This is a genomic window from Nonomuraea sp. NPDC023979 (assembly GCF_040639085.1).
In the GTDB taxonomy this organism is placed as follows: Bacteria; Actinomycetota; Actinomycetes; order Streptosporangiales; family Streptosporangiaceae; genus Nonomuraea; species Nonomuraea ceibae.
Genome location: NZ_JBEZZG010000022.1, coordinates 111,371 through 165,163, shown reverse-complemented (window position 1 = coordinate 165,163; position 53,793 = coordinate 111,371). Strand labels below are relative to the sequence as shown.

45 protein-coding genes (1 of these 45 running past the window's edge) are annotated in these 53,793 nt (G+C 72.0%); 19 read left to right on the top strand and 26 right to left on the bottom strand.

All coding sequences use genetic code 11. The features are described 5' to 3' along the window. Positions 1-96 precede the first annotated feature (96 nt). Positions 97-1,155: a tRNA 2-thiouridine(34) synthase MnmA gene (gene mnmA, locus AB0G11_RS32010; RefSeq protein ID WP_219501045.1), complete on the bottom strand. Its 1,059-nt coding sequence runs from the start codon at positions 1,153-1,155 to the stop codon at positions 97-99. 58 nt (positions 1,156-1,213) lie between these two features. On the opposite strand from mnmA, the gene AB0G11_RS32005 reads away from it, so the two are divergent. Beyond that, on the top strand, positions 1,214-2,245 hold the full coding sequence (locus AB0G11_RS32005) for a DUF695 domain-containing protein (RefSeq protein WP_357590331.1): 1,032 nt from the start codon (positions 1,214-1,216) through the stop codon (positions 2,243-2,245). On the opposite strand, the gene AB0G11_RS32000 is transcribed toward AB0G11_RS32005, so the two are convergent. Next, positions 2,238-3,401 carry a cysteine desulfurase family protein gene (locus AB0G11_RS32000; RefSeq protein ID WP_357590329.1) on the bottom strand — a complete coding sequence of 388 codons (1,164 nt, stop codon included), beginning with the start codon at positions 3,399-3,401 and terminating at the stop codon, positions 2,238-2,240. The genes AB0G11_RS32005 and AB0G11_RS32000 overlap by 8 nt on opposite strands. A 54-nt stretch (positions 3,402-3,455) precedes the next feature. Between AB0G11_RS32000 and AB0G11_RS31995 the strand changes: the two genes are divergently transcribed. From AB0G11_RS31995 to AB0G11_RS31965, 7 genes are all read left to right on the top strand, one after another. After that, complete coding sequence (locus tag AB0G11_RS31995) at positions 3,456-3,956, top strand: TetR/AcrR family transcriptional regulator (RefSeq protein ID WP_219501043.1); 501 nt, start codon at positions 3,456-3,458, stop codon at positions 3,954-3,956. Between the two features lie 87 nt (positions 3,957-4,043). Next, positions 4,044-5,231, top strand: coding sequence for an MFS transporter (locus tag AB0G11_RS31990; RefSeq protein ID WP_219501042.1), 1,188 nt, complete (start codon positions 4,044-4,046; stop codon positions 5,229-5,231). A 92-nt stretch (positions 5,232-5,323) separates the two neighbouring features. Continuing rightward, a complete protein-coding gene (locus AB0G11_RS31985; RefSeq protein ID WP_308125623.1) occupies positions 5,324-6,244 on the top strand; it encodes an ABC transporter ATP-binding protein in 921 nt (306 codons plus the stop codon). Beyond that, positions 6,241-7,038, top strand: coding sequence for an ABC transporter permease (locus AB0G11_RS31980; protein WP_357590327.1), 798 nt, complete (start codon positions 6,241-6,243; stop codon positions 7,036-7,038). The genes AB0G11_RS31985 and AB0G11_RS31980 overlap by 4 nt, the downstream gene beginning before the upstream one ends. A gap of 17 nt (positions 7,039-7,055) precedes the next feature. Then, positions 7,056-8,171, top strand: coding sequence for a histidine kinase (locus AB0G11_RS31975; RefSeq protein ID WP_357590325.1), 1,116 nt, complete (start codon positions 7,056-7,058; stop codon positions 8,169-8,171). Then, a complete protein-coding gene (locus tag AB0G11_RS31970; protein WP_357590324.1) occupies positions 8,168-8,773 on the top strand; it encodes a response regulator transcription factor in 606 nt (201 codons plus the stop codon). The genes AB0G11_RS31975 and AB0G11_RS31970 overlap by 4 nt, the downstream gene beginning before the upstream one ends. Positions 8,774-8,815: 42 nt before the next feature. After that, positions 8,816-9,304, top strand: coding sequence for an HIT family protein (locus tag AB0G11_RS31965; RefSeq protein WP_219501033.1), 489 nt, complete (start codon positions 8,816-8,818; stop codon positions 9,302-9,304). A 42-nt stretch (positions 9,305-9,346) separates the two neighbouring features. Here AB0G11_RS31965 and AB0G11_RS31960 read toward each other — a convergent pair whose 3' ends face one another. From AB0G11_RS31960 to AB0G11_RS31915, 10 genes are all read right to left on the bottom strand, one after another. Beyond that, a complete protein-coding gene (locus AB0G11_RS31960; protein WP_219501030.1) occupies positions 9,347-10,300 on the bottom strand; it encodes an electron transfer flavoprotein subunit alpha/FixB family protein in 954 nt (317 codons plus the stop codon). A 19-nt stretch (positions 10,301-10,319) separates the two neighbouring features. Beyond that, entirely contained in the window at positions 10,320-11,099 is a 780-nt protein-coding gene (locus AB0G11_RS31955) for an electron transfer flavoprotein subunit beta/FixA family protein (RefSeq protein WP_219501026.1), read from the bottom strand. A gap of 183 nt (positions 11,100-11,282) precedes the next feature. Continuing rightward, positions 11,283-12,479, bottom strand: coding sequence for a serine/threonine-protein kinase (locus AB0G11_RS31950; protein WP_357590322.1), 1,197 nt, complete (start codon positions 12,477-12,479; stop codon positions 11,283-11,285). 36 nt (positions 12,480-12,515) lie between these two features. Next, the gene (locus AB0G11_RS31945) at positions 12,516-14,291 is read right to left on the bottom strand and encodes a serine/threonine-protein kinase (RefSeq protein WP_357590320.1); all 1,776 of its coding nucleotides are present in this window, start codon (positions 14,289-14,291) and stop codon (positions 12,516-12,518) included. 16 nt (positions 14,292-14,307) lie between these two features. Then, positions 14,308-16,410, bottom strand: coding sequence for a protein kinase (locus AB0G11_RS31940; RefSeq protein ID WP_357590318.1), 2,103 nt, complete (start codon positions 16,408-16,410; stop codon positions 14,308-14,310). Between the two features lie 132 nt (positions 16,411-16,542). Beyond that, positions 16,543-17,061 (bottom strand): YbaK/EbsC family protein, encoded by a 519-nt coding sequence (locus AB0G11_RS31935; RefSeq protein WP_219501022.1) that lies wholly within the window; start codon positions 17,059-17,061, stop codon positions 16,543-16,545. A gap of 54 nt (positions 17,062-17,115) precedes the next feature. Beyond that, positions 17,116-18,666, bottom strand: coding sequence for an FAD-dependent oxidoreductase (locus AB0G11_RS31930; protein ID WP_357590316.1), 1,551 nt, complete (start codon positions 18,664-18,666; stop codon positions 17,116-17,118). 30 nt (positions 18,667-18,696) lie between these two features. Further along, entirely contained in the window at positions 18,697-19,539 is an 843-nt protein-coding gene (locus AB0G11_RS31925; RefSeq protein WP_219501020.1) for a M55 family metallopeptidase, read from the bottom strand. A gap of 423 nt (positions 19,540-19,962) precedes the next feature. Then, positions 19,963-21,168 (bottom strand): DUF6395 domain-containing protein, encoded by a 1,206-nt coding sequence (locus tag AB0G11_RS31920; RefSeq protein ID WP_357590314.1) that lies wholly within the window; start codon positions 21,166-21,168, stop codon positions 19,963-19,965. Then, entirely contained in the window at positions 21,159-21,503 is a 345-nt protein-coding gene (locus AB0G11_RS31915; RefSeq protein WP_357590312.1) for a hypothetical protein, read from the bottom strand. Before AB0G11_RS31915 ends, AB0G11_RS31920 begins: the two co-directional genes overlap by 10 nt. Positions 21,504-21,687: 184 nt before the next feature. Between AB0G11_RS31915 and AB0G11_RS31910 the strand changes: the two genes are divergently transcribed. Next, positions 21,688-23,031 (top strand): glycoside hydrolase, encoded by a 1,344-nt coding sequence (locus tag AB0G11_RS31910; protein WP_219501016.1) that lies wholly within the window; start codon positions 21,688-21,690, stop codon positions 23,029-23,031. Then, complete coding sequence (locus AB0G11_RS31905) at positions 23,028-24,077, top strand: endo-1,4-beta-xylanase (protein WP_357590310.1); 1,050 nt, start codon at positions 23,028-23,030, stop codon at positions 24,075-24,077. Before AB0G11_RS31910 ends, AB0G11_RS31905 begins: the two co-directional genes overlap by 4 nt. Here the strand turns inward: AB0G11_RS31905 and AB0G11_RS31900 are convergent. Continuing rightward, the gene (locus tag AB0G11_RS31900) at positions 24,064-24,837 is read right to left on the bottom strand and encodes an enoyl-CoA hydratase-related protein (RefSeq protein WP_219501013.1); all 774 of its coding nucleotides are present in this window, start codon (positions 24,835-24,837) and stop codon (positions 24,064-24,066) included. The genes AB0G11_RS31905 and AB0G11_RS31900 overlap by 14 nt on opposite strands. A 113-nt stretch (positions 24,838-24,950) precedes the next feature. On the opposite strand from AB0G11_RS31900, the gene AB0G11_RS31895 reads away from it, so the two are divergent. Beyond that, entirely contained in the window at positions 24,951-26,867 is a 1,917-nt protein-coding gene (locus tag AB0G11_RS31895; RefSeq protein WP_219501011.1) for a peptidoglycan recognition family protein, read from the top strand. Here the strand turns inward: AB0G11_RS31895 and AB0G11_RS31890 are convergent. Together AB0G11_RS31890 and glgP are read right to left on the bottom strand one after the other, a co-directional pair. After that, positions 26,833-27,729, bottom strand: coding sequence for a MurR/RpiR family transcriptional regulator (locus tag AB0G11_RS31890; RefSeq protein ID WP_219501009.1), 897 nt, complete (start codon positions 27,727-27,729; stop codon positions 26,833-26,835). The two genes, AB0G11_RS31895 and AB0G11_RS31890, sit on opposite strands and share 35 nt — an antisense overlap. A gap of 47 nt (positions 27,730-27,776) precedes the next feature. Further along, on the bottom strand, positions 27,777-30,359 hold the full coding sequence (glgP, locus tag AB0G11_RS31885; RefSeq protein WP_219501007.1) for an alpha-glucan family phosphorylase: 2,583 nt from the start codon (positions 30,357-30,359) through the stop codon (positions 27,777-27,779). 240 nt (positions 30,360-30,599) lie between these two features. Between glgP and AB0G11_RS31880 the strand changes: the two genes are divergently transcribed. The 3 genes from AB0G11_RS31880 to AB0G11_RS31870 all read left to right on the top strand — a co-directional run bounded on the left by AB0G11_RS31880 (position 30,600) and on the right by AB0G11_RS31870 (position 35,917). Then, positions 30,600-32,798 (top strand): alpha-1,4-glucan--maltose-1-phosphate maltosyltransferase, encoded by a 2,199-nt coding sequence (locus AB0G11_RS31880; protein ID WP_219501004.1) that lies wholly within the window; start codon positions 30,600-30,602, stop codon positions 32,796-32,798. A gap of 71 nt (positions 32,799-32,869) precedes the next feature. Next, on the top strand, positions 32,870-34,570 hold the full coding sequence (gene treS / locus AB0G11_RS31875; RefSeq protein ID WP_219501002.1) for a maltose alpha-D-glucosyltransferase: 1,701 nt from the start codon (positions 32,870-32,872) through the stop codon (positions 34,568-34,570). A 3-nt stretch (positions 34,571-34,573) separates the two neighbouring features. Then, the gene (locus AB0G11_RS31870; RefSeq protein WP_219501000.1) at positions 34,574-35,917 is read left to right on the top strand and encodes a phosphotransferase; all 1,344 of its coding nucleotides are present in this window, start codon (positions 34,574-34,576) and stop codon (positions 35,915-35,917) included. Positions 35,918-35,934: 17 nt separating this feature from the next. On the opposite strand, the gene AB0G11_RS31865 is transcribed toward AB0G11_RS31870, so the two are convergent. After that, on the bottom strand, positions 35,935-37,455 hold the full coding sequence (locus AB0G11_RS31865) for an MFS transporter (protein WP_357590308.1): 1,521 nt from the start codon (positions 37,453-37,455) through the stop codon (positions 35,935-35,937). A 145-nt stretch (positions 37,456-37,600) separates the two neighbouring features. Here AB0G11_RS31865 and glgB point away from each other — a divergent pair, with 145 nt between their 5' ends. The 4 genes from glgB (at position 37,601) to sppA (ending at position 44,862) form a co-directional block, all read left to right on the top strand. Continuing rightward, positions 37,601-39,748 carry a 1,4-alpha-glucan branching protein GlgB gene (gene glgB / locus AB0G11_RS31860; protein WP_357590340.1) on the top strand — a complete coding sequence of 716 codons (2,148 nt, stop codon included), beginning with the start codon at positions 37,601-37,603 and terminating at the stop codon, positions 39,746-39,748. An 87-nt stretch (positions 39,749-39,835) separates the two neighbouring features. After that, positions 39,836-41,749 carry a S8 family serine peptidase gene (locus AB0G11_RS31855; protein ID WP_357590306.1) on the top strand — a complete coding sequence of 638 codons (1,914 nt, stop codon included), beginning with the start codon at positions 39,836-39,838 and terminating at the stop codon, positions 41,747-41,749. Between the two features lie 62 nt (positions 41,750-41,811). Continuing rightward, complete coding sequence (locus AB0G11_RS31850) at positions 41,812-43,128, top strand: S8 family serine peptidase (protein ID WP_357590338.1); 1,317 nt, start codon at positions 41,812-41,814, stop codon at positions 43,126-43,128. Between the two features lie 36 nt (positions 43,129-43,164). Next, positions 43,165-44,862 carry a signal peptide peptidase SppA gene (gene sppA / locus AB0G11_RS31845; protein WP_357590304.1) on the top strand — a complete coding sequence of 566 codons (1,698 nt, stop codon included), beginning with the start codon at positions 43,165-43,167 and terminating at the stop codon, positions 44,860-44,862. A 238-nt stretch (positions 44,863-45,100) separates the two neighbouring features. Here the strand turns inward: sppA and AB0G11_RS31840 are convergent, their stop codons facing one another. The 5 genes from AB0G11_RS31840 to AB0G11_RS31820 are packed head-to-tail and all read right to left on the bottom strand — an operon-like array spanning position 45,101 to position 48,876. Continuing rightward, positions 45,101-45,580 carry a flavin reductase family protein gene (locus tag AB0G11_RS31840; protein WP_308125622.1) on the bottom strand — a complete coding sequence of 160 codons (480 nt, stop codon included), beginning with the start codon at positions 45,578-45,580 and terminating at the stop codon, positions 45,101-45,103. A 37-nt stretch (positions 45,581-45,617) separates the two neighbouring features. Next, positions 45,618-46,535 (bottom strand): ABC transporter substrate-binding protein, encoded by a 918-nt coding sequence (locus tag AB0G11_RS31835; RefSeq protein WP_357590302.1) that lies wholly within the window; start codon positions 46,533-46,535, stop codon positions 45,618-45,620. Positions 46,536-46,581: 46 nt separating this feature from the next. Next, positions 46,582-47,253 carry an ABC transporter permease subunit gene (locus AB0G11_RS31830; protein WP_219500985.1) on the bottom strand — a complete coding sequence of 224 codons (672 nt, stop codon included), beginning with the start codon at positions 47,251-47,253 and terminating at the stop codon, positions 46,582-46,584. Then, on the bottom strand, positions 47,250-47,924 hold the full coding sequence (locus tag AB0G11_RS31825; RefSeq protein WP_219500984.1) for an ABC transporter permease subunit: 675 nt from the start codon (positions 47,922-47,924) through the stop codon (positions 47,250-47,252). Before AB0G11_RS31825 ends, AB0G11_RS31830 begins: the two co-directional genes overlap by 4 nt. Then, positions 47,917-48,876, bottom strand: a complete 960-nt coding sequence (locus tag AB0G11_RS31820; RefSeq protein ID WP_219500982.1) for an ABC transporter ATP-binding protein — start codon at positions 48,874-48,876, stop codon at positions 47,917-47,919. The genes AB0G11_RS31825 and AB0G11_RS31820 overlap by 8 nt, the downstream gene beginning before the upstream one ends. Positions 48,877-49,137: 261 nt before the next feature. Between AB0G11_RS31820 and AB0G11_RS31815 the strand changes: the two genes are divergently transcribed. Then, entirely contained in the window at positions 49,138-50,550 is a 1,413-nt protein-coding gene (locus AB0G11_RS31815) for a hypothetical protein (RefSeq protein WP_219500980.1), read from the top strand. Here the strand turns inward: AB0G11_RS31815 and AB0G11_RS31810 are convergent, their stop codons facing one another. The 5 genes in view from AB0G11_RS31810 to AB0G11_RS31790 are tightly spaced (at most 23 nt apart) and all read right to left on the bottom strand, a layout consistent with a single transcriptional unit that may run on beyond the window. Further along, positions 50,551-51,270, bottom strand: a complete 720-nt coding sequence (locus AB0G11_RS31810) for a DUF981 family protein (RefSeq protein ID WP_219500979.1) — start codon at positions 51,268-51,270, stop codon at positions 50,551-50,553. It lies immediately after the preceding gene. Positions 51,271-51,293: 23 nt separating this feature from the next. Further along, the gene (locus AB0G11_RS31805) at positions 51,294-52,457 is read right to left on the bottom strand and encodes a lipid-transfer protein (RefSeq protein WP_219501204.1); all 1,164 of its coding nucleotides are present in this window, start codon (positions 52,455-52,457) and stop codon (positions 51,294-51,296) included. 5 nt (positions 52,458-52,462) lie between these two features. Next, a complete protein-coding gene (locus AB0G11_RS31800; RefSeq protein WP_219500976.1) occupies positions 52,463-52,873 on the bottom strand; it encodes a MaoC/PaaZ C-terminal domain-containing protein in 411 nt (136 codons plus the stop codon). Beyond that, positions 52,873-53,760, bottom strand: a complete 888-nt coding sequence (locus AB0G11_RS31795) for a bifunctional MaoC family dehydratase N-terminal/OB-fold nucleic acid binding domain-containing protein (RefSeq protein ID WP_357590300.1) — start codon at positions 53,758-53,760, stop codon at positions 52,873-52,875. The genes AB0G11_RS31800 and AB0G11_RS31795 overlap by 1 nt, the downstream gene beginning before the upstream one ends. Continuing rightward, positions 53,757-53,793 carry the final stretch of an acyl-CoA dehydrogenase family protein gene (locus tag AB0G11_RS31790; protein WP_357590298.1) on the bottom strand. 1,118 nt of this gene lie beyond the right edge of the window, so 37 of the gene's 1,155 nt are visible here — the last part of the coding sequence; its start codon lies off the right edge, out of view — the gene reads right to left on this strand; it ends in the stop codon at positions 53,757-53,759. The genes AB0G11_RS31795 and AB0G11_RS31790 overlap by 4 nt, the downstream gene beginning before the upstream one ends.

Here is a 53,793-nt window from a genome sequence, read left to right as displayed (position 1 = left end):
GTGGTGGTGAAGTCGGCAAACTCCACTACGCCCGGAGGTCTTCTATGTGATCAATCACCCGCGACCGCGTGTCACCAAGATCTTGGCCAAGTACATCTAGGCGGCCGAGGCGATGGTGGCGGAGCCGATCACCGTGGCGCCCGAGTAGAGCACCGCGGCCTGGCCCGCCGCCACCCCGGTCGCGGGCCGGTCGAGGTCGATGACCAGACCGCCGTCACGCTCCTCGAAGCGGCACCCGTAGACCTCGCCGTGCGCCCTGAGCTGGACGGTCAGCTCGCCGTCGGCCTCGGGGCCGTTCCACACCGGGCGCTCGCAGGAGATCGAGGTGACCTCCAGCGCCGAGCGGGGGCCGACGGTCACCGTGTTGGACACCGGCTCGATCGACAGCACGTAGCGCGGCCGGCCGTCGGGCGCGGGCCGGTCGATGCGCAGGCCCTTGCGCTGGCCGACGGTGAACCCGTGGGCGCCGTGGTGGCTGCCGACGACCTCGCCGCCCTCGTCGACGATCGGGCCCTCGGCCGAGCCGAGCCGCTTGGCCAGGAAGCCGCGCGTGTCGCCGTCGGCGATGAAGCAGATGTCGTGGCTGTCGGGCTTGTCGGCGACGGTCAGGCCGCGCCGGGCGGCCTCGGCGCGCACCTCGGCCTTGGTGGAGCCGCCCAGCGGGAAGATCGCGTGGCTGAGCTGCTCGCGGGTGAGCACGCCGAGCACGTACGACTGGTCCTTGCCGGCGTCGACGCTGCGCGAGAGCACGCCGTCGACGAGCTGGGCGTGGTGGCCGGTGGCGACGGCGTCGAAGCCGAGCGCCAGCGCCCGGTCGAGCACCGCCGCGAACTTGATCTTCTCGTTGCAGCGCAGGCACGGGTTGGGGGTGCGACCGGCCGCGTACTCGGCGACGAAGTCCTCCACCACGTCACGCTGGAAGCGCTCGGCCATGTCCCAGATGTAGAAAGGGATGCCGATCACGTCGGCGGCGCGGCGGGCGTCGCGCGAGTCCTCGACCGTGCAGCAGCCGCGCGCGCCCGTGCGGTGCGATTGCGGGTTGGCCGACAGGGCCAGATGCACACCGGTGACATCGTGACCGGCCTCGGCGATCCGCGCGGCGGCCACGGCTGAGTCGACGCCGCCCGACATGGCGGCAAGCACACGCATTCCCATGACCATCCCAGCGTACTTGCTGTGCGACCCGCGGCTGCCGTCTGGGAGTATCTACGGCATGCGACTGTTCGGGCGCAAGAACGGCGAGGACGACTCCGCCGAGCGCATCGCGGAATTCTGGCGGTGGTGGGAGGACGCCCGTCCCGGGCTCGACGCGAAGGTGGCCGCCGGCGACCGCGCCTCACTCGCCGAGACGCTGGCCCCGGCCGTCAGCGCGCTGCACTCCGGCCTGGTCTGCGAGCTGGCGCCGGGCCGCAACGCCGTCCACGCGCTGGTCGTGACCGCCGCCGGTGACGCCGAGCTGCGGCCGCTAGCCCACCGCTGGGCGCTGGCGGCGCCGCCTGCCGACCTGGTGTGGGAGTTCCACCCGTCGCGGCAGGCCAACCCGCAGGCGGGTGAGCTCACGCTGGAGGCGGGCGGTTACGAGCTCGGGGTGGGCAAGCTGGTGCTCGGGCTGCGGGTGCCGCGCGGCGCGCCCCGGGTCGACGTGTCGGCCTACCACCCGATCTTCGGCGAGCTGGACGACGACGCCCGGCTCGACGCGGCGCTGCTGGCGCTCGACGCGGTTCTCGGCGAGGACGACGTGGCCCGCTGGGTGGGCGAGATCACCGCGGTGACGTCCCAGCCGATCGACGCGGTGCCCGCCGTCCACCTGCCCGCCGTGGTGGCCGACCTGGCCGCGGAGTTCGACGGGGAGCAGTGGGTGGCTCTGGAGGGCAGGACGGCCGGGGGCAAGCCGCTGACGGCGGCGGCCCGCTTCCCGCTGCGGCCGGTCGACTACCCGCTCTACGACGAGCACCTGGCCGTCACCCTGCCCTACGCCGGCCGCGACGCGGGCAAGCTGCCCGCCGGTGACTCCGTCGAGGCGCTGCGCGACTTCGAGGAGCGGCTGTCGCGCGTCCCGGGCGCGTGGGTGCTGGCCGCCCACCTGAGCGCCGAGGGGCACCGGATCTTCCACCTCTACGCCGACCCGGCGGGCGAGGTGCGCGGTCAGGTCGAGGAGCTGGCCGCGACGTGGGGCGAGGGCAAGGCCCGCGTCGACGTCGCCACCGACCCCGCGTGGAGCGCGGTGGCGGCGTTCATCAGCTGAGGCCGGCCCGGCGGGCGCGTTCGACGGCCGCCGGGAGCACCTCGATCAGCCGGTCGACGTCTGCCTTGGTCGAGGTGTGGCCGAGCGTGAAGCGCAGCGAGCCGCGGGCCGCCGCCGCGTCGGCGCCCATCGCCAGCAGCACGTGTGACGGCTGGGCCACCCCGGCCGAGCAGGCCGACCCGGTCGAGCACTCCACGCCCCTGGCGTCGAGCAGCATGAGCAGCGCGTCGCCCTCGCAGCCGGGGAAGGAGAAGTGCGCGTTGCCGGGCAGGCGGTCGTCGGGGTCGCCGTTGAGCACGACGTCGGGGACGGCTCGCCGTACGCGCTCGATGAGGTCGTCGCGCAGGGCGGTGAGGCGGCGCTGCTGCTCGGCCTGCTCCTTGACGGCGGTGCGCACGGCGGCGGCGAGGCCGGCGATGGCGGGGGCGTCGAGGGTGCCGGAGCGCACGTCGCGCTCCTGGCCGCCGCCGTGCTGGACGGAGACCGGGGTGAGGCCCCTGGCCAGCAGCAGGGCGCCGACGCCCATCGGGCCGCCGATCTTGTGGCCGGTGAGGGTGAGCGCGTCGGCGCCGGACTCGGCGAACGACACCGGGAGCTGGCCGACGGCCTGGACGGCGTCGGTGTGGAACGGGATGCCGTGGTCGCGGGCGATCGCGGCCAGGACGTGGACCGGCTGGACGGTGCCGACCTCGTTGTTGGCCCACATGACGCTGATCATGGCGACGTCGTCGGGGTCGCGCTCGACGGCGGCGCGCAGCGTGTCGGGGTGGACGCGGCCGTGCTCGTCGACCGGCAGCAGCTCGACCTGGGCGGCCTGGCTGTCGGCCAGCCACTGGGCCGGGTCGAGGGCGGCGTGGTGCTCGACCGAGCTGATCAGCAGGCGCTGCCGGGGGCGGCGGGCCCAGTAGAGGCCCTTGATGGCGAGGTTGTCGGCCTCGGTGCCGCCGGAGGTGAACACGACCTCGCTGGGGCGGGCGCCGAGCGCGTCGGCGATGGTCTCGCGTGACTCCTCGACGACCCGGCGGACCTCGCGGCCGGCGGCGTGCAGGGAGGAGGCGTTGCCGACCCTGCCCAATTGCTCCGTCATGGCCTCGATCGCCTCGGGAAGCATGGGCGTGGTCGCCGCGTGATCAAGATAGGCCGACGGTCTGCTCACCCGGCTAGGGTATCTCGTTTGCTACTGTACCGTCCGGACGGTACAGTAGACGGCATGAGAAGGGACGAGCTGCTGGACGCCGCAGAGGATCTGCTCTGCGACCAGGGCTCGGCCGCGCTGACCCTGTCCGCCGTCGCCGACCGCGCCGGTGTGAGCAAGGGCGGCCTCCTCTACCATTTCGCGACCAAGGAAGCCCTGATCAAGGGCATGGTCGAGCGGCTGATCCAGGAGTTCGACGATCTCCTGGCCGCCCAGGACGACGCCACCTACACCGAGCGCTACCTCGGCGCCACGCTGGCCGCCGTCCGTCAGGGCAGGCTGCGACGATGGGCCGTCGTCACCGGCGCGTCGGGCAACATCTTCCTGCTCGCCCCGCTGCGTGAGGCGATGGCCCGATGGCACCGCGAAGAGCTCGCCGACGAGCCCGACCCGCTCGCCTCGCAGATCGTGCGCCTGGCCTGTGAAGGGCTCTGGGACGTGGCCAGCCACGAGCCGGAGCTCAACAGCGAGAGCGACCTGAGGGCCCTGGAGGCCCGCCTGCGGTCCATGCTCTGACCTTTCCCCCCTCTCCCTCCCCCCTTTTTCTCCTTTTCCGTTCGTTCCCGCCCGGCTCGCGCGAGCCGGGCTTTTGTGAGGTGCCTTATGACGCGCGACCTGAGGATGGCCCGGTACGGGGCGGTCCTCACCTTCGTCCTGGCCGGTCTGATGGTGGGCACGATGACCGTGCGCATCCCCGCGCTGACCGACAAGCTCCATCTGTCGGAATCCATGGTCGGCACCATCCTGCTCGTGTGGGGGCTGGGCGCGCTGGTGACCATGCAGTCGATGCGCCGCGTCATGGCCCGCGCCGGCAGCCGGACGGTGTTGCGCGTGGGCGGGCCGCTGACCGCGCTCAGCCTGGTGGGGGTGGCGTTCGCGCCCGACCTGCCGGTGCTGCTCGGCGCGGTGACGGTGTTCGGCATGGCGTTCGGCATGGTCGACATCGCCATGAACGCCCAGGGCTCCACGGTCGAGCGCGCCTACGGCCGGCCGCTGATGAACGGCATGCACGCCGGCTGGTGCGTCGGCGCGATCGCGGCGGGCGGCGTCGGCAGCCTGTCGATCGCGCTGGGCCTGTCGTTCACCGCCAACGTGGCGCTGGTCGGCCTGCTCGCGCTGCCCGTGATGATCGCCGTCGGCCGGACCTACCTGCCCGAGGCCCCCGTCGCCGAGGGCGCCACGGCGGCCCGCCGCCGCATGCCGCCGGTCGTCTACCTGCTCGGCGCGCTGATGTTCTTCGCGTTCATGGTCGAGGGCACGGTCGCCGACTGGAACGGCCTGTACATGCGCGACACGATGGGCGCCCCGGAGGCCGTGGCCGCGCTCGGCTACCCGATCTTCGAGCTGGGCATGCTGATCGCCCGGCTCACCGGTGACCGGCTGCGCTCCCGCTTCGGCGTGCGCGGCATGCTGACCGTCTCCGGGCTGGCCACGGCCGGGTTCTTCGCCGTCGTGCTGGCCGCGCCCGCCGCCGTGGTGGCGCTCGGCGCGGTGTTCTTCGTCGGCCTCGGCGTGGCGACGATCTCGCCGCTGACGCTCTCGCTGGCCGGCACCGCCACCCCCAACCCGGGCCCGGCGATCGCCCAGGCCGGGGCGATGGGCTACGCGGGCCTGCTGCTGGGCCCGGTGGTGATCGGCTTCCTGTCGGACGCCACCTCGCTGCGCACGGCGCTCGGCCTGGCCGTCGTGCTGGGCCTGCTGATCGCGGGCGCCGCCCGGTTCCTGCCCCGCCGGGAGAGCGCCGAGATCACCCCGCTGCCCACCAGGACCGAGCACGCGGCGGCCGCATGACAAATGTCACCGTCTGACCCCGCGATCCTCCCGGGAGATCGCTGAGAACGCACACTGCCGGGCGGGCCCCTCCGCCCGGCAGAGTGAGGTCCGTGAACACGACAGCGATCGAGGTGCGGGACCTGCACCAGAAGTACGGCGACTTCGAAGCGGTCAGGGGAATCGGCTTCGAGGTCGGCCGCGGCGAGCTGTACGCGCTGCTCGGCACCAACGGCGCGGGCAAGACGACCACGCTCGACGTGCTGGCCGGCTACGCGCCGCCGACGAGCGGCCAGGTGCGCGTGCTCGGCCACGACCCGATCGGCGAGCGCGCCGAGGTGCGCCACCGGATGGGCATCGTGCTCCAGGAGGCGGGCTTCTACAAGGACCTCACGGTCGCCGAGACCGTCGACGCCTGGCGCCGCTGGACCCCGAACGCCCTGCCCAGGGGCGAGGTGCTGGAGCGGGTCGGGCTCCCCCACCGGGCGGGCGTGCGCGTCTCCCAGCTCTCCGGCGGCGAGAAGCGGCGCCTGGACCTGGCGCTGGCCGTGCTCGGCCGGCCCGAGCTGCTCTTCCTCGACGAGCCCACGACCGGGCTGGACCCCGAGGCGCGGCGCAACGTGTGGGAGCTGATCCGCGACATGGTCGCCGAGGGCACCACCGTCCTGCTCACGACCCACTACCTGGACGAGGCCGAGCAGCTCGCGCAGCGCCTGGCCATCATGCACGGCGGCCGGATCGTCACCGAGGGGTCGCTGGCCGACGTGGTCGGCGGGCGCGGCACCCGTGTCACGTTCCGGCTGCCCGGCGTCCTGCCCGGCGACCTGCCGTACGTGCCGGGCACGGCCGGGCGCTCGGTGACGCTGAGCGGCGATGCGTACACGGTGGAGACCCACCAGCCGCAGGAGGACCTGCGGGTGCTGCTGAGCTGGGCGCACCAGCACGGCAGGGAGCTGGACGGCCTGGAGGTCCGCAGGCCGACGCTCGAAGAGATCTTCCTTGAGGTGGCAGCGGCGGAGAGGGTGGCGGCGTGAACTGGTTGTCGATGGTGTGGGCGCAGGCGCGGCTCAACCAGACGGTCCTGCTGAGGCAGCGTGGCATGGCGTTCACGGTCCTGCTGCTGCCGCTGTTCCTCGCGTTCGTCTACACGGGCGGCCCGCAGGGGGCCGAGATGGTGAACGGCGTGCCGGCCGGGGTGTTCGCGGCGGTGGGCGCGATCGCGGTGGTGCTGCCGTTCTCGTACATGACGATCGCCACCGCCGTGGTGGTGCGGCGCGAGGAGCGCGTCTACAAGCGGCTGCGCGGCAGCGCGCTGCCCACCAGCGCGATCTTCGCCGGTGACATCGTGCACGCGACCATCCTCGGGGCGGTCCAGGCGGTGATCATCCTGGTGTTCGCCATGGGCGTGGCCGGCGCGCCGATGCCGAGCAACATCCCGCTGCTGCTGCTCGCGTTCCTGCTGGGCGCCGCCGTGTTCGCCGCGCTGGCGATCGGCACGGCCGGGCTGATCCCCAACTACGAGGTGGCCCAGCTCGTGGCGCTGCCCGTGCTGTTCGTGAGCATGTTCGGCGCCGGGCTCATGTTCCCGGTGAGCGTGCTGCCCGAGTGGGGTCAGCGGGTCGCCGAGATGCTGCCGCTGTCGCCCATCGTGGCGATGATGCGCACCGCGATCCTGGGCCGCGACTTCGCCGCCGACGCCGCCCCCGCCGTGGGCTTCCTGGAGTCGTTCCAGGTGTCGGCCGTCGCGATCGGGATCGGCCTGCTGTGGATCGGCGTCGGCCTCTGGTCCACCCGCCGCTACTTCCGGTGGGATCCGCGCCGCGCATGACCGTCATAATGCGACGTGTGAGCACGCCCGTCGTCAGCACCAGGGTCATCGCCGGCGTGGCGGTGGCCCTGTTCGCCGCTCCCATGGTGTTCTCCCTGGCGTCGGCGGTCGTCGCCTTCTCCACCGGCACCGCGGGCCGGTGGTGGCCGCTCACGCTGGCGATCCTGCTGGTGACGCTCCTCACGGTCAGCTACGCGCGGGTGCTGTGGGCGGCCTTCCTGGGCCGGCTGACGTGGCGGCACCGCCTCGACGTGGCCGCGATCGCGGTGATCGCCTACGGGGTGCCACTGTTCGCCGGGGCCGGCTGGATCGGGCTGCCGATGGCGTTCATCTCGGTGGCGTCCGTGGTGTTCGTCCGGCCCGCCGTGACCTGGACCGTCACGCTCGCCGCGATCGCCGTCACGCCGGTGCTCATCCTCCTCATCGGGGTGCCGCTGCCGGTCGCCCTGCTGTACGGGCTGCTGGCCATGCCGACGATCGCGCCGATGACGTACGGGGTGGCCTGGCTCTGCCGCCTGATCGACGACCTGCGCGAGGCGCGGGCCGAGCTGGCGCGGCGGGCCGTGGACGAGGAGCGGCTGCGCTTCTCCCGCGACCTGCACGACACCCTCGGCCACACCCTGCACGCGATCGCGCTCCGCGCCGAGCTCGGCGAGCGGCTGGTCACGACCAGCCCGGAGCGGGCCGGCGCGGAGCTGGCCGAGATCCAGCGGATCGCCCGCACCTCCGTGCACGACGTGCGCGAGCTGGTGCGCGGCTACCGGGCCACGTCGCTGGCGACCGAGCTCGACGGCGTCGCCGCCGTGCTCGGCGCGGCCGGCATCCGCTGCGACAAGCCCGAGCTGCCCGCCGAACTGCCCGGCCACGTGCACGCGCCCCTCGGCTGGGTGGCGCGCGAGGCCGTCACCAACGTCCTGCGCCACAGCACCGCCACCTGGTGCGAGGTGACCGTCCACACCGAGGAGGGCAGCGTGCACCTGGAGATCGTCAACGACGGCGGCCCGAGCACCGGCCGCTTCAGCCGGGGCAACGGGCTGACCGGCCTGGCCGAGCGCATGAAGGCCGCCGGCGGCGCGCTGGAGGCCGAGTGCGGCGGCGGACGCTTCCGCATCACCGCGTCGGTGCCGCTGTGATCAAGCTGCTCCTCGCCGAGGACCACCACCTGGTACGGGGCGCGTTCGTGGCACTGCTGGGCACCGAGCCCGGCATCGAGGTGGTCGCCGAGACCGGCCGCGGCGACGAGGCCGTGCGCCTGGCCGTCGAGCTGCGTCCCGACGTGGCCATGCTCGACATCGACATGCCCGGCCTCGACGGCCTGGCCGCGGCCGAGCTGATCGGCGCGCAGGTGCCCGGCTGCCGCATCGTCATCGTCACCGGCCACGGCCGCCCTGGTTACCTGCGCCGGGCGATGGCGGCGGGCGTGCGCGGCTTCGTCGGCAAGGACAACCCGGCCACCACGCTGGCCAAGGTGATCAGGCAGGTGCACGACGGTGGCCGCTACATCGACCCCGAGCTGGCCGCCGACGCGCTGTCGAGCCAGGAGTGCCCGCTGACGCCCCGCGAGCTCGACACGCTCCGCGCCGCCTCCAGGGGCGCGCCGGTGTCGCGGATCGCCCGCCAGCTGAGCCTGTCGGAGGGCACGGTGCGCAACTACCTGTCCTCGGCGGTGACCAAGCTGGCCGTGGAGAACCGGCACGCCGCCGTCCGCCGGGCCCGGGACCTCGGCTGGCTCTGACACGACCGCCGGCTTCGTACGGTCGTTGGCTTTAATGTGATCATGGAGAGAAACGTCCGCTTCGACGTCGACGCCTACGTGGCGCGCGTCCGGTCCTCGCCGTGCTTCATCTGCGCCATCGTCGCTGGCGACCCGGCCTACGACGCGGAGGAGATCGTCTACGAGGACGAGCACCACCTGGCGTTCCTGAGCCGCTACCCGACGGTGCCCGGCTACGTGCTGGTGAGCCCCAAGGCCCATCTCGAACACGCGGTGCGCGACCTGGACGAGGACGCCTACCTGGCCCTGATGCGCGTGGTCAGGAAGGTGGCGCTGGCCGTGGAGGCCGTCGTGCCGTCGGAGCGCACCTACCTGCTGACGCTCGGCAGCCAGCAGGGCAACTCCCACCTGCACTGGCACATCGCGCCGCTGCCTCCGGGCACCCCGTACGAGCAGCAGCAGTTTTACGCGCTCATGTCGGAGAACGGCCTCATCCCATGGGCCCGGGAGCAGGCGGCCGACCTGGCGCGGCGGTTGAGAGAGCACCTGTGAGCGAACCGGCGGGCCCCCAGGTGGGGAGCCCGCCGGGTCCGGTCACTTGCGCTTGTTCACCTCTTCGGTGAGCTGCGGGACGATCTGGTGCAGGTCGCCCACGATGCCGTAGTCGGCCAGCTCGAAGATCGGCGCTTCCGGGTCCTTGTTGATCGCGACGATGGTCTTCGCGGTCTGCATGCCGGCCCGGTGCTGGATGGCGCCCGAGATGCCCGCGGCGATGTAGAGCTGCGGGGACACGGTCTTGCCGGTCTGGCCCACCTGGAACTGGTGGGGGTACCAGCCGGCGTCGGTCGCGGCGCGGGAGGCGCCGACGGCCGCGCCGAGCGAGTCGGCCAGGCCCTCGATGACGGAGAAGTTCTCCGCCGAGCCGACGCCGCGGCCGCCGGAGACCACGATCGCGGCCTCGGTGAGCTCGGGGCGGGCGCCCTTCTCCTGCTTGACGCGCTCGACGATGCGGGCGGCCTTGGCGGAGTCGGTCAGCGCGACCGACACCTCCTCCTCGGCACCGGCCCCGGCGGCGGCCACGGGGGCCGTCGAGTTGGGGCGCACGGCGACGATCGGGGTGCCCTTGGCCACCTTCGCCTGGACGTTCACGCCGCCGCCGAAGATCGACTGCTCGGCCACGAAGCCCTCGCCGAGGCCGACGGCGTCGGTGATGACGCCCGAGTCGGTCTTGACGGCCAGCCGGCCCGCGATCTCCTTGCCCTCGGCCGTGGCGGCGACCAGGACGGCGGCCGGCGACTGGGCGGAGACGAGCTGGGCGAGCAGCTCGGCCTTGGGCGCGACCACGTAGCCGACGATCTCCTCGGAGCCGGCCACGTAGATCTTGTCCGCGCCGTATTCGGCGAGCTTGGCCTTGGCCTCGGCGGTGGCGCCGGGGCCGGCCCAGACGGCGGACGGCGAGCCGAGCGAGCGGGCGAGGGTCAGCAGCTCCAGCGTGACCTTCTTGACCTCGCCGTCGACCTGCTCGACGAGAACGAGAATCTCCGACATATCAGTAAAACCCCCGTTCTCAGATGAACTTCTTGGACGCCAGGAAGTCGGCGACCTTCGCGCCGCCGTCGCCCTCGTCCTTGACGATCGTGCCGGCCGCGCGCGGCGGGGCGGCGGCGAAGTCGACGACCTGCGACCAGGCGGCGCCGAGGCCCACCTGGGCGGCGTCGATCTCGGCGTCGGCCACGGTCAGCGTCTCGACCGGCTTCTTCTTGGCCGCCATGATGCCCTTGAAGGACGGGTAGCGCGGCTCGTTGATCTTCTCGACCACGGACACGACGGCGGGCAGCGTGGCCTCGACCTTGTCGTAGCCGTAGTCGGTCAGCCGCTGGACGCTGATCGAGGAGCCGTCGACGTCGACCTTGTTGGCCAGCGTGAGCTGCGGCGTGCCGAGGCGCTCGGCCAGCATCGCGGGCAGCACGCCGGTGCGCGCGTCGGTGGACTCGGAGCCGAGGATGACCAGGTCGAACCCGATCTTCTTCAGCGCCTGCGCCATCGCGTAGGAGGTCGACAGCGCGTCGGAGCCGTGCAGCGCGTCGTCGGTCAGGTGGACCGCCTTGTCGGCACCCATCGCGAGGGCCTTGCGGATGGTCTCGGTGGCCTTGCCCGGCCCCATGGTCAGGACCGTCACCTCGCCGCCGTGTGCTTCCTTGAGCTTCAGAGCCTCCTCGACGGCATACTCGTCAAGCTCGTTCACCACGCCGTCGACCGCGTCACGGTCGAGCGTCTTGTCATCGGACCGCAGCTTGCGCTCGGTCGCCGTGTCGGGGACCTGCTTCACGCAGACGACGATGTTCATGGCCGGTGGCCGACCTCCCGTGTTCGCGTGCGCCACCGCGTCGTTGCGGCGGCGCCGGATGCATGCTGTCCAGACTGCCAGGTGCCCCGTGGCGTTGTGACATCGGGGCTCCAGCGGTCATGTTACCCATCAGTAGCTTGCGTGCAAACGCCAGCGACTCTCACCATACCGAACTTTATTCGGTCACGCGGAGAGCAGGAACACGACCCCCACCACCAGGGCCGTGCCCGCGAACAGCGCCAGCACCGGCGTGGTGAAGATCGCGCTCAACGCCACCGAGAGCCCCAGCGCCCCCGCGATCCCCGCGAAGTCCGCCACGATCCGGCCCTTCCTGAACGGCCCGCGCGAATAGAGCCCGAACCCCGCGTCGATGACCACCACCAGCGTGAACGCCGACAGCAGGAACAGCGCCACCTCCGGCAGCGGCTCGCGCGCCGCGGCGGCCAGCAGCGACACGAACACCCCCGAGCCGATCAGCCAGCGCCTGCGCACCCGCTCGCGGTGCCGGGCCCTGGCGACCTCCGCCGGCTCCTTGCGGGGCAGCCGCATCTCACGGGTGGACAGGTGATGCACATCACCCGCCGCGCGCCGCCGGGAGAAGCGCGGCTTCGCCGGCGCCTCCACCCCCAGCCGCTCGCAGATGCGCGCCGCCGTCGGCCGCGCCGCCGGATCGACGGCGAGGCAGTCACGCAGCAGCGGCTCCAGCCACCCCGGCGCGCCCTCCAGATCGGGCTCGTGATGGACCACCCGGTAGGCGACCGCCGAGGCGGGCCCCTGACCGTACGGCTGCCGCCCCGTGGCGGCGTAGGCCAGCGTCGCGCCGAAGGAGAACACGTCAGCCTCCGGCCCCGCCTGGCCGCCCTCCAGGACCTCGGGGGCTAAGTAGCCGGGCGTGCCGACCACCGCGCCCGACGCCGTGACCGACAGGGAGTCGAGCGCGCTCGCGATGCCGAAGTCGATCACCACGGGCACCCCGTCAGCCATCATCACGTTGGCCGGCTTGAGATCGCGGTGCACCACGCCGGCCTCGTGCATGGCCAGCAGCGCGTCGGCCAGCCCGGTGGCCAGCGACCGCAGCTCCGCCACCGGCACCGGCACCGCGCTCAGCGGCCTGCCCTGCACGTAGCGGGTGACCAGGTAGGGGCGCGAGACGTCCAGCGAGGCGTCGAGCACCTCCGCCACGTGCGGCCCGCCCACCCGGCGCATGGTCTCGACCTCACGGGCCAGCCGCGCCAGCGCGCCCCCGTCGGTCACCACGTGCGGGTGCAGCACCTTGACCGCGACGGTCCGGCCGTCGGGATCGAGCGCCAGATGCACTTCGCCGAACCCGCCCGAGCCCAGCCGCGAAAGCAACTGGTAGGGGCCGAGGTGCTCGCTCATACCCCCTACTTTCCCCCCGGGCGGCTCCGGAGACACTCACGACCAGGGTGACAGGAAGCCGAGCCCCAGATTCTTCAGCAGGTCGCCGATCAACCCGGTGATGAGGCCCACCGCGCTGTCCTGGGCGCGTTCGGTCAGCTCGTTGATCACCGTCTCGGGTGCGCGCCACGGCTCCCACGACGGATCCTGGCCCAGCGCGAACATCACCGCGAACAGCGCCAGCGTGCCCACGGCCACGGTCGCGACCAGCGCCGCGCCCGGCGAGCGCAAGGTCGCCGTCAGCGTGCGGGTGACCGCCTTGCGCGGCGCCCCGCCGCCCGGCAGCAGGAACAGCCCGGCGGTGAACGCCCCGGCGGCGTAGGCGGCGGCCTCGTTGACGCCCATGCCGCCGCCCCAGCGCAGCACCCCCCACACGCACACGCCGAACAGGATCGACAGCGGCACCTGCGCCACGCTCACCAGCGCGGCCTTGACCAGCGCCCACGGCGTGCCGACGAGCACCAGCAGCGGATCGGCCGCGCTGCTGCCGCGCACCTGGCGGCGCTTGACCATGTCGCCGAACAGGTATTCGCCCATCCGGAACACCAGCGCCAGCACGATCGCGACCATGCTCACCACGACCGGCATCATCACGGCCAGCGCGACGAGCGACACCATCAGCAGCAGCCCGACGAACTGGCTGCCCACCAGATAGCGCTTGCGCTCGGCCGGCCTCGGCTGCGGCGGCGGCGTGTAGGGCCTGGCCTGCGGCTGCACCGAGGGCCTGGTCGGCGGCGGCGCCGGATAGCCCGCGACCCGCTGGTCCGGCCTCGGCGCCGCCGGGGGCCGCGCCGAGATCGGCGCCGGGACGTAGGGCGGCGGCCTCTCCTCGCGCGCCGGCGGGCGGCGGTCGTAGTCGACCGGCGGCAGCACGTCGGCGAACGACTCCATCACCCGCGTGCGGTTGAGCAGCCGCCTGGTGCGGCTCGGCGCCTCCGGCGGCGTCTCGTGGAACGTCGTCACCGACGGGTCCAGCGCCTTGGCCATCTTGAGCAGCTCACGGGCGTCGGGCCGGTCCTCCGGCTCCACCTGGAGCGCCCGGCTCAGCCAGCCGCGCAGCCACACGGGCGCCTTGTCGAGCTGGGCCCGGCCCTCCATGATGTTGAAGCAGACCGCCTCGAACGTGCCCGTGCCGAACGGCGGGCCGCCCACCGCGGCGAAGAACACCGTCGAGGCCAGCGAGTGCACGTCCGCCTTCTGCGTGATGTCGGAGTCGCGGATGATCTCCGGCGCCAGATAGCCCGGCGTGCCGACGAACATGCCCGTCTGGGTCAGCCGCGTGGCGTTGACCAGGTGGGCGATGCCGAAGTCGATGACCAGCGGCTCCTCGCCCACCAGCATGACGTTGGACGGCTTGAAGTCACGGTGGATCACGTCGGCCGCGTGGATGGCCACCAGCGCCTGGCACAGGCCCTGCGCGAGCTTGATGATCTGACGCGCCTCCAGCGCGCCGTCGGCCAGCACGGTCTCCTCCAGCGTGCGGCCGGGGGCGAACCGGGTCACCACGTACGGCTGGCCGCCCACGAGCTCGGCGTCGAGCACCTCCGCCACGTACGGGCTGCGCACCCGGCGCATCGTCTCGACCTCGCGGGTCAGCCGGTCACGCGCCTTGAGGTCGGCGGCCACGTGCGGATGCAGGACCTTGACCGCGACCTCGCGGCCGTCGCCGTCGACACCGAGGTGGACAACCCCCATGCCGCCCTCGCCGATTCGCCTGACCAGACGGTAGGGGCCGAGCCGCTCCGGCGTCTGGGTGTCGCCGCCCGTGCTCATCGCAACCGTCCCCGCGTCATCCGTCGTCGCCCCCGTTCAGCTTCTCCAGCAGATCCGTCGCCGAGCCGACGTCGACCGGACTCCATACGGCCTCCCTCGCGTCGTCCCCGTACGTGCCGTAGGCGAGGATGAGGGAGAGGGCGGCCCCTGCCGCCAGGACTCCCGCCATCACCATCGCCGCTGTCCTCGAGGGTACGAGCGATGAGAGCGTCCTGCGCATCTGCCTTCCGGGGCCCTCCACCCCCGGGCCGGCGCAGACGGTCCACAGCGCCACCGCCGCCCCCCAGGCCAGCGCGTTCGACGGGTCCATCTTGACTACCACGGTGAGCAGGAGCGTAACGGGCAACCCCAGAATGAGAGCGTAAAGAACGAGCGCCAGCGTGATGCCCGCCGACTTGGCCAGCGCCTGCGGCAGCCCGAACACCCTGACCACGTCGAGGGCCGCCGCGCTGCTCGGGCGGCGCACGGTCAGCGACGGCTGGGCCAGGTCGGCGGCCCGCAGCAGCACCGCGACCGGCACCGCCACCACCGCCACCAGCACCGGGGCCAGCGCGGCCAGCACGATCATGATGATGAGCAGCATCGCGCCGGCCACCGCGTAGGCGGCCGACTGCTTGAGCGGCTGGCCCGGGAGCGCGCCCGGGATGAACGGCTCGCGCCGCGTCTGCGGCTCGGGCGGGAACTGCGCCTGCGCCGGGATGTAGGGCGGCGGTGGCACCGGGGCGCCGCGGCCGTAGTCGGGCGCCTCCGGGCGCACCCGCCGCGTCGGCACCTCGCCCTCCGGCGGGTGGACGGCGGGCGCCTGGTTCCACGGCAGGCTCTGCCGGCCCGCCTCGCGCTGCATCTGGCGCAGCTCCTCCGGGCTCACCCGGCGGGTCGGCCACGGGTCGCCCTGGCCGGGGAGCAGCGACACGTACTGCTGGTCGGCGGTCTGCGGCGGGGCGTGCGGCGGGCGTCCGTCAACGACCTGGCGCGGCGTCACGGGCGGCGTGGCGGCCTCCCACGGCTGCCGGTCCTGCCCGTGCGCTGCCACGTCGCTCCCGTACGGCCGCGCCACCGGCGCGCCCTGGGGGCCGCTGCCGTGGAGCGGCACCGGCGCGCCCTGGGGGCCGCTGCCGTGGGGGTGTCCGGCCGGTGCGTCCTGGGGGCCCGTCCCGTACGGGGGACGCGCGGGCGGTTCCTTCGCGCCCGTGACCGGAACGCCCTGCGGGCCGGTGCCGTAGGGCGGGCCGGGGCGGTCGGCGTAGGGCGGCGGCAGGTGCTCGCCCGTGCGCGGCGGCCCGTCGGGGCGCGGCACGGTGGAGATCTGGTCGGGCGCGCCGCCCGGCGGCCTGGGCAGCATGCGCGCGGTCTGCTCGGCCAGCTCGGCCGCCTTGGGCCGCTTGGCCGGATTGCGCTGGAAGGCGGCCTTGAGCAGCGGCTGGATCGCCTTCGGGGCGGCGCTGACGTCGGCCTTGCCGGCGGTGATGTTGTAGAAGACCATCTCCAGCGTGCCCTTGCCGAAGGGCGGCTGGCCGGTGCCGGCGTAGAGCAGGGTGCCGGCCCAGGCGTGGATGTCGACCTCGGGCCCGGCCTCCTGGCCCTCGATGATCTCCGGCGCCAGGTAGCCCGGCGTGCCGATGAACATGCCCGTCTGGGTCAGCCGGGTCGCGTCGACCGCCTGCGCGATGCCGAAGTCGATCAGCACCGGCTCACCGTCGAGGATGAGCACGTTGCCCGGCTTGAGGTCGCGGTGGATGACGCCCACCGAGTGCACGGCGGCCAGCGCCGCGGCCACCCCGTAGCCGACCTTGAGCAGCGCGGGCAGGTCGAGCGGCCCGTCGTTCTTGACGATCTCGTCGAGCGCGCGGCCGGGCACGTAACGCGTCACGATGTACGGCCGGTGACCGGTCACGTCGGCGTCGAGCACCTCGGCGATGTAGGAGCTGCGCACCCGGCGCATCGTCTCGACCTCGCGCGCGAGCCGTCGCCTGGCGACCTCGTCACCGGCGACCTCGGAGCGCAGGACCTTGACCGCCACCTGCCGCCCCTGAGGGTCGGTGGCGAGGTGGACCACGCCCATTCCGCCCTCGCCGAGCCGCCTGAGCAGCCGGTAAGGGCCGAGTCGGTCATCGTTCATGGCATGAAGCACCATACCGGCTTAATCCCCGCCCACGAGATGAACCACGAGGCCACATTCCCACTCGTACAACGTCCAGAAGGGCCTCATCGGTTTCCCAATCAACGGTCTCGAATTGGCTACGGTGACCGATCAGCCGGCCAGAGGAAGCACTTCCGCCTGCTTGAGCCCCGCCAGGGTGGCCCCGGCGACGGCGAGCTTGGCCCGCCGCACCCCGGCGCCGATGACCACCTGAGGGTGCTCGGCCACGTTGACGTCCACCAGCACCGGCCAGCCGTCGGGCAGGCCGAGCGGGGTGATGCCGCCGTACTCCATGCCGGTGAGCTCGACCGCCTCCGCCATCGGGGCGAAGCTCGCCTTGCGCGCGTCGAGGTGCTTGCGCACCACGCCGTTCACGTCCACCCGCATCGTCGCGAGCACCATGCACGCCGCGTAGCGGATCTCACCGCCGCGCTTGGCGGCGACCACCACGCAGTTGGCCGACTCCTCCAGCGTCACGCCGTAGCGTTCGCAGAACGCCGCCGTGTCGGCCAGCTCCGGGTCGATCTCGGCCACCCGTACGCCGTCGAGCTCTCCCACGGCCCGCGCCACCGGCTCGGCCAGCAGGTCGGGCCGGTCGGCGGCGGGCACCCAGTGCAACGTCATCCCCAACTCCTCGGTCGCTCTCCCAGGACCTTACGCCGGTCCCGGGAGCGGCATGCGACGTCACGGCGACCGCAGCACCCGTTGGTGCAGTTGCGTGACGGCGCCGCGGGCGGACTCCATGGCCCCCGCCTGCCAGGCGGTCAGCCGGGTGAGCCAGTCACCCGCGAAGTACACCCTTCCGCTGGGGCGTTGCAGAAGAGTGAAGGACGAATCAAAGTCGGGCCAGCGCACCCAGCCGCCCTGGATGTGCTCCTGGCGTTCCCAGGCGATGGAGACGCTGGACAGCACGCCGGTGCGGTACTTCTCGCCGTGGATCTTCTTGCCCTGGGTGAGCGCGCGGCGCCTGCGGTCCTCCGGCGTGAGCGCGCCGTAGAGCTCGGCGTGGGCGTCGGTGTTGTAGTAGCCGACCACGATGCCGCGCTCGGCGTGGTAGTCGTGCGACGGGTACCAGATGTGGGTGATGTCCAGGTCGGTCTCGGTGACGCCGCCGTAGATCCGGTCCTCCAGCTCCCACCAGCGGCTCGCGTACTCCAGGCCGATCTTGCCGGCGGCCACGGGGACGGGTCGCCGGAGCGCGGCGGTGACGGGTTCGCCCAGGTTGTGGGGGATCTTGGCCAGCAGGTGCGGCGGGAGGGTGGCGACGCAGTAGTCGGCCTTGACGCTGCCGCCGGCCCAGGCGACCTCGACGCCGTCGGGCAGGTCGGTAATGCGGGTGACGCGGGCGCCGGTGGTGATCCGGTCGGCGCCTACGGCCGCGACGAGCCGGTCCACGATCGCGTCCATGCCGCCGACGGGCTGGAACATGGGGGTGGCCTGGTCGTACCCGAAGTCGTTGGTGATCGCGCGGCCGGTGCCGGCGGCGAGGACCTGGTGCAGGGTGCCGGGCGGGGCGAGCGGGGTGCCGCCGTCCAGCGCCGGATATTTCACGAAACCGCGCCTGCCGGACCCCTCGTACTCCAGCCGCGGCCCCAGGTCCCCGAACCGGCGCAGGAAGTCCAGCAGCACCTCCTGGTCACCCTTCGACACCTTCCTGTCGAGCGCGCCGACATGGGTGGCCTTGGCGAGCAGCTCGGCGATGTATCCGTACATGTCGGCACGGGCCGTCCCGGACCGCACCGTCTGGCCGTTCGTGTGCACGTACGTCTGCGCGCTGCGGTTGACGAACGTCTCGATCGGGACGCCCAGCTCGCGGCAGTAGTCCATCGTGACCATCCACGGCGCGATCCGCGCCGGACCGGCGTTGAAGTAGCTCCCCTCGCCGAACCGCACCGCCTGCACCGGCCCGTTCAGCTCGGTCAGCCGGTCGCCGCCCCTCAGCGTCAGGCTCCGCCCGCCCGCCTTGGGCCTGGCCTCCAGCAGCGTGCAGTCGTAGCCGGCCTTCCCCAGCTCGTACGCCGCCACCAGCCCCGCCACGCCCGCGCCCAGGATCACCACCTTCGCCGCCGCCCGGCCCTGAAGGGAGAAATCACTCTTCCTGGGCGGCGTGAACGCCTTGTCCTGCTCCGCCGGCGCCAGCCCCAGCGCGCCCATCGCCGCGTACATGGCCCCGGCGCCGCCCGCCGCACCGATCCCGACCAGCAGCCCGCGCCTGGTCAGCGCCGCGCCGTCCATCACACCTCGCCGCCGTCCCCGGTCCCTCGATCAGCCGTACGGGCCACTGCCGCACGCCACCTGACCGCCGATGGTGGCGAAGATGCCGAACAGCGCCATGATCTGGGTGTAGTCGTCCGTCGTGAACTCCGTGTGGCGAGGCCCCACCGTCTTCACCCCGGGAACCAGCGCCACAGCCGCCGCGATGGCCGTCGAGTTCCACTCCACCCCCAGCGTGTACGGAGCCTCCAAGGTGTAAGGCGTGAAGTCGCTCAACCGGTTGAGCGCCCTGACCGTCGCCTCACGAATCCGCTGCTGCGCGACGCTCGGCGGCAGCAACTCGGCCGAGAACTTCCCGATCCCCTTCTTGACCGCCACCGTCTCCACATCGCCCAGCAGCTCCCGCGCCTCCTCACCCACGGCCTCGTCACCGGTCACCACCACCACCGGCACCCCGTGGTAACCGGCGCACGCCGCCACCACCCGCGTCTCACCGCACACCTCGCCGTTGAGGTACACGTTCTGGATCTCCTTGCCCATCCACGTATGGTTGAGCACCCCGTCCGCCACGCCCGCCCGCGCGTGGTAGCCCACGAAGCAGGCCGCCGCGAACGAGCCGTCCAGGCCCTGCGCCATCCGCTGCGACTTCCCCGGGCCCCGGATCAGGCTCGCCCTCGGGTCGAGCAGATCGATCCGCAGGTTCTTCGTCGAACCGTGCGCGTCGTTGACCAGCACGCTCTCCGCCCCGGCCGCGAACGCCCCGTCGATCGCCGCATTGGCGTCGGCGGTCATCAGCTCGCACCCGCGCTCGTAGCCGCGCTGCCCGGCGTGCATCTCCTCCGGGTCCGTCAACCCGGTCACGCCCTCCATGTCAACGGACAGATATACCTTCACGCCTTGCTTTCCTCTCCACTCCCGAACCCGCCCACAGCCCCAGCCGGCCTAGCATCGCACCCCGGCCCCCAACACACCCACCCCACACCAGACCGCACCACCGCAAACCGGCCCCCACGAGCGCGGGCGCATCCGAGGCGACAATGGCACTGGAAGGCGCGCGACACCCGGGCCAGCCTGCCCCGGACGCGGGCCGTCCCCGCCGCGAGCGCGCCGGCAGCCCGTGGCCACGTCCCGCCAGGGAGCGGGGCACGGCGGCCGCCCTGTCCGTATGGGACGGGCGCGGCGGCAGCCGGTTGCCACGGCACACGCGTAAGCCGGCGGCGGGTCGTCGCCAAGTCCCCCGTGGGGTTGGGCACCGGCCGGCCCGTTCGCCGGGGCGTTTTGGGTGGTGGGGCGGCCGGTGGTGTGGGGTGGCTGGGGTCAGGAGCCCCATGATTCCACCCGGTGGCGTTCCGGGTCGGTCATGAGGCCGACGTGGGTGGTCAGGAAGGCGGCCGCCTGGTCGCGCCAGGGGGGTGGGATCTCGTCCAGGGACGGGGGGTAGCAGTGGTCGAGCCAGCGGGTGGACTCCTCGGTGGCCTCGAAGTGGTCCAGGGCCTTGGCGAACATGGTGTGCTCGATGCCGGGGATGCGGGCGAGGCCGTACTCGATCATCTCCTGGCCGCCGTAGGGCGGCGGCTGGAGCCACTTCTTGGCTTTGCCGCTGGTCGGCGGGATGGGGGTGTCGAGGGGGCGGCGTTCGACGGCGGCCTGGATGATCTCCTTGTACAGGCACTTGGCGCAGTTGCGGCAGGGCCCGTCGGTGCCGATGAGGCACCAGCGGACGTAGTCCTTGAGGTCGGAGTTCAGGGCCAGGCGCATGGTGACGGCCTCGCTCACCCCGCCCACGGGGAGGACGATGTGCACGCCGGCGGCGGCGAAGAGGCGGCCCCACGCGCCGTGCGGGGCCCACATGGGGTTGTCGGGCGTGTAGCGCAGCAGGTAGCGGTCGCCGCCGAGCCAGCGTGAGCCGAGTTCGTAGCCGAAGGCGAGCCCGCCGAGGTCGAGGCGGTCGGCGAGGAGCAGGGCGCCGGCGGCGACGGCGTGGTGCTCGGGGTAGCCGGGCCGGGGTTTGGCGAGCGTGAACTCCAGGTCGGAGGAGACGGTGGTGAGGTCGCGCCCGGTCCGCGCGGCGAGTTTGGCGAGCACGTCGGAGCGGTAGTGCGGCCAGCGGTTCGGCACGCGGGGGTGCGGGACGCGGCGGAAGTGGACGAACGGCGCGTCGGGGTAGATGGCGGCGGCGGCCACGGAGTCGGCGCCGCCGCTGTAGGAGATGGCGAGGGCGCGTCCGGTACGGCGTGGCTCGGCGGCGACGGGGCCGGCGTCGACGCCCCAGCCGTCGTGCAGCGCGGCGGCGACGTCGGCGGAGACGGCGCGGTCGAAGGTGATCCGGCGGCGGGTCCAGGGGGCGACGACGGTCCAGGCGGCGACGGCGAACAGGTCGGGGTGGGCGTCGTCCGGCACGCCGGCGATCGTGCAGGTGTTGGTGGCGAGCTTGACCGGGTGCTCGTCGGCGGCCCGGCCGGTGATCTCGTCCTCGGGGTCGAGGCGGAAGGTGAGCCGTCCGCCGGTCCAGTTCACGCGCACGGGCGTGCCTCCGTTCCGCGGTCAGGCACGGCGCCGGGGCCCGCCGAGCGGAGTTCGTCCACGGCCTGCCAGAGGAGGACCTCGTTCTGCAGGAGTCCGTCGAGCGCCTGGGCGGTCTCGTGGGCCAGGCGGCAGGTGTCGGGGGCGGGCGGCGGGGGCGCCTCCTTGAGGCGTTTCACCTCGGCCCGGAGGGCGGCCAGTTCGTCGCGCAGGGCGCGGGTCTCGCGGTGGGCGTCCTGGAGGTCCCGGCGGTGGTCGGCGATCGGGACGTAGTGGGAGTCGAGCCAGGCACGCACCTTGGCACGCAGCCGGGAGGGGACCAGGACGCGCATCATGACACGCCACCATAGTGGCAAAAAGCCCCCCAGACCCGCCCGCCCTGGCAACACCGGCATCACGGCGGCCGGGCGTGGCGGCGGCGGGCGGAGGGGTGTTGACGTCGCGCCGCCGGGCGCTTACGTTTCCCGCTGACGGCGAAAACTATCGCCCTTGTTCCGAAATTTTCGGAGGCCCGGCGTCATGTTACGAAGCGTTGTCGCGATCGGCCTGCTCGGGTCCGCCACAGTGACTCCAGCGGTGAACCCGGAGGGCCGGCCCGTCATCACGATCCAGGAGCACGTCCGCCATCAGGAGATCGACGGGTTCGGGCTGTCGCAGGCGTTCCGGCGCAACGAGCTGGTCCGCGCCCTGCCCGAGGAGCGGCAGCGGGAGCTGCTGGATCTCTGGTTCGACCGGGAGAAGGGCGCGGGCCTGAGCATCCTGCGCCTGGGCGTCGGCTCCTCCCCCGCCGGCAGCCCGTACGACCACATGGTCTCCATCCAGCCCGAGGATCCGGGCGGCCCGGACGCGCCGCCGCGCTACACGTGGGACGGCGAGGACAACGGCCAGGTGTGGGTGGCCAAGGAGGCCCAGCGTTACGGGGTGCGGCGCTTCTACGCCGACGCCTGGAGCGCCCCCGGCTACATGAAGGACAACGGCGACGACAGGAACGGCGGCACGCTGAAGCCGGAGTGGCGCGAGGCGTACGCCCGCTACCTGGTGCAGTACACGAAGTTCTACGCCCGCGAGGGCATCCGGATCACCGACCTCGGCTTCACGAACGAGCCCGACTACACGGCCCCGTACGCGTCGATGCGGTTCACCCCGGAGCAGGCGGCGGAGTTCGTCAAGGTGCTGGGCCCGATCGCCCGGGGCGTGCGGGTCGCGTGCTGCGACTCCTTCGGCTGGAGCGAGGCGAAGGCGTACACGGCGGCGATCGAGGCCGACCCGGAGGCGCGCCGGTGGGTACGGACGCACACCGGGCACACGTACGCCAGCCCGGTGGACGGGCCGCTGCCGACCGGCAGGAAGACGTGGATGTCGGAGTGGAACCCCGGCGGCGGCGCCTGGAACGAGAGCTGGGACGACGGCAGCGGCTACGACGGCCTCACGGTGGCCCGCGCGGTGCACGACGCGCTGACGCTGGGCGGGGTCAGCGGTTACGTGTACTGGTTCGGCGCATCGCGGGGCGCGACCAGGGCGCTGACGCAGATCGACGAGGCGGCGGGCACCTACCGGGTGTCCAAGCGGCTGTGGGCGCTGGCGGCCTACAGCAGGTTCGTCCGGCCGGGCGCGGTCCGCGTCGGGGCGGAGTCGGCCGACCCGGCGCTGAAAGTTTCGGCGTTCCGCAACCCCGGCGGCCCGACGGTCGTCGAGGTGCTCAACACCGGCTCGGAGGCCGTCACGTGGCACGGCGTACGCGGCAGGGCGGCCGCCTACGTCACCGACGGCACGCACGCGCTCGACCCCCTGCCCGTCGCCGGCCGGAGCGTGACGCTCCTGCCGCGCGCCCTCACCACGATCGTGATCGGAGATCACCGATGAGAGCACTCGCCCTCGCCCTGGTCCTGCTGCTGGCCCTGCCGGGCACGGCGTACGCCCAGGGCGGGCACGACCCGCGCGACCTGCGTGACCTGGCGCGTAAGAACGGCATCAGAATCGGCTCCGCGGTGGACGTGGCCGCGCTGCGGGCCGAGCCGGACTACCGGGCCGCGCTCAACCGCGAGTTCGACCACGTCACCGCCGAGAACGCGATGAAGTGGGAGTCGGTCGAGCCGGAGCGCGGCGTCCACACCTGGGACGACGCCGACGCGGTGGTGCGCAACGCCCGCCGCCACGGCCAGAAGGTACGCGGCCACACGCTGGTCTGGCACAACCAGCTCCCGGCCTGGCTGACGGCGGGCGTCGAGGACGGCTCGATCGGCGCGGCCGAGCTGCGGGAGATCCTGCGCGAGCACGTCACCGCGCAGGTCCGCCGCTACCGGGGCCAGGTCCGGGCCTGGGACGTGGTCAACGAGGCGTTCGAGGACGACGGCACGATGCGGCAGAGCATCTGGCTCAAGCATCTGGGCCCGGGCTACATCGCCGACGCCTTCCGGTGGGCGCATCGGGCCGACCCGCACGCCAGGCTCTACCTGAACGACTACAACCTGGAGTGGAGCGTCCCCAAGATCGAGGCGACGCTGGCGCTGGTCAAGGAGCTGAAGGCGCAGCGGGTGCCGATCCACGGGATGGGCTTCCAGGGCCATCTGGGCATCCAGTACGGCTACCCGGGCGACTGGGCGAACGTGATGGGCCGCTTCGCCGAGCTCGGCCTGGAGATCGCGATCACCGAGCTGGACGTGCGGATGGAGCTGCCGGTGACGGCGGAGAAGCTGGCCACGCAGGCCGAGTATTACACCCGCGCGCTCACCGACTGCCTGAGCGTGCGGGCGTGTGCGGAGGTCACGGTGTGGGGCTTCACCGACCGGCACTCGTGGGTCCCCGAGTGGTTCGACGGGGAGGGCGCCGCGTGCCTGATGGACGAGAGCCTGGCCGGGAAGCCCGCCTACGACGCCCTGCTGGCGCTGGGGAAGGTCAGCGGCCGGTGAACTTGGGGGTGGACTTCTCGGCGAACGCGGACATGCCGATCTTGGCGTCGTCGGTCGCGAACAGGCCGGAGAACTGCAGCCGCTCGATCTCCAGGCCGGTGTCGAGGTCCACCTCCAGCCCCTGGTCGACGGCCTGCTTGGCGGCCCGCAGCGCGACGGTGGGGCCGCCGGTGAAGGTCGCGGCCCACTCGCGGGCGGCGCGGTAGACGTCGGCGTCGGGGACGACCCGGTCGACGAGGCCGATGGCCAGCGCCTCGGCCGCCGGGACGTGCCGGCCGCTGAAGATGAGGTCCTTGGCGCGGGCGGGGCCGACCAGGCGGGGCAGCCGCTGGGTGCCGCCGGCGCCGGGGATGATGCCGAGCTGGATCTCCGGCTGGCCGAGCTTGGCCGACTCGCCGGCCACCCGGAAGTCGGCGCACAGCGCCAGCTCGCAGCCGCCGCCGAGCGCGTAGCCGGTGATGGCGGCGATGACGGGCTTGCCGATGCGGGCCACGGCGGTGAAGCAGTCCTGGAGGGTGCGGGAGTGGGCGGCCATGTCGGCGTAGGACATGCCGGCCATCTCCTTGATGTCGGCCCCGGCGGCGAAGACGCGCTCGCCTCCGTAGAGGATGACGGCGTGCGCGTCGGGGTCGGCGTCGGCGATGCGCGCGGCCTCGGCGATCTCGCGCTGGACCTGGCCGTTGAGCGCGTTCATCTTGGGACGGTCAAGCGTGATCGTGGCGATCTGGTCGGCCACCTCGACACTCACGAAATCAGCCATGAGCCGACCCTACTAGTTAACGTCTGAAAAATTCCTTCGCAAAACTCTCGCCGGAGAAGGAAAATGTTGAGACGCTGACGGGGTTACAGCACCCCCCAGTCAAGGAGCGGTACATGCGCAGAGCGCTGGCGATCGCCGCGGTCGCCATTCTGCCCTTAGTCAACCTCACCGGCGCCCGCGCCGCCGCCGAACCGGACGACCGGCAGGCCGCCTTCGCGGCCGCGGCCGAGGAGTTCAAGGTTCCGCAGAGCGTGCTGCTGGGCGTCTCCTATCTGGAGTCACGCTGGGACGCCCACGCCGGCCAGCCCAGCAACGACGCCGGCTTCGGGCCCATGCACCTGACCGACGCGGCCGCGTACACCGGGACGAACCACCACCACGAGGAGGGCGCGGAGGACGCGCGCGGCGACGAGAGCAGGCCGCTGGTCGTCCCCGAGCACCAGACGGCGCCGGTGGAGATCCCCGCGTCGCTGCGCACGATGGAGAAGGCCGCCGAGCTCACCGGCGAGAGCCACGAGCGGCTCCGCACCGACCCGGCGGCCAACATCCGCGGCGGCGCGGCGCTGCTGGCCGAGTACCAGAAGGCGCTCGGCGCGCCGCTCAGCGACAATCCCGGCGAATGGTACGGCGCGGTCGCCCGGTACTCGGGGGCCGAGGAGGCCGAGGCCGCCAAGTTCTTCGCCGACGAGGTCTTCGCCACCATCGAGCAGGGCGAGCAGCGCGTCACCGACGACGGCCACCGGGTGAAGCTCGACCCGGTCCCCGGCCTGGACAAGGTCGAGAAGTGGCTGGAGAAGCTCGGCCTGCGCCCGCCGCGCCGCGACGGCGTCGAGTGCCCGCCCACGATCTCGTGCGAGTGGATCCCGGCCGCCTACGCCGAGCTGCCGCCCGACGACTACGGCAACCACGACCTGTCGAACCGGCCGCACAACCAGAAGGTCGACTACATCGTCATTCATGACATGGAGGGCTACTTCGGCCCGTCGATCGGCCTGGTCCAGCGGGCCACCTACGGCGCGAGCTGGCACTACTCGCTGCGCTCCTCCGACGGCCACATCGCCCAGCACATCAAGACCAAGGACGTCGGCTGGCAGGCGGGCAACTGGTACATCAACGCCAAGTCGATCGGCCTGGAGCACGAGGGCTTCCTCGCCGAGGGCAGCACCTGGTACACCGAGGCGATGTACCGCACGTCCGCCAAGCTCGTCCGCTACCTGGCGTTCAAGCACGGCGTGCCGCTCGACCGAGCGCACATCATCGGCCACGACAACGTGCCCGGCACGCTGCCGACCACCGTCCGCGGCATGCACGAGGACCCGGGGCCGTTCTGGGACTGGGCGCACTACTTCAAGCTGCTCGGCAAGCCGCTGCACCCGTTCGGCGGCCCCAACTCGGGCAGCGTCATGATCAGGCCCGACTTCGCCACGAACAAGCCGTACTTCTACGGCTGCGACCGCAAGAACCCCGAGGCCGCCTGCCCGCCGCTGCCCGCCGGCACGGTCTGGCTGCGCACCGAGCCGCGCGCCGACGCGCCGCTGATCAAGGACATCGGCAAGCACCCCACGGGCGAGTCGCTCTACAGCGTGTACGACCACAGCGCGCGGGCCAGCACCGGCCAGCGCTTCGCCGTCGCCGACCGGCAGGGCGACTGGACGGCCATCTGGTATCTCGGCCAGAAGGCGTGGTTCCACAACCCGGCCGCCGCGCCGACCGCCATCCCGTCGATGGGCCTCGTCGTGACGCCCAAGCCGGGCCTGGCCACGGTCCCGGTGTACGGCAGGGCGTACCCGGAGAAAGAGGCCTACCCCGAGGGCATCCCGTACCAGGCGGTGACGCCGCTGCAGTACACGTTCTCGGCGGGCGAGAAGTACACGCTGTCAGGCACGGCGGCGGCCGAGTACTACCGGGCCGTCACCTTCGACCCGGCCGGCCACACCGTGGTCCGCGGCAAGACGAAGTATCTGCAGATCCAGTTCGGGCACCGGGTGATGTTCGTCAAGGCTGACGACGTGCGGGTGACGCTCGCTTAGTGAACTCCTCGACGGCGCGCCTGGTGCTCGCGAGAGCCTCCTGTGAGGAGTCGAACGTGCGCTGGGCGACGCCGACGAAGACGCAGTCGACGACGAGGAGCTGGCTGATGCGGCTGGCCAGCGCGCCGGGCCTGAACTCGGTCTCGCGCCCGGCCGAGATCAGCACGTGCTCGGCCAGCTCCGCGATGGACGAGCGGGGGTTGTTGGTGATCGCGACCGTGGTCGCGCCCGCCTCCCCCGCCCTCGTCAGCGGCTCGATCACGTCGGGCGTCTCGCCCGAGGTGCTGATGCCGATCGCCACGTCGCCTTCCCGGAGCAGCACCGCGCTGGTCAGCGCCAGGTGGGCGTCCTGGAAGGCGTGGCTGGACAGGCCGATCCGCATCAGCTTCTGCGCCATGTCCTCGGCGACCAGGCCGGAGGCGCTCACCCCGTAGGCGTCGATCCGGCGGGCCCCGGCGATGGCGTCGACCACCAGGCCGAGCCGCTCGGAGGTGAGCTGGGCGACAGTGTCGTTGATCGCCTCGGTCTCGGCCCGCGCGACCTTCAGGATGACCTCCGACAGCGGGTCGTCGGGCGCGAGGTCACCGGGGACGAGCCGGTCGGGCTGGGCGGCGGCCGCCGCCAGGGCCAGGCGGAGCTGCGGGTAGCCGGCGAAGCCGAGCAGCCGGGCGGTGCGCACGATCGTCGCCTCGCTGGTGCCGGAGGCGGCCGACAGCTCGGTGATCGTGCTGCGCGCGACCGTCGCCGGATCCTCCAGGATCAGCCTGGCGACGGTGCGCGCGGCCGGGGTCAGGGACGGCAGCACGCCGCGGACCGTCGCCACCAGTGTGTCTGCCCGCAGGCCGTTCCCGCTGTCGTCCACAGTGCAGATTATGCCGCTGGTTCAGCACATTTCTACCGGGAGCCGCCCTACCGCAACGTCCCGTTGGTCATCCCGGCGGGCTCCTCCGGAACGGCGACCAGCCCCAGCTCCGCGCTGGCGGCCACCAGCGGGTGGTGGGGCACGACGCGCACCGTGTAGCCGAACGCGCCGGTGCGGTCGAGCGGGACCACGCCGGTGTAGTGGGCGCGGCCGTCGTCGTCGACGCCGTCGGCGGAAAGCGCCAGGTAGGCGGGGTGCAGCAGCTCGTCGTGCGGGCCGACCCGGCCGTAGGCGGCCTCCACGCGGACGTCGCCCGGCTCCAGGTCGCCCAGCGCGACCGTGGCGCGCAGCTCCAGCGACGCGCCGACCTCCGGCGTGTCACCCACGCCGGACGCCTCCACGTGCTCCACCCGCACGCCGGGCCAGCCCTTGGTCACCTTGAGCCGCCAGGCCGCGAACGCCTTGGCCGGCGCGTAGTGATCGGCGGACAGCTCGCGGGCGGCCCGCGCGGCCGGGGTGTAGAGGTCGACCACGTAGTCGCGCAGCATCCGCCCGGCGAGCACCTTGGGGCCGAGCGAGGTCAGCGTGTGCTTGACCATCTCCATCCACCGGCGTGGCAGCCCGTCGCCCGCCCGGTCGTAGAACCGGTCGGACACCTCGTGCTCGATCAGGTCGTAGAGGGCCGCCGCCTCCAGCTCGTCGCGCCGGTCGGGGTCGCTGACGCCGTCGGCCGTGGGGATCGCCCAGCCGTTGGTGCCGTCGTACCACTCGTCCCACCAGCCGTCGCGGATGGACAGGTTGAGGCCGCCGTTGAGCGCAGACTTCATGCCGGACGTGCCGGACGCCTCCAGCGGGCGCAGCGGGTTGTTGAGCCACACGTCGCAGCCCTGGGTCAGCAGCTGGCCCAGCGCCATGTCGTAGTCCGGCAGGAACACGATGCGGTGGCGCACCTCGGGCCGGTCGGCGAACTTGACGATCTGCTGGATCAGCTTCTTGCCGCCCTCGTCGGCCGGGTGCGCCTTGCCGGCGATCACGATCTGCACCGGCTTGTCGGGGTGGAGCAGCAGCTCGGTGAGCCGTTCGGCGTCGCGCAGCATGAGCGTGAGCCGCTTGTAGGACGGCACCCGGCGGGCGAACCCGATCGTCAGCACGTCGGGGTCGAGCACGTCGTCGATCCAGCCGAGCTCGGCAGGCGAGGCGCCGCGGTCGCGCCACGAGGCGCGCAGCCGCTCCCTGGCCCCTTCGACCAGGCGGCGGCGCAGCGTGCCCCGGATGTGCCAGATCTCCGCGTCGGAGATCTTCTGCACGCCCTCCCAGCCGCGCGCCCGCTCCAGCAGCGACGGCAGCTCGCGCCCGGCCAGCTCCATGAACTCGCGGCCCACCCAGGTCGGCGCGTGCACGCCGTTGGTGATCGAGCCGATCGGCACCTCGTCGACGTCGAAGCCGGGCCACAGGTTCTTGAACATCTCCCGGCTGACCTCGCCGTGCAGCTCGGAGACGCCGTTGACGCGCTGGGCCAGCCGCATGCCCATGACGGCCATGTTGAACCGGCTCGGGTCGGCCTCGGCGCCGAGCGCCAGGATGCGCTCGACGGGCACGGTCGGCCAGGCGTTGTCGCCGCCGAAGTGGCGGGCGATCATGTCGACGGGGAACCGGTCGATGCCCGCCGGGACCGGCGTGTGCGTGGTGAACACCGTGCCGGCCCGTACGGCCTCCAGCGCCTCGTCGAACGAGAGCCGCGCCTCGGTCAGCTCGCGAATGCGCTCCACGCCGAGGAAGCCGGCGTGGCCCTCGTTGGTGTGGAAGACCTCGGGGTCGGGGTGCCCGGTGATGCGGCAGTAGGCGCGGATGGCCCGCACGCCGCCCACGCCCAGCAGCAGCTCCTGCATCAGGCGGTGGTCGGTGCCGCCGCCGTAGAGGCGGTCGGTGATGTCGCGGGCGGCGCTGTCGTTCTCGGCCACGTCGGAGTCGAGCAGCAGCAGCGGCACCCGGCCGACCTGCGCCACCCACACCTGCGCGTGCAGCACCCGGCCGGCGGGCAGGCCGACGCGGACCTTGACCGGCGTGCCGTCGGCCTCCTTGAGCTGACTCAGCGGCAGCCCGCCCGCGTCGAGCGACGGGTAGTGCTCCAGCTGCCAGCCCTCGGGCGAGAGCGACTGGGTGAAGTAGCCGTGGCGGTAGAGCAGCCCGACGGCCAGGATCGGCACGCCGAGGTCGCTGGCCGCCTTCAGGTGGTCGCCGGCCAGGATGCCGAGGCCGCCGGAGTACTGCGGCAGGGCGGCGGCGATCCCGTATTCAGGCGAGAAGTAGGCGATCGCCCGCGCGGCGTCGGGCAGGGTCTGGTACCAGCGGGGCGCGGTCATGTATTCGCGCAGGTCGTCGGCGGCGTCGGCGAGCCGGCGCTGGAAGCGGCGGTCGGCGGCCAGCTCGGCCAGCCGTTCGTGGCCGACGGCGCCCAGCAGCGCGACGGGATCGTGGCCGACCTGCTCCCAGAGTGCGGCGTCGACCTCGGCGAAGAGGTCCATCGTCTCCGGGTGCCACGACCAGCGCAGGTTGTGGACGAGCTCGCCGAGTGCGGCCAGCTCCGCGGGCAGGACGGTCCGGACGGTGAACCGGCGGATAGCTCTCACAATTTCGAACCCTATGGGCTAGGAGGGACCTCTGAGTCCTTCACCGGGAGGGAGGAACTTCAAACCCCTTCCAGGAGGAAGCATGAAGAGGGACTATTGGGGCAACTTCTTCCAATGTCAGTTCTCCCGGGGACACTCGGGGGTTCTATCCACTGCTGCCCGCAATTCACATGCAAGGATCGTTCCTGCCACGGAAAGCCTCCGGCGGTACCGAGTGTGCCGTCGCAACCTTTGAATGCGATGATCGGACGAATTCCCATCACGGACATCTCCCCCGTCGTCGACTGCGGGCAGTGGCCCGCCAAGGCGGTCGCCGGCGAGACCTTCGAGGTCTCGGCGACCGTCTTCAGGGAAGGCCATGACGCCGTGGCCGCCGGGGTGGTGCTCACCTCGCCCGACGGCCGCCGCGAGCGGCTGAGACGGATGCGCGAGCTCGCCCCGGGCACCGACCGGTGGGCGGCCGACGTCTGCCTGCCCGCCGAGGGCGAGTGGCTGTTCCGCGTGGAGGCGTGGAGCGATCCCATCGCCACCTGGCTGCACGACGCGGAGATCAAGATCCCGCGTGGCATGGACACCGACCTGATGTGCGAGGAGGGCGCCCGGCTCTTCGAGCGCGCCGCCAGGGCGGTGCGCCAGGCCGACTGCCCGGGGCCGAACGGGACGGGCCACCCGGCGGTCCAGGCCCGCACGACCGGCACAGCCGCCCCGGGAACCACTGCGGGGACCATTGCAGGAACCACCGCGGGGGCCACCGCCGGGAACGGGGGCGCCAACGGCCGCAACGGGGCCAACGGCGGCAACGGGAGCAACGGGGGCAACGGCGACGGGGCCTGTGGGCACCGGGCCGCGCTGCTCGCGATCGCCTCGACGCTGCGCAACGAGGAGCTGGACCCGCGGGCCCGGCTGTCGATCGCGCAGTTGCCGGAGACGGCCGCGCTGCTGGCCGCCCACCCGCTGCGCGACCTGGTGACCAGGGCGAAGCAGCACCGGATCAGGGTGGACCGGCGCCGGGCGCTGTACGGGTCCTGGTACGAGTTCTTCCCGCGCTCCGAGGGCGCCGTGGTGAGCGACTCCGGCATCACCAAGTCCGGAAATTTCCAGACTGCCGCCAAGCGCCTGCCCGCCATCGCCAAGATGGGCTTCGACGTCGTCTACCTGCCGCCGATCCACCCGATCGGCCACACGTTCCGCAAGGGCCGCAACAACACGCTCAGCCCGGAGCCCGACGAGCCCGGCTCGCCGTGGGCGATCGGCTCGGAGGACGGCGGCCACGACGCGATCCACCCTGATCTGGGCACCATCGGCGATTTCGACGCGTTCGTCGCCAAGGCCCGCGAGCTGGGCATGGAGATCGCGCTCGACTTCGCCCTGCAGTGCTCCCCGGACCACCCGTGGGTCAAGGAGCACCCCGAGTGGTTCACGATCCGGGCGGACGGGACGATCGCCTACGCCGAGAACCCGCCGAAGAAGTACCAGGACATCTACCCGCTGAACTTCGACAAGGACCCCGAGGGCATCTACGCCGAGGTCAAGCGGGTGCTGCGGCACTGGATGGACCACGGCGTGCGGATCTTCCGGGTGGACAACCCGCACACCAAGCCGGTGGCGTTCTGGGAGCGGCTGATGGCCGACGTGCACGCCACGGACCCCGACGTGCTCTTCCTGGCCGAGGCGTTCACCCGGCCGGCGATGCTGCAGACGCTGGCCAAGGTCGGCTTCCACCAGTCCTACACGTACTACACGTGGAAGAACTCCAAGTCCGACGTCGAGTCCTACCTGTCGGAGCTGGCCCACCAGACCTCGCGCTTCCTGCGGCCCAACCTGTTCGTCAACACGCCGGACATCCTGCACGAGTACCTGCAGCACGGCGGGCTGCCGGCGTTCAAGATCCGGGCCGTGCTCGCCGCGCTGGCCTCGCCGACGTGGGGCGTCTATTCGGGGTACGAACTCACGGAAAATGTCCCAGTACGCCCCGGCAGCGAGGAATACCTGGATAGTGAGAAATATCAGTACAGGCCGCGCGACTGGGCCACGGCCGAACGCGAGGGCCGCAGTCTTGCGCCTTTCATCACACAGCTGAATTTGTTCCGAAGAGCCCATCCGGCGCTCCAGGAATTGCGTAATCTACGGTTCCACATGGTCGACCAACCGGACATCATCTGCTTTTCCAAACGACTCCCGGGCGCCTATGACACGGCCACACGAAGGCACGGGCTGGGCGACGTCGTTCTGGCGGTGATCAATCTGGATCCGCACCACACCCATGAGGCCACGGTCGAACTCGACCTGCCCGCGATCGGTCTCGACTGGAACGCCGAGTTCGTCGTCGACGACGACCTGTCGGGCGAGTCGTACCGCTGGCGGCAGCGCAACTACGTGCGCCTCGACCCTCACATCCAGCCAGCCCACATTCTGACCGTACGGGCCTCGCCACGGTAGAACTGAATTCAGCGGGGAGTCTTCAACGTGTGTGAAAGCGCCTCCCTCATGAGCAACCCTGGGGGTCGCTCATGAGCTCCACACCCATTCCCAACTCCTTCGACGAGGAGAAGCCGCGCGATCCGCAATGGTACAAGCGCGCGGTGTTCTATGAGGTGCTGATCAGGGGTTTCGCCGATTCCAACGGCGACGGCACCGGCGACATCAAGGGCCTGATCGGCAAGCTCGACTATCTCCAGTGGCTCGGCGTCGACTGCCTGTGGCTGTTGCCGCTGTACGAGTCGCCGCTGCGCGACGGCGGTTATGACATCGCCGACTTCATGAAGATCCTGCCCGAGTTCGGGGATCTGGGAGACTTCGTGAAACTGGTCGACGAGGCGCACAAACGCGGCATGCGGGTCATCGCGGACCTCGTGATGAACCACACCAGCGACGCCCATCCCTGGTTCCAGGCTTCCCGCCACGACCCGGAGGGCCCGTTCGGCGACTTCTACGTCTGGTCGGACTCCGACAGCGCCTACTCCGACGCCCGCATCATCTTCATCGACACCGAGACCTCCAACTGGACCTACGACCCGGTGCGCGGCCAGTACTACTGGCACCGCTTCTTCCACCACCAGCCGGACCTCAACTACGAGAACCCGGACGTGCAGGACGCGATGCTGGAGGTGCTGCGCTTCTGGCTCGACCTGGGCATCGACGGCTTCCGCCTGGACGCGGTGCCCTACCTGTTCGAGGAGGAGGGCACCAACTGCGAGAACCTGCCGCGCACGCACGAATACCTCAAGCGGGTGCGCGCCGAGGTGGACCGGCTCTACCCGGACCGGGTGCTGCTGGCCGAGGCCAACCAGTGGCCGTCGGACGTGGTCGAGTACTTCGGCGACCCGGTCGGCGGCGGCGACGAGTGCCACATGGCCTTCCACTTCCCGCTGATGCCGCGCATCTTCATGGCCGTGCGCCGCGAGTCCCGCTATCCCATCTCCGAGATTCTGGCCCAGACGCCGAAGATCCCGGAGAACTGCCAGTGGGGGATCTTCCTGCGGAACCATGACGAGCTGACCCTCGAGATGGTGACCGACGAGGAACGCGACTACATGTACGCCGAGTACGCCAAGGACCCGCGCATGCGCGCCAACGTCGGCATCCGCCGCCGCCTGGCGCCGCTGCTGGAGAACGACCGCAACCAGATCGAGCTGTTCACCGCCCTGCTCCTGTCGCTGCCCGGCTCACCCGTCCTCTACTACGGCGACGAGATCGGCATGGGCGACAACATCTGGCTGGGCGACCGCGACGGCGTCCGCACGCCCATGCAGTGGGACCCCGACCGCAACGCGGGCTTCTCCGACTGCGACCCCGGCCGCCTCTACCTGCCGGTCATCATGGACCCGATCTACGGCTACCAGGGGCTCAACGTCGAGGCGCAGCAGAAGAACGCGGGCTCGCTGCTGCACTGGACCCGGCGCATGATCGAGATCCGCAAGCGCCACCCGGTCTTCGGCCTGGGCGAGTTCGCCGAGCTCAACTCCTCCAACCCGAGCGTGCTGGCGTTCGTCCGCGAGCTGGGCGACGACCGCATGCTCTGCGTGAACAACCTGTCCCGCTTCCCGCAGCCGGTGGAGCTGGACCTGCGCAGATTCGTCGGCGTCTCCCCGGTGGAGACGATGGGCGGGGTGCCATTCCCGGCAATTGGCGAACTTCCGTATCTTTTGACGCTTCCTGGGCATGGGTTCTACTGGTTCACCCTCCCGCCGGCCATCACCCAGGAGGAGTAAGACGTGCTGGATGAGCTCCTTGCCGCATGGATCAGCAGACAGCGCTGGTTCGGTGGCAAGGGGCGCCCGATCGACTCCCTGTCGATCGAGTCGGACGTCGTCATCCAGTCCGGCGACCCCAGCCTGCGCCACCTGATCGTCTCCGTGTGGCAGGACGGCTCCCGCGAGCGCTACCAGCTCCTGCTCGGGCTGCGCACCGAGCTGCCCGACACGCTCAACCACGCCCTCATCGGCCCGTACGCGACGGGCGGCGCCGAATGGTCGGCCTACGACGCGGTCCACGACAACGAGCTGACCCACTGGATGCTGGAGTCGATGGCGGGCGGCACGGGCCAGGACGGCGTGCGGTTCCGCCACCTGCCCGGCGTCGAGATCGACACCTCGCCGCGCAGCCTCGTGCTGGGGGCCGAGCAGTCCAACACCTCGCTGGTCTTCGGCGACGCGTACATCTGCAAGCTGTTTCGGCGGCTCATCCCCGGCGTGAACCCCGAGCTGGAGGTCGTCACCGCGCTGGCCGAGCGCGGCGCGCCGCACGTCGCCCAGCCGTACGGGTGGATCGAGACCGACCTGGACGGCACGCCCACCACGCTGGCCATCATGCAGGAGTTCCTGTCGAACTCCACCGACGGCTGGGACCTGGCGCTGACCAGCGTGCGCGACCTGTACAACTCGCTGTCGGGGATGTCGGCCGCCGACGCGGGCGGCGACTTCGCGGCCGAGGCGACCAGGCTCGGCGCGGCCACCGCCGCCGTCCACCGCGAGCTGGCCGCCGCCTTCCCCACCGGCGTGGTCGAGATGCACGAGGTCAAGCGGATGGCCGAGGGCTTCAGGCGCAGGCTCGGCCGGGCGGTCGCCGAGGTGCCCGAGCTGCGCCCGTACGTCGGCGTGCTGGAGGCCGCCTACCACCAGGTCGAGGAGCTGACCACCGAGGTGCCCGTGCAGCGGGTGCACGGCGACTACCACCTCGGCCAGGTGATGCGCACCACCACCGACTGGGTGGTGCTCGACTTCGAGGGCGAGCCCGGCCAGCCACTGGCCGAGCGCCGCGCCCTGTCCTCGCCGCTGCGCGACGTGGCCGGGATGCTGCGCTCCTTCGACTACGCCGCCCGCCACCTGCTCGCCGGGCACTCCGAGGCCGAGAGGCTGGAGCCCAAGGCCGAGGAGTGGTCCGCCCGCAACCGGTCGGCGTTCCTCGACGGCTACCTCCAGGGCGGCGGCCTCATCACGCCCGGCGACGCCGCCCTGCTGCGGGCCTTCGAGCTGTCGAAGGCCGTCTACGAGGTCGTCTACGAGGCCCGCAACCGCCCCGCCTGGATCTCCATCCCGCTGGCGGCCTTCCGCCACTGACCGGGCCGCGCGGCCGGTCAGTCGTGGGCCGGGGCGGGAGTGTCGGCGCTGAGGGCGGGCACGTGGCGGAGCGCGGTGGCCGCCATGATCGCCGCCGCGAGGACGACGGCGGCTCCCGCGCCCGCCGCGACCGCCAGTCCCGAGCCGAACGCCTCCCTGGCCGCGTCGGCGAGGGCGGCGGCGACGGGACCGGGCTGGCCGGACGCGACGGCGATCGCGCCGCCGAGGGTGTCACCGGCCGCCTCGGCCGCCTCCGGCGACACCCCGTCCGGCACGGTGAGCCGCGCGGTGTAGACGGCCGCCGCGATGCTGCCGAAGATCGCCAGGCCGAGCGCGCCGCCGAACTCCTGGGCCGTCTCCGACAGGGCCGCCGCCGAGCCCGACCGCTCCGGCGGGGCGGAGCCGACGACCATGTCGGTGCCGAGCACGAGCAGCGGCGACGCGCCGAGGAAGAACAGCGTCTGCCCGGTCACCAGCGGCGCGAGACCCGGCTGGGTGAGCAGGAGCAGGCCGCCCGCGCCCAGCACGAGCCCGGCGGCGGCCACGTACCCGGGCCTGATGCGGCGCGCCAGCGGCGGCGCGGCCACGAAGCCCGCGACGACCGCCAGCGTGGACGGCAGCGTCCACAGCCCGGCCTCCAGCGGCGAGAGCCCGAGGACGAGCTGCATGTACTGGCCGGCGAGCAGGCCCAGGCCGGGGCCGACCAGGATGACGAGCATGAGGCTGGCCAGCGAGCCGCTGAAGCGGCGGTCGGCGAACAGCTTGAGGTCCAGCAGCGGCGCGGGGATCGTGCGCTGCCGCCGGATGAAGACCACGGCCAGCGCCAGGCCGACGGCGAGGGCGAGGATCGCGAGCGGGCCCGGCTCACCGGCGGCCAGTTCCTTGACGCCGTAGGTGGCGGCCAGGGCGGCCACGACCGACAGCACGACGCTCACCAGGTCGAGCCGGCCCGGGTCGGGGGCGCGGTACTCGGGCAGCAGCAGCGGCCCGGCCACGAGCAGCACGGCCATCACCGGCACGCCCAGCAGGAACGCCGACCCCCACCAGAAGTTCTCCAGCAGCGCGCCGCCGACCAGCGGCCCGATCACCATGCCGCCGCTGAACCCGATCATCCAGAAGCTGATCGCGGTGGTCCGCTGGGCCGGGTCGTGGAACATGTTCCGGATCAGCGACAGCGTGGACGGCATCAGCGTGGCCCCGGCGACGCCGAGCAGCGCCCGCGCGGCGATGAGCACCTCGGCGCTCGGCGCGTAGGCGGCCAGCGCGGAGGCCACGGCGAACGCGCCCGCGCCGATCAGCAGCAGCTTCCGGCGGCCGATGCGGTCGCCGATCGTGCCCATCGTGATCAGGAACCCGGCTATGAGGAACCCGTAGATGTCATTGATCCACAACAGTTGCGCGCCGGTCGGGCGCAGGTCCTCGCTCAGGGCCGGGGCGGCCAGGTGGAGCACGCTCACGTCAATGGACAGCAACAGGGTCGGCAGGATGAGGACGCCGAGTCCGATCCACTCCCGCCGGCCGGCACGTTCTATGTTCATGCATGGAACGTTAAGAACTCAATTGCGCTTGAGGTCAAGTTCTCCCGGATAAACCCAAGATTCCGCACTTTCGGTGATTGTCTCGGTGAAAGCGGGCAGTGGCTGGGTTGGACGGTCGTCGTAGGGCAGGGTTGGGAGCATGCCGATGAGGACAGAGCTCGACCGCCTCGCGGGCGGGGCGCACCATGATCCGCACTCGGTGCTGGGCGCGCACCCGGTTCCGGGCGGGGTCACGTTCCGGGCGCTGCGCCCGCTGGCCGAACGGGTCAGGGTGGTGCTGGACGACGGCACGGCCCACGACCTGAAACACCAGGCCCACGGCGTGTTCGAGACCACGGTCCAGGGGCTGGACAAGGTGCCCGCCTACACGCTGAGCGTCCAGTACCCGGGTCACGACCCGCACGAGACGCGCGACCCGTACCGCCACTGGCCGACGCTGGGCGAGGTGGACCTGCACCTGATCGGCGAGGGACGCCACGAGCGGCTGTGGGAGGTGCTCGGCGCGCGCGTGATGGAGCACCAGGACGTACGCGGCACCGCGTTCGCCGTGTGGGCCCCCAACGCGCGCGGTATCCGCGTCGTCGGCGACTTCAACCACTGGGACGGCACCGCCTACCCGATGCGCTCGCTGGGCCGTTCGGGCGTGTGGGAGCTGTTCATCCCCGGCCTGGAAGCGGGCGAACGGTACAAGTACCAGATCCTGGGCGCCGACGGCGTGTGGCGCGACAAGGCCGACCCGATGGCCCGCCGCACCGAGGTGCCGCCGCAGACCGCCTCTGTCGTCGAGGAGTCGCTCTACACCTGGGAGGACGACGCCTGGATGGCCGCGCGCGGCGACAAGCAGGCGCGCAGCGGCCCGATGAGCATCTACGAGGTCCACCTGGGCTCGTGGCGGCCCGGCCTGTCCTACCTGGAGCTGGCCGACCAGCTCTCCGAGTACGTGGCCGACATGGGCTTCACCCACGTGGAGCTGCTGCCGGTGGCCGAGCACCCGTTCGGCGGCTCCTGGGGCTACCAGGTGACCTCCTACTACGCGCCGACGGCCCGCTTCGGCACGCCCGACGAGTTCCGCAGGTTCGTCGACCGGATGCACCAGCGCGGCATCGGCGTGCTGCTCGACTGGGTGCCCGCGCACTTCCCGATGGACGACTGGGCGCTGGCCCGCTTCGACGGCACGCCGCTGTACGAGCACGCCGACCCGGCCAGGGGCGAGCACCCCGACTGGGGCACGTACGTGTTCGACTTCGGCCGCAGGGAGGTGCGCAACTTCCTCGTGGCCAACGCCCTCTACTGGCTGAAGGAGTTCCACATCGACGGGCTGCGGGTGGACGCCGTGGCCTCGATGCTCTACCTGGACTACTCGCGGCGCGAGGGCGAGTGGACGCCGAACGTCTACGGCGGGCGCGAGAACCTGGACGCCGTCGAGTTCATCAAGGAGATGAACGCGGTCTGCTACCGGGAGGCGCCCGGCATCACGACCGTGGCCGAGGAGTCGACCGCGTGGCCGGGCGTGTCACGGCCGGCGCACCTGGGCGGGCTCGGGTTCGGCTTCAAGTGGAACATGGGCTGGATGCACGACACGCTGGAGTATCTCCGGCACGAGCCGGTCTTCCGGCAGTATCACCACCACCAGATGACGTTCTCCCTGATCTACGCCTATTCGGAGAACTACGTGCTGCCGCTCTCGCACGACGAGGTGGTGCACGGCAAGGGCTCGCTCATGGGCAAGATGCCCGGCGACGAGTGGCAGCGGTTCGCGCAGTTGCGGGCGCTGCTGGCGTTCATGTGGGCGCATCCGGGCAAGCAGCTGCTGTTCATGGGCGGGGAGTTCGGCCAGGGCTCGGAGTGGTCGGAGGAGCGCGGGCTCGACTGGTGGGTGCTGGAGTTCGACGGGCACCAGGGAGTGCAGCGGCTGGTGCGCGACCTCAACCGGCTCTACCGCGACACGCCCGCGCTGTGGGAGCAGGACTCGACGCCCGACGGGTTCCGGTGGATCGACGCCGACGACGCCCCGGGCAACACGTTCTCGTTCCTGCGCTACGCGGCCGACGGGTCCGCGGTGGCGTGCGTGGTCAACTTCAGCGGCGGGCCGCACGAGAGCTACCGGCTGGGCCTGCCGTACGGCGGGGAGTGGACGGAGGCGGTCAACACCGACGCCTACGAGTACTGGGGCAGCGGCGTCGGCAACATGGGCGCGATCGAGGCTGTCGAGGATCCCTGTCATGGGCTGCCCTACTCGACGACGTTGCGGGTGCCGCCGCTGGGAGCTGTCTGGTTGACGAAGCCCGCCTGAAAGTCTGGTGAGAAAGGGGCTCCGGCCCTATATCTGGGGGATAAATCGCCCTAAACTCCGAGATCATCCCCTTCTCGGAGGACGCCGGTGCGATTTCGCCCCCTGATCGTGTGCTCGCTCGTGCTCGCGCTGCTGCCCGCGGCGCCCGCCCTCGCCGCCGATCCGACGGCCGCACCGGTCCCGACCGCCGCCCCCAGCCCCGCTCCCAGCCCCGCTCCGAGCACCCCTGAGGAGAAGGTCGAGGAAGGGTTAGGCGTCGACGGCGGCACCGTGCGGGCCATCGTCGAGCTCACCCAGCCGATCCCCGCCCCGATCTCCGAGATCGGCAACGCCGAGGTGCTGCTGCAGCCCGAACGCCAGCCGTTCGTGGTCGTCGAGGGCACCGCCGAGGAGCTCGCCGCGCTCGCCGAGGACCCCAAGGTCACCTCGATCCGCCGCGACCGCGCCTACCCGCCGTCGCTCGTCTCCAGCCTCCCCCAGATCGGCGCCGACAAGGCGCACGCCGCCGGCTTCACCGGCAGCGGGCAGAACGTCGTCGTCCTGGACACCGGCATCGACCCCGGCCACCAGGCCTTCGCCGGCCGCATCACCGCCGAGGCCTGCTTCTCCGCCGTCGACCAGGGCGTCAAGTCGCTCTGCCCGAACGGCCAGACCAGCCAGACCGGCCCCCGCGCCGCCGACGCCACGACCGCCAACTGCCTGGCGGGCGGCGTGAACCTGTGCGACCACGGCACCCACGTGGCCGGCATCGCCGCCGGCACCGGCGGCGTCGCGCCCGGCGCCGGGATCATCGCCGTCCAGGTGTTCAGCCGCGTCGAGGACATGGACGTGTGCGGCGAGCCCGTCTGCCTGCTGGCCTTCGAGTCGTCGCTGCGGCTGGCCATGGACCACGTGGCGTCGCTGACCGCCCCGATCGCCGCCGTCAACCTCAGCCTGGGCGGCATGCCGTCCGAGACCTCCTGCGACACCAGCGAGGAAGGCCAGGTCCTCAAGCCGAAGATCGACGCGCTGCTGGCCAAGGGCATCGCGACCGTGGTCGCCGCCGGCAACGAGTACTTCGAGGGCGCCTCCTACCCGGCCTGCATCACCTCCGCCGTCGCCGTGGGCGCCAACGACGACGGCGACGCCATCGCCGACTTCTCCAACCGGGGCGCGCTGCTCGACCTGTTCGCGCCCGGCGTGGACATCGAGTCGGCGGTGCCGGGCAACCAGACGACCGTCTACAGCGGCACCTCGATGGCCACCCCGCACGTCGCCGGGGCGCTGGCCCTGATGAAGGCCGCCTCGCCGCAGACGCCCATGCCGGAGCTGATCGACAAGCTCAAGACGACCGGCAGGCCGTACGTCTACCAGGCCAACGGCGTCCAGGTGCGCACGCCGCGCCTGGACCTGGCGGCGGCGCTCGCCGGGGCGGCCCCGCAGCCTGAGATCAGCCAGAACCCGCCGGCGCTCCCCGGCGGCCCGGGTGACCCCGACTCGCCCGACCCCGGCCCCGGCACCGATCCCGAGCCGGAGCCGACCGGCAGCGGCCCGACGCCCCAGCCCGACCCGGTGGACCCGGACCCGACGCCGGTCCCGCTGCCGACCGTCACGGTCACGGTGACGATCACCGCCACCCCGAAGGCGCCCGCGACCGTCTGCACGCGCGGCACCTCGGCCAAGCCGATGACCACCAAGCAGTGGGCCGTGGAGGTCTACCGGGGCACCGGCTCGATCGACGACGCCACCCTGACCTGCTACCTCAAGCTCGCGCACAAGGCCAGCAAGGTCTTCCCCGAGCTGACCAAGGCGTCGTCGCTGGGCAAGGCGTACCGGGTGCTCAAGGCGAGCAGGACGGCCAAGCAGCGGCTCGACAGCGCCCTGCTCACCGGCTGGCTCAACTGGGCGCACGGGATGAACAACACCAAGGTCCTCAACTCCTCCGAGAAGGTGCGGCTCTCCGCGAAGTCCACGAGCACCGCGCTCAAGAAGGCGGCCGCGAACGTCCTCAAGACTCGTTAATCACTCGGGAAACCCCGACATCACGCGCCCCAGGTGCGGGCATCTGTCCCGCCGTGAGACGAATGCTCCTGGTGGCTGCGGCCACGACCTCGGCCTTGCTCGCCGCGACGGCCGCCGGGCAGGCCGACACCGGTGACCCGGTGATCAGCCCGGCGCTGATCGCCCAGCTCGACACGCACCAGAAGGTGCGCTCGATCGTCGAGGTCAAACCCGGGCAGAGCGTCACCGCCGTCGCCGGCGACGTCGAGAAGGGCTCCTCCTCCGCCCGGGTGCTGGAGTCCACCGAGTCGCCCACGTTCTTCGTCGCCGAACTCGACGCCGACGCGCTCGCCCTCCTCAGGAAGGACGCCCGGGTCAAGGCCGTGTACGAGGACGCGCTCAGCAAGCCGTTCCTGGCCGAGACCACCAAGGTGATCGGCGCCGACCGGGCCCACGCCGCCGGCTGGACCGGCAAGGGCGCCACCGTCGCCGTCCTCGACACCGGGATCGACCGCGACCACCCGTTCCTGGCCGGCCGGATCGTGGACGAGGCGTGCTTCTCCACCTCCGACGCGGCGAGCCAGGCCGTCTCCCTCTGCCCCAACGGGCAGGCCAACCAGACCGGGCCCGGCGCCGCCGACGCCGAGACCCGCCAGTGCCTGGACGGCGGCGCCAACCGGTGCGACCACGGCACCCACGTCGCCGGCATCGCCGCGGGCAAGCTCGTCGCGGGCGCCCCCGCCAACGGCGTCGCCCCCGAAGCGGGCATCCTGCCCATCCAGGTCTTCTCCCGCATCAACAGCGCCGTCGCCTGCGGCACCACCCGGGTGCCGTGCTTCCTGAGCTACACCTCCGACCAGAAACTCGCCCTCGAATACGTCGCCAGGGTCGCCAAGGAACGCAACGTGGCCGCCGTCAACATGAGCCTCGGCGGCGGCGGGCCGCACCGGCGGCACTGCGACGCCGACCCCGGCGCGGGCGAGCTCAAACCGCAGTTCGACCAGCTCATGGCCCTCGGCGCGGCCCCCGTCGTCGCCGCCGGCAACGACGGCTGGACCGACGCCGTCGCCTCCCCCGCCTGCGTCTCCACCGCCGTCACCGTCGGCGCCACCGACGACGCCGACCGCATGGCGCCCTTCTCCAACCGGGGAGTGCTGCTCGACCTGCTCGCCCCCGGCGCCGACGTCACCGCCTCCGTGCCCGACGACGCGTACGGGCTGATGAGCGGCACGTCCATGGCCGCGCCCCACGTCGCCGGCAGCTTCGCGCTGCTGAAGCAGGCGTACCCGAACCTGACCGCCGCCCAGGCGCTGCAACGGCTCCAGACCACCGGCCTGCGCATCGACACCACCGCCCGCGTCGACGCCGCGGCCGCCACCACCGGCACACCTCAAGTGTGAGCGCACGCCCGGCTCCTGCCGCTTAGGGTGGCTTTCATGGACGCAGGCAAGGCGATCAGCGAAACCGTCGGCAAGCTCCGTCAGCGGCGCACCGCGCCCCTGGTGCTGGAGCTGGACCTCACCGAAGGCGTGATCGAGGGGCCGCCCGCGGACCCCCTCGCCGCGGTGCTGTCCATGCGCAAGCCACGCCTGTCCGACGTGCTCGCCGGGCTCAAGCGCGCCCGGCAGGACTCCCGCGTCAAGGCCCTCATCGTGAAGATCGGCGGCAACCCGCTCGGCCTGGCCACCGTCCAGGAGCTGCGCCAGGCCGTCGTCCGCTTCCGCGCCTCCGGCAAGCTGACCGTGGCCTTCGGCGAGACGTTCGGCGAGTTCGGCAGCGGCACCGTGCCCTACTACCTGGCCAGCGCCTTCGAACGCGTCTACCTCCAGCCCAGCGGCGACGTCGGGCTCACCGGCATCGCCCTGGAACAACGGTTCGTCAAGGGCGCGCTCACCAAGCTCGGCGTCGGCTACGAGATGGGCCAGCGGCACGAGTACAAGACCGCCGCCAACACCTTCACCCACGACCACATGACCGAGCCGCACCGCGAGTCGGTCGGCCGGATCGTCGAATCCGTCACCGGCCAGCTCACCGCCGGCATCGCCGACGGCCGCCGCCTCGACCCCGCCAAGGTGCGCGAGCTGTTCGACCAGGGCCCGTTCATCGGCGCCGAAGCCCTCCAGGCCGGGCTGGTCGACGGCCTGGCCTACCGCGACGAGGTGTACGACGAGGTCAAGCGCGCCGCCGGCGACGAGGCCCACCTCCTGTACGTCTCCCGCTACGCCAAGGGCGCCGCCGTCCGCAAACTGCCCAACCCGACCGCCGACGGCATCGCGCTCATCCACGGCATGGGCCAGATCCGCACCGGCCGCTCCGGCCGCAGCCCGCTCGGCGGCAGCGGCGCCATGGGCTCCGACACGATCAGCGCCGCGCTGCGCGCCGCCCGGCGCGACGACCACGTCAAGGCCGTCGTGTTCCGCGTCGACAGCCCCGGCGGCTCGTACGTCGCCTCCGACACCGTCTGGCGCGAGGTCGTGCTCACCCGCAAGGTCAAGCCGATCATCGTCTCCATGGGCGACCTCGCCGCGTCCGGCGGCTACTTCGTCTCCATGGCCGCCGACGTCATCGTCGCCCAGCCCGGCACCCTCACCGGCTCCATCGGCGTCTCCGGCGGCAAGCCCGTACTGTCGGAGCTGCTCGAACGCATCGGCGTCACCTCCGAGACGGTCGCCGAAGGCGCCAACGCCGGCATGTTCTCCACCTCGCGCGGCTTCTCCCCCGAGCAGTGGGAACGGGTCAACGCCTGGCTCGACCGCATCTACGACGACTTCGTGGGCAAGGTCGCCGAAGGCCGCTCCCTCACCCGGGAACGGGCCCACGAACTCGCCCGCGGCCGCGTCTGGACCGGCGGCGACGCCCGCGACAACGGCCTCGTCGACGAGCTCGGCGGGCTGGAGGACGCGCTGGCCCTGGCCAGGAAGCGGGCCGGGCTCGCCGACGACGCGCCCGTACGCACCTACCCCCGGCTCAACCCGCTCGAGCGGCTGCGCGGGCCCGACTCCAGCGAGGACCGGGCGGCGGCGCTCACCCGGGTGCGGCTCGACGCCTGGGGGCCGCTGGCGCGGCTGTCGGCGGAGCTGGGACTGCCCGCCGGGGGGCCGCTGTCGTTGCCGGGCTGGTACGTCATCCGCTGACGGCGAGGTCCTCACCGGGGGCGCGCTGCGCGCGTGGCCGGTTCGGGCCGTGTCTCCAGGGGGAGCCGAGCTCCCCCTGACCCCCTTGGCAAGGGGCCTCCGGCCCCCTGCACCCCCGAGCGTGAGGCGGTTTCCGCAGGCCCGGCAGTGCGCCGCCCGTCAGAGCGGGTTCCGCAGCCGTGGCCAAGGAGCGGCAAGGCATCCGGCGTCGAACCCACGGGCAACCGGACCTGGAAGATCAGCCCAGGGGCCGGTATCGCCCTCGCAGCCGGACCAGTGGGTGCAGGGACGGGGTGACGTACGAGACGGCGAGGACCTGGGCGATGAAGAGCGTGTGGTCACCCGCCGGCACCACCTGGACGGTCTCGGCCTCCAGGGCGGCGACGCCGTCCTCCAGCACCAGGGCGTCCGAGTGCGGTCCGCGGTGGTGGGGCGCGCCGGCGACAAGGTGGCGGGCGCTGGGCCGGCCGGGGGCGGCGAAGCGGCTGGCCATGGCGGCCTGGCCGGAGGAGAGCAGGGAGCACGCCCAGCGGTCCTGGCGGCACAGCACCTCGCTGAGGTAGCCGCCGCTGGACAGGCTGATCAGGACGAGCGGCGGCGCCAGGGAGACCGACAGCAGCGCCGAGATCGTCACGCCCAGGTCGTCGCGGCCGTCGCGGACGGTGACGACCGCGACGCCGCCGGCGAGCTGGGCCATGGCCTCGGTGAACTCGCTCACGGCGAGGGCCTCAGGGGAGAGGCCCCCGCCGGGCGGGTCAGCCGAGGCCGTTCGCGCTCAGCCATTCCTTGGCCACCGTGGCGGGCTCGTCCTTGTTGACGGCGATCTTCTGCATCATGTCCAGCAGCGAGTCGGTCGTCAGCTTGGCGGAGATCGCGTTGAGGGTGGTGCGCACCGTGTCGGTGGCTCCGGCCTTGTTCAGGAGCGGGGTCACGTTCTGGGCGGGGAAGATGTTCTTGGTGTCCTGGAGCGGCACCAGGTTGTTGGCGGTGATCTTCGGGTCGGTGGAGAACACGTTGCCGACCTGGATGGAGCCGTCCTTGATGGCGTCGGCCGTGGCCGGGCCGGTGGGCTTCCACTGCTTGAACTCGATGCCGTAGACCTCCTTGAAGGGGGCCTCCCAGCGCTTCTTGAACTCCGGCGGACCGCCCACGATCATGTCCTTCGACACCTTGGCCAGGTCTTCCATCGTGTTGACGGACTGCTTGGACTGGGTGTCCTTGCTGATCGACAGCGTGTCCTTGTCCTCGGCCGGGGAGGACTCGAGCACTTCGAGCTCGGCGGGGAGCTTCTCCTTCAGCGCGGCGTTGACCTCTTCGGTGGTCGCGGCCTTGTTCTGCTGGTCGATGAAGGCCAGCAGGTTGCCGTTGTACTCGGGCACCAGCGTCAGGCCGCCGCTCTTGACCTGGTCGTAGACGACCTCGCGGCTGCCGATGCGGGGCTTCTCCTCGACCGTCACGCCCTTGGCCTCCAGCGCCTGGGCGTAGATGGAGCCGAGCAGCACGCTCTCGTCGAAGTCGAAGGAGCCGATCACGACGGTCCCCCCGCCGCCGCCGGTGGCGGAGCCCGTGGGCGCCGCGCTCGTGGTGTCGAGCGGGTTGCCCCCGCCGCCGCCACCACCGCAGGCCGTCAAGGTGAGCGCCGCGGACAGGACGACCGCCGCGGTGCTGAACATGCGTCTCATTAAAATGTCCCCTTCTTGCGGGAGGTAGTACGAAAAATCAACGTGTCTTCAGTCGTTGGCTCACCCCCGGGGAGACCGTCACCCTCTGCGCGAGGGTGAACGCGATCTGCACCACGAGCGCGAACAGCACAATCAACACTGAACCCCCGACGACGCTCGCGTAATCCTTCGTCGCGAACCCGTCGATCACGAACCTGCCCAGACCGCCCAGCCCCGTGTAGGCGGCGACGGTCGTGGTGGCGACCACCTGGATCGCCGAGAGCCTGAGCCCGAGGAGGATGAGCGGCAGCGCGACCGGCACCAGCACCCGCCCGAGCACCTGGCCGCCGCGCAGCCCCATCCCGTACGCCGCGTCGCGCAGCTCGGGGTCCACTCCCCTGATGCCCTCGAACGTGTTGACCAGGATCGGCGGCACGGCCAGCAGCACCAGCGGGATGATCACCGGCCAGATCGACGCGGTGCCGAGCAGCAGCACGAACAGCACCAGCAGGCCGAGCGTCGGCAGCGCCCTGGCCAGGTTGGCCGAGACGACCACGAGCACCCCGCCCCGGCCGGTGTGGCCGATGAGCAGCCCGATCGGCACCGCGACCAGCATCGCCAGCGCGAGCGCCAGGGCCGAGAACTCCAGGTGTTCGAGCAGCCGTACGGGGATGCCGTCGAAGCCCGTCCACCGGGCGGGGTCGCCGAAGAAGTCGATCAGCCAGTTCACGACGCCCCCCTCGCCCGCACCCACGGGGTGAGCAGCCGCTGGGCCAGGAGCAGCAGCCCGTCGGCGATGAGCGCCAGCGCCACGATGAGCACGATGCCGACGACGACCGGCGGCAGGAACGGGTTCTGGTAGGCCCGGGTGAACAGCATGCCGAGACCGCCCTCACCGATCAGCGCGCCCACGCTCACCAGGCTGATGCTGGAGACCGCGACGACCCGCAGCCCGGCGATCACCACGGGCGCGGCGATGGGCAGCTCGATCTGCACCAGCCGGCGCAGCGGCGTGAAGCCCATGGCCACCGCCGACTGGCGGACGTGCGGAGGCACCGAGCCGATGCCGTCGACCACGGCCGGGATGAGCACGGCCATGGCGTAGAAGGTCAGCGGGACGATCACGGTGATCGGTGACAGCCCGGTGACCGAGATCAGCAGCATGAACAGCGGCAGCGACGGCAGCGCGTAGATCACGTTGAAGATGCCGGCCGTCGGCTGGTAGAGCCACCGCCATCGGACGCTGGCCAGCCCCAGCGGCAGGGCCAGCGCGAGCCCCAGCACGATCGGCACCAGCGACATGAGCAGGTGGTCGCCGAGCAGGTCCCTGATGCTGCCGACCCGCCCGGTGTCCCAATTGCGCGCGATCCACTCCCAGAGTGAGGGCGGGCCGTCACCCATGGGCGGCCTCCGCCAGCGCCTCGTCCAGCGCCTCCCTCGTGGCCACGCCGACCACCTCGCCCCGCTCGTCCACGGCCACCGCGGTGCCCGACGGCGACAGCAGCGCCGCGTCGAGCGCGGTGCGCAGCGAGTCGGTGCCGAACACGAACGTGCCGGCGCCCTCGGGGGCGGGCAGGTCGGTGCGCAGCCGCAGCCCCTCGGTGGAGACGAACTGCAGCCGCCGGATGCCCCGGTCGCGGCCCAGGAACTCGCGGACGAAGTCGTCGGCCGGCTCCGACAGCAGCGTCTTCGGGGCGGCGAGCTGCGCCAGCTTCCCGCCCACCCGCAGCACCGCGACCTGGTCGCCGAGCTTGATGGCCTCGTCGATGTCGTGGGTGACGAACACGATCGTCTTGTTCAGCTCCGACTGCAGCCGCAGCAGCTCGTCCTGGAGGCTGGTGCGGACCACCGGGTCGACGGCGCTGAACGGCTCGTCCATCAGCAGCACCGGCGGATCGGCGGCCAGCGCCCTGGCCACGCCCACCCGCTGCTGCTGCCCGCCGGAGAGCTGGAAGGGGTAGCGGCCGGCCAGCCCCGGGTCGAGCCCGACGCGCTCCAGCAGCTCCATGGCCCTGTCGCGGGCCTTCCTGCGGTCCCAGCCGAGCAGGTAGGGCACGGTGGCGACGTTGTCCAGGATCTTGCGATGCGGGAACAGGCCGGCCTGCTGGATCACGTACCCGATGCCGCGCCGCAGCGTCGGCGGGTCGATGTCCTGGACCGGCTCCCCGTCGAGCAGGATGCGCCCTTCGGTGGCGTCGATCATCCTGTTGATCATCCGCAGTGACGTCGTCTTCCCGCAGCCCGACGGGCCGACGAACACGGTGATCTCGCCCGTGGGCGCCTCAAGGCTGAGGCGGTCCACGGCTACCGTTCCGTCTGGGTAGCGTTTGGTGACAGCGTCGAATGTGATCACGCGCGACCTTCCGCTTCGTGGCAGGGCCGCAGCCCCCCTGCCACGACCGCCGCATGATCTAACGGCAACCACCCTACGGCGATTGAACGTGGTCTGTCCCATCGGGAGGAGGTTAAGCGGTTCACTGACCTGCGATTCCGTACGAATTCGTGATCTGGTAGTGCGCCGGCCTGGGTGGAGTTGGCATGATTGCCTCCACATGCACAGACGCCGCACCCTCACCCGCAGCGTCCGCTTTTCCCAGTAAGAGGATCCGGTCACGTGACACACCCGCTCACCGGTCAGCACTCCCGCACCGAGCTGATCGCAGAGCTCTACGACCGTCACGCCGCCGGGCTGTTCGCGTACTGCGCGGACCAGCTCGGCGACCCTGGCTCCGCGGCAGACGTCGTGGCGACCGTGCTCGCCGCCGTGCCGTCGCAGCCGCCCCCGCGTGCCGCCCTGTACGCCTACGCCCGGCGCGAGATCTTCCGGCGTGACGTCGTCTACGCGCCGCCCGTCGTCGACCCGCTCATCGACCCGGCCTCGGCGCTGGTCGAGCGGGCGCTGCGCGAGCTGCGTCCGGCGCAGCGCGAGGTGCTCGTGCTGGTCCAGGTGTGCGGGCTCAACCGGGAGGAGCTCGCCTGGGTGCTCGACGTGGCGCCCGACACCGCCGAGGAGCTGGCGGTCAGCGTGGCGCACCGGTTCACGCAGGCGCTCGGGCTGGCGCTGGCCGGCGCCGGCGGCCGCGTGTCCAAGCCGGTCGCCGACGTCTACGGCGCGCTCGCCGTCGCGCCGCTGCGCGACGTGCTCGGCCGCCTGCCGTGGCAGACGCCGCCGGCGGCGCTGCGCGTCCACTTCGCGGGATCCCGTACGGCCGAGCCGGCGCCGATGTTCGTCAAGCCGCGCTGGCCCGTGCCGCCGACCTGGCCGCTGCCGCTGGGCGCCGCCGACCCGGCGAGCACCACGGGGATCTTCCCGACCGAGCTGCTCGCGCCGCCGTCGCCGTCGCGGATGCCCGACCACGAGGCCACCACGGCGCCGATGCCCAGGCTGCGTGACCCGCTGGCGCCCTCGCCCGAGCGCACCGGCCGGCCGACGACCTTCCGCGCCTTCGAGGCGGCCCCGCCCGCCCCGTCCGGCCTGTCCACCCCGTTCTCCGCCTTCGAGGCCCGCCGCCCCATCGGCGGCGCGCCCGCCAAGGACCTGCTCGGGAGGGATGTACCCGCCAAGGGCGCGCCGCAGGCGCGGCTGGAGCGGCCGTTCGTCATGCCCGCGCCGGTCCCGGCGGACGTGCTGGACGACGAGCCGGTGACCCAGGACCTGCCCGCCGTCACCGACGCCCGCGCCCCGCGCGAGGCCGGGCCGCTGTTCACGCCCCGGGCGCAGCCGAAGGAGCCGGTCTACCGGATGCCGCTGCCGCCGGAGCCGCCCGCCGCGCCGGACGCTCTCCCGGCGAGCACGACGGAGCCGGAGCAGGACTCGGCGAGCGAGCCGCAGGCCAGGCCCGCGCCGGCCCCACGACGGACGCCGGCCCCACGGAGGGCGTCCGGATCGGGCAAGGCCGCCCGGCGGCCCAAGGGGAAGAAGCGCCGCAGGCACCACGACTGGGCCTGGGAGCTCACCGGCTTCCTGATCTGCGTGGTCATCGCGATGATCGTGTTCTTCTCCGTCCCGATGATCGTCAGCCCGTGATCACATGGTGTTGACGATCAGCCCGATGTGCGTGAAGTAGTTCAGCGCCCCGAACAGCGCGAACACCACCCCGGCCACCAGCCAGCACACGCCCGTCACCGTCGCCGCGGGCCCGCCACGGGCCCGCAGCGCGAACGGGAACACCACGGCCCCGATGCCCACCAGCACGTACAGCCCGGAGATGAACGTCGCCTCCAGCATCGGCATGTCCGCGAACGCCCCGGAGATCGGCTCCTGCGGCGGCGCGGCGAACAGCGTGTACGTCCACCCGGCGGCGGCGATGCCGAAGCAGGCCAGCCCCATCGCGAAGGCGAACAGCGAGATCGGCCCCGCCACCCGCGCCACGTGCTCGCGCCGGTCCGCGGCCCCCTGGGGCGGCGTCCAGCGCTTCCACAGGTAGAGGGCGGCGGCCAGCAGCATCGCGCCGAACGCGAGCGACGGCTCGCCGAAGATGATGTTGTCGAACGGGAACCCCTGCCCGGCGAGCGGCCAGGTGAGCGTCATGTGCAGCCCGGTGAGCGCCAGCAGCGCGCCGAGCACGCCGAACGCCAGCGCCCACCCGTCGACGTGCTCCATCGGGTCGCCGCGCAGCAGCTTCCTGCCGAACCAGACCACGAGCACCAGCCCCACGCCCGCCGCGACGGCCATGATCGTGTTGTACGTGGGCATCTTCGTCCAGTCGATCTTCAACTCCGGCTGGACCAGCAAATATCCGACCATACCCGCATGACTACCCTGGGTGATCAATCCGACACGCCGGACAGGATCAGCCCGCTGGTCGGCACCCCCGTTCCGGCCGTCACCAGCACGTTCCGCACGCCGTCCACCTGGTTGGCGGCGGTGCCGCGGAGCTGGCGCACGGCTTCGGCGATGCCGTTCATGCCGTGGATGTACGCCTCGCCGAGCTGCCCCCCGTGCGGGTTGACCGGCAGCCGCCCGCCGAGCTCGATGCCGCCGTCGCGCACGTACGCGGCGGCCTCGCCGCGCCCGCAGAACCCCAGCTCCTCCAGCTGCGTCAGGACGAACGGGGTGAAGTGGTCGTACAGAATCGCGGTCTGGATGTCGGCGGGCGTCAGCCCGGACGTCTCCCACAACTGCCTGCCGACCACTGACATCTCCGGCAGGCCGGTCATGTCGTCGCGGTAGTAGCTCGTCATCATCATCTGCCCGGCGCCGGAGCCCTGGGCGGCGGCGGTGACGACGGCCGGGGTGCGGCGCAGGTCACGGGCGCGCCCGGCGGTGGTGACGACGAGCGCCACCGCGCCGTCGCTCTCCTGGCAGCAGTCGAGCAGCCGCAGCGGCTCGGCGATCCACCGCGACGCCTGGTGGTCGGCCAGCGTGATCGGCCTGCCGTGGAACCAGGCCGCCGGGTTCGTCGCCGCGTGCCGGCGCATGGCCACCGCCACCCGGCCCAGGTCCTCGGACGTGGCGCCGTAGGCGTGCAGGTAGCGGCGGGCGAACATGGCCACCCACGCGGCGGGCGTCACCAGCCCGTACGGCACGTGCCAGCTCATCTCCATGCCCTGCGAGGACTGCTGCCCGGCGAGCCCCGCGTCCGGCCGGCCGAACCGGCGGCCCGAGCGCTCGTTGAAGGCCCGGTAGCAGACGACCGCGCGGGCCGCCCCCGTCGTGACGGCCATGGCCGCGTGCGCCACGGTCGCGCAGGCCGCGCCGCCGCCGTAGTCGACGCGGGAGAAGAAGCTCAGGTCGCCGATGCCCACCTCGCGGGCGACGGCGATCTCCTGGTTGGCGTCCTGCGTGAAGGTGACCAGGCCGTCGACCTCGGCCGGGGACAGCCCGGCGTCGTCCAGCGCCGCGAGCACCGCCTCGGCCGCCAGCCGCAGCTCCGAACGGCCGGAGTCCTTGCTGAACTCGGTCGCGCCGATGCCCGCGATCGCCGCGTCCAGGCGCGTCACGGCCGCACCTCCGGCAGCAGCAGGGTGACGGTCCCGGTGGCGTGGTCGCCGAGGCTGACCCTGCCCGTGACCCCCACCGTGACCTCGCCGTCCGCGAGCGCGGTGACGCCGCCCCGGAAGCTCAGCCGGTCACCCGCGTAGGCGGGCACGCCGAGCTTCACGTCGATCCGCCTGATCACGGCCTCCGGCCCGGCCCAGTCGGTCACGTACCGCTCGACCAGTCCCATCGTGGTCAGGATGTTGAGGAAGATGTCCTTCGCCCCCTGCCCCCTGGCGACCTGGACGTCATGATGGACAGGGGTGAAGTCCATCGTGGCCAGCGCGGTGGAGACGACCACCGTGGGCGTGAGGTCGAGCGACAGCTCGGGCAGCGCCGCGCCCACCTCGACCTGATCTCGCGTCAGCATCACGGCTCCCCGGGCGTCCAGACGGGCAGGACCAGCTCGTCGTCCATCGTCCGGTACGCGACCCGTACCGGCATGCCGACCGCCACCGACTCCGGCGGGCAGTCGACCACGTTCCCCACGATCCGCACCCCTTCGGGCAGCTCCACGACCGCCACCACGAACGGCGTCTCGCGGCCCGGAACCGGCGGATGGTGGTGGACCACGTAGCTGTAGACGACGCCCTCGCCGCGCGCCACCACGTGGGCGCGGTTCACCGAATGGCAGCGCGGGCACATCGGGCCCGGCGGGTGACGCAGCTCGCCGCAGTCGGCGCAGCTCTGGACCCGCAGCTCGCCGCGCCGCACGCCGTCCCAGAAGAACGCGGTGTCACGGTTCACCGAGGGCCGCAGCGGGTACGGCTCGGCCCGCTTCTCCGGCGGCCGGAACTTCAGCACCCGGAACAGCATCTCGGCCACCGGCTCTCCCTCACCGGCGTACCAGGTGACGACCCAGGTCGCGAAGAACCCCTCGCCGAGCGCGGTCCGCTTGGGCCCGACCAGGCCGGTGAAGCGGGTGGCGGGGGTCAGCAGCTCGCCGACGCGCGCGTAACGGTGGTAGGTCTGCTCGCAGTTGGTCGCCACGACGCCCGTGTAACCGGCCGCGTCCAGCGCGCCCATCATGACGCTCACCGGCGAGCTGTCGCCGGGCGCCGGCGCGGTCATCGTCCATACCTGCGCCATCGCGGGCGGGGCCAGGCCCCTGTCCAGGTAGACCGGGTTGCGGTCGCCCATCGCGGCCAGCCAGTGGCGGATCATCGGCACGTTCACCGGATCGTCGGCCGGGGCCCCGGCCAGCTCGCCCAGCGCCGCCTGCTTGGCTGCCAGGTCCAGCAGCTCCTCGCCGGTCATCGGGGCGGCCTCGGCAGGCTCAGGCCGAGCATC

Coding starts and splice junctions, on each gene's coding strand:
- mnmA (WP_219501045.1), bottom strand. CDS start 1,155: ATGGGAATGCGTGTGCTTGCCGCCATGTCGGGCGGCGTCGACTCAGCC.
- AB0G11_RS32005 (WP_357590331.1), top strand. CDS start 1,214: ATGCGACTGTTCGGGCGCAAGAACGGCGAGGACGACTCCGCCGAGCGC.
- AB0G11_RS31995 (WP_219501043.1), top strand. CDS start 3,456: ATGAGAAGGGACGAGCTGCTGGACGCCGCAGAGGATCTGCTCTGCGAC.
- AB0G11_RS31990 (WP_219501042.1), top strand. CDS start 4,044: ATGACGCGCGACCTGAGGATGGCCCGGTACGGGGCGGTCCTCACCTTC.
- AB0G11_RS31965 (WP_219501033.1), top strand. CDS start 8,816: ATGGAGAGAAACGTCCGCTTCGACGTCGACGCCTACGTGGCGCGCGTC.
- AB0G11_RS31960 (WP_219501030.1), bottom strand. CDS start 10,300: ATGTCGGAGATTCTCGTTCTCGTCGAGCAGGTCGACGGCGAGGTCAAG.
- AB0G11_RS31955 (WP_219501026.1), bottom strand. CDS start 11,099: ATGAACATCGTCGTCTGCGTGAAGCAGGTCCCCGACACGGCGACCGAG.
- AB0G11_RS31950 (WP_357590322.1), bottom strand. CDS start 12,479: ATGAGCGAGCACCTCGGCCCCTACCAGTTGCTTTCGCGGCTGGGCTCG.
- AB0G11_RS31945 (WP_357590320.1), bottom strand. CDS start 14,291: ATGAGCACGGGCGGCGACACCCAGACGCCGGAGCGGCTCGGCCCCTAC.
- AB0G11_RS31940 (WP_357590318.1), bottom strand. CDS start 16,410: ATGAACGATGACCGACTCGGCCCTTACCGGCTGCTCAGGCGGCTCGGC.
- AB0G11_RS31930 (WP_357590316.1), bottom strand. CDS start 18,666: ATGGACGGCGCGGCGCTGACCAGGCGCGGGCTGCTGGTCGGGATCGGT.
- AB0G11_RS31915 (WP_357590312.1), bottom strand. CDS start 21,503: ATGATGCGCGTCCTGGTCCCCTCCCGGCTGCGTGCCAAGGTGCGTGCC.
- AB0G11_RS31910 (WP_219501016.1), top strand. CDS start 21,688: ATGTTACGAAGCGTTGTCGCGATCGGCCTGCTCGGGTCCGCCACAGTG.
- AB0G11_RS31905 (WP_357590310.1), top strand. CDS start 23,028: ATGAGAGCACTCGCCCTCGCCCTGGTCCTGCTGCTGGCCCTGCCGGGC.
- AB0G11_RS31900 (WP_219501013.1), bottom strand. CDS start 24,837: ATGGCTGATTTCGTGAGTGTCGAGGTGGCCGACCAGATCGCCACGATC.
- AB0G11_RS31895 (WP_219501011.1), top strand. CDS start 24,951: ATGCGCAGAGCGCTGGCGATCGCCGCGGTCGCCATTCTGCCCTTAGTC.
- AB0G11_RS31880 (WP_219501004.1), top strand. CDS start 30,600: ATGATCGGACGAATTCCCATCACGGACATCTCCCCCGTCGTCGACTGC.
- treS (WP_219501002.1), top strand. CDS start 32,870: ATGAGCTCCACACCCATTCCCAACTCCTTCGACGAGGAGAAGCCGCGC.
- AB0G11_RS31865 (WP_357590308.1), bottom strand. CDS start 37,455: ATGAACATAGAACGTGCCGGCCGGCGGGAGTGGATCGGACTCGGCGTC.
- glgB (WP_357590340.1), top strand. CDS start 37,601: ATGAGGACAGAGCTCGACCGCCTCGCGGGCGGGGCGCACCATGATCCG.
- AB0G11_RS31850 (WP_357590338.1), top strand. CDS start 41,812: ATGCTCCTGGTGGCTGCGGCCACGACCTCGGCCTTGCTCGCCGCGACG.
- sppA (WP_357590304.1), top strand. CDS start 43,165: ATGGACGCAGGCAAGGCGATCAGCGAAACCGTCGGCAAGCTCCGTCAG.
- AB0G11_RS31835 (WP_357590302.1), bottom strand. CDS start 46,535: ATGTTCAGCACCGCGGCGGTCGTCCTGTCCGCGGCGCTCACCTTGACG.
- AB0G11_RS31825 (WP_219500984.1), bottom strand. CDS start 47,924: ATGGGTGACGGCCCGCCCTCACTCTGGGAGTGGATCGCGCGCAATTGG.
- AB0G11_RS31810 (WP_219500979.1), bottom strand. CDS start 51,270: ATGGTCGGATATTTGCTGGTCCAGCCGGAGTTGAAGATCGACTGGACG.
- AB0G11_RS31800 (WP_219500976.1), bottom strand. CDS start 52,873: ATGCTGACGCGAGATCAGGTCGAGGTGGGCGCGGCGCTGCCCGAGCTG.
- AB0G11_RS31795 (WP_357590300.1), bottom strand. CDS start 53,760: ATGACCGGCGAGGAGCTGCTGGACCTGGCAGCCAAGCAGGCGGCGCTG.